Origin of the sequence: Mycolicibacterium vaccae NBRC 14118 = CIP 105934 (assembly GCF_001552715.1) — a bacterium.
Classification (GTDB): Bacteria; Actinomycetota; Actinomycetes; order Mycobacteriales; family Mycobacteriaceae; genus Mycobacterium; species Mycobacterium vaccae.
On record NZ_BCRS01000009.1, the window covers coordinates 1 to 57,002 of the forward strand.

The 57,002-nt window shown below is 68.5% G+C and carries 52 protein-coding genes (1 of these 52 running past the window's edge); 23 read left to right on the forward strand and 29 right to left on the reverse strand.

What is annotated here, in order from left to right; translation table 11 throughout:
- A partial coding sequence (locus MVA01S_RS03120; RefSeq protein WP_060941540.1) for a citrate synthase 2 occupies positions 1-848 on the reverse strand: 848 nt, incomplete at its 3' end.
- A gap of 68 nt (positions 849-916) precedes the next feature.
- On the opposite strand from MVA01S_RS03120, the gene pdxH reads away from it, so the two are divergent.
- The 5 genes from pdxH (at position 917) to MVA01S_RS03145 (ending at position 5,715) form a co-directional block, all read left to right on the forward strand.
- Complete coding sequence (pdxH, locus tag MVA01S_RS03125) at positions 917-1,546, forward strand: pyridoxamine 5'-phosphate oxidase (RefSeq protein ID WP_040541126.1); 630 nt, start codon at positions 917-919, stop codon at positions 1,544-1,546.
- Positions 1,547-1,630: 84 nt separating this feature from the next.
- Positions 1,631-2,281, forward strand: a complete 651-nt coding sequence (locus MVA01S_RS03130) for a TetR family transcriptional regulator (protein ID WP_003930170.1) — start codon at positions 1,631-1,633, stop codon at positions 2,279-2,281.
- A 102-nt stretch (positions 2,282-2,383) separates the two neighbouring features.
- Positions 2,384-3,688 (forward strand): citrate synthase, encoded by a 1,305-nt coding sequence (locus tag MVA01S_RS03135; protein WP_003930171.1) that lies wholly within the window; start codon positions 2,384-2,386, stop codon positions 3,686-3,688.
- A 187-nt stretch (positions 3,689-3,875) separates the two neighbouring features.
- Positions 3,876-5,312, forward strand: a complete 1,437-nt coding sequence (locus MVA01S_RS03140; RefSeq protein ID WP_040541121.1) for an MFS transporter — start codon at positions 3,876-3,878, stop codon at positions 5,310-5,312.
- Positions 5,302-5,715 carry a MarR family winged helix-turn-helix transcriptional regulator gene (locus MVA01S_RS03145; protein ID WP_003930173.1) on the forward strand — a complete coding sequence of 138 codons (414 nt, stop codon included), beginning with the start codon at positions 5,302-5,304 and terminating at the stop codon, positions 5,713-5,715. Before MVA01S_RS03140 ends, MVA01S_RS03145 begins: the two co-directional genes overlap by 11 nt.
- Here MVA01S_RS03145 and MVA01S_RS03150 read toward each other — a convergent pair.
- From MVA01S_RS03150 to MVA01S_RS03165, 4 genes are all read right to left on the reverse strand, one after another.
- Entirely contained in the window at positions 5,712-7,265 is a 1,554-nt protein-coding gene (locus MVA01S_RS03150; RefSeq protein ID WP_003930174.1) for a phytoene desaturase family protein, read from the reverse strand. The two genes, MVA01S_RS03145 and MVA01S_RS03150, sit on opposite strands and share 4 nt — an antisense overlap.
- Before the next feature lie 12 nt (positions 7,266-7,277).
- The gene (locus MVA01S_RS03155; protein WP_003930175.1) at positions 7,278-7,526 is read right to left on the reverse strand and encodes a DUF2630 family protein; all 249 of its coding nucleotides are present in this window, start codon (positions 7,524-7,526) and stop codon (positions 7,278-7,280) included.
- A 64-nt stretch (positions 7,527-7,590) separates the two neighbouring features.
- Positions 7,591-8,883 carry an MFS transporter gene (locus MVA01S_RS03160; RefSeq protein ID WP_003930176.1) on the reverse strand — a complete coding sequence of 431 codons (1,293 nt, stop codon included), beginning with the start codon at positions 8,881-8,883 and terminating at the stop codon, positions 7,591-7,593.
- Between the two features lie 40 nt (positions 8,884-8,923).
- Entirely contained in the window at positions 8,924-10,522 is a 1,599-nt protein-coding gene (locus MVA01S_RS03165; protein WP_040541117.1) for a class I adenylate-forming enzyme family protein, read from the reverse strand.
- 248 nt (positions 10,523-10,770) lie between these two features.
- Here MVA01S_RS03165 and MVA01S_RS03170 point away from each other — a divergent pair, with 248 nt between their 5' ends.
- Positions 10,771-11,133, forward strand: a complete 363-nt coding sequence (locus MVA01S_RS03170) for an FKBP-type peptidyl-prolyl cis-trans isomerase (protein WP_003930178.1) — start codon at positions 10,771-10,773, stop codon at positions 11,131-11,133.
- A 22-nt stretch (positions 11,134-11,155) separates the two neighbouring features.
- On the opposite strand, the gene MVA01S_RS03175 is transcribed toward MVA01S_RS03170, so the two are convergent.
- Positions 11,156-12,505, reverse strand: a complete 1,350-nt coding sequence (locus MVA01S_RS03175) for a HAMP domain-containing sensor histidine kinase (protein ID WP_003930179.1) — start codon at positions 12,503-12,505, stop codon at positions 11,156-11,158.
- Positions 12,506-12,508: 3 nt separating this feature from the next.
- Positions 12,509-13,210 (reverse strand): two-component system response regulator PrrA, encoded by a 702-nt coding sequence (gene prrA / locus MVA01S_RS03180; RefSeq protein WP_040541079.1) that lies wholly within the window; start codon positions 13,208-13,210, stop codon positions 12,509-12,511.
- Positions 13,211-13,327: 117 nt separating this feature from the next.
- Between prrA and MVA01S_RS03185 the strand changes: the two genes are divergently transcribed.
- Genes MVA01S_RS03185 through MVA01S_RS03195 form a run of 3 tightly spaced genes read left to right on the forward strand, consistent with a single transcriptional unit; the run spans position 13,328 to position 19,072 of the window.
- Positions 13,328-15,301, forward strand: coding sequence for an ABC transporter ATP-binding protein (locus MVA01S_RS03185; protein WP_040541078.1), 1,974 nt, complete (start codon positions 13,328-13,330; stop codon positions 15,299-15,301).
- A complete protein-coding gene (locus tag MVA01S_RS03190) occupies positions 15,294-17,255 on the forward strand; it encodes an ABC transporter ATP-binding protein (RefSeq protein WP_003930182.1) in 1,962 nt (653 codons plus the stop codon). The genes MVA01S_RS03185 and MVA01S_RS03190 overlap by 8 nt, the downstream gene beginning before the upstream one ends.
- A complete protein-coding gene (locus MVA01S_RS03195) occupies positions 17,252-19,072 on the forward strand; it encodes an ABC transporter ATP-binding protein (protein ID WP_003930183.1) in 1,821 nt (606 codons plus the stop codon). The genes MVA01S_RS03190 and MVA01S_RS03195 overlap by 4 nt, the downstream gene beginning before the upstream one ends.
- Positions 19,073-19,177: 105 nt before the next feature.
- On the opposite strand, the gene MVA01S_RS03200 is transcribed toward MVA01S_RS03195, so the two are convergent.
- Positions 19,178-20,281, reverse strand: a complete 1,104-nt coding sequence (locus tag MVA01S_RS03200; protein ID WP_003930184.1) for an epoxide hydrolase family protein — start codon at positions 20,279-20,281, stop codon at positions 19,178-19,180.
- 32 nt (positions 20,282-20,313) lie between these two features.
- On the opposite strand from MVA01S_RS03200, the gene MVA01S_RS03205 reads away from it, so the two are divergent.
- From MVA01S_RS03205 to MVA01S_RS03220, 4 genes are all read left to right on the forward strand, one after another.
- Positions 20,314-20,760 (forward strand): hypothetical protein, encoded by a 447-nt coding sequence (locus MVA01S_RS03205; protein ID WP_003930185.1) that lies wholly within the window; start codon positions 20,314-20,316, stop codon positions 20,758-20,760.
- A 121-nt stretch (positions 20,761-20,881) separates the two neighbouring features.
- Positions 20,882-21,532, forward strand: a complete 651-nt coding sequence (locus tag MVA01S_RS03210; RefSeq protein ID WP_003930186.1) for an ATP-binding cassette domain-containing protein — start codon at positions 20,882-20,884, stop codon at positions 21,530-21,532.
- Positions 21,532-23,541, forward strand: coding sequence for a YhgE/Pip domain-containing protein (locus MVA01S_RS03215; RefSeq protein WP_003930187.1), 2,010 nt, complete (start codon positions 21,532-21,534; stop codon positions 23,539-23,541). The genes MVA01S_RS03210 and MVA01S_RS03215 overlap by 1 nt, the downstream gene beginning before the upstream one ends.
- A gap of 231 nt (positions 23,542-23,772) precedes the next feature.
- Positions 23,773-25,140 (forward strand): hypothetical protein, encoded by a 1,368-nt coding sequence (locus tag MVA01S_RS03220; RefSeq protein WP_003930188.1) that lies wholly within the window; start codon positions 23,773-23,775, stop codon positions 25,138-25,140.
- 122 nt (positions 25,141-25,262) lie between these two features.
- Here the strand turns inward: MVA01S_RS03220 and MVA01S_RS03225 are convergent, their stop codons facing one another.
- Positions 25,263-26,738, reverse strand: a complete 1,476-nt coding sequence (locus MVA01S_RS03225) for an acetyl-coenzyme A carboxylase carboxyl transferase subunits beta/alpha (RefSeq protein ID WP_003930189.1) — start codon at positions 26,736-26,738, stop codon at positions 25,263-25,265.
- Positions 26,739-26,763: 25 nt separating this feature from the next.
- Here MVA01S_RS03225 and MVA01S_RS03230 point away from each other — a divergent pair, with 25 nt between their 5' ends.
- The 6 genes from MVA01S_RS03230 to MVA01S_RS03255 are packed head-to-tail and all read left to right on the forward strand — an operon-like array spanning position 26,764 to position 33,395.
- Positions 26,764-27,498: an enoyl-CoA hydratase gene (locus tag MVA01S_RS03230; protein ID WP_003930190.1), complete on the forward strand. Its 735-nt coding sequence runs from the start codon at positions 26,764-26,766 to the stop codon at positions 27,496-27,498.
- Between the two features lie 2 nt (positions 27,499-27,500).
- The gene (locus tag MVA01S_RS03235) at positions 27,501-28,613 is read left to right on the forward strand and encodes an MBL fold metallo-hydrolase (protein WP_003930191.1); all 1,113 of its coding nucleotides are present in this window, start codon (positions 27,501-27,503) and stop codon (positions 28,611-28,613) included.
- Positions 28,614-28,640: 27 nt separating this feature from the next.
- On the forward strand, positions 28,641-30,233 hold the full coding sequence (locus MVA01S_RS03240; RefSeq protein ID WP_003930192.1) for a serine hydrolase: 1,593 nt from the start codon (positions 28,641-28,643) through the stop codon (positions 30,231-30,233).
- On the forward strand, positions 30,230-32,623 hold the full coding sequence (locus MVA01S_RS03245; protein WP_003930193.1) for an HAD-IC family P-type ATPase: 2,394 nt from the start codon (positions 30,230-30,232) through the stop codon (positions 32,621-32,623). The genes MVA01S_RS03240 and MVA01S_RS03245 overlap by 4 nt, the downstream gene beginning before the upstream one ends.
- 8 nt (positions 32,624-32,631) lie before the next feature.
- A complete protein-coding gene (locus tag MVA01S_RS03250) occupies positions 32,632-32,934 on the forward strand; it encodes an antitoxin (RefSeq protein WP_003930194.1) in 303 nt (100 codons plus the stop codon).
- Positions 32,935-32,948: 14 nt separating this feature from the next.
- Positions 32,949-33,395 (forward strand): type II toxin-antitoxin system Rv0910 family toxin, encoded by a 447-nt coding sequence (locus tag MVA01S_RS03255; protein ID WP_003930195.1) that lies wholly within the window; start codon positions 32,949-32,951, stop codon positions 33,393-33,395.
- Positions 33,396-33,401: 6 nt separating this feature from the next.
- On the opposite strand, the gene MVA01S_RS03260 is transcribed toward MVA01S_RS03255, so the two are convergent.
- The 3 genes from MVA01S_RS03260 to MVA01S_RS03270 all read right to left on the reverse strand — a co-directional run bounded on the left by MVA01S_RS03260 (position 33,402) and on the right by MVA01S_RS03270 (position 37,719).
- A complete protein-coding gene (locus MVA01S_RS03260) occupies positions 33,402-34,913 on the reverse strand; it encodes a carboxyl transferase domain-containing protein (protein WP_003930196.1) in 1,512 nt (503 codons plus the stop codon).
- On the reverse strand, positions 34,913-36,124 hold the full coding sequence (locus MVA01S_RS03265) for a CaiB/BaiF CoA transferase family protein (RefSeq protein ID WP_003930197.1): 1,212 nt from the start codon (positions 36,122-36,124) through the stop codon (positions 34,913-34,915). The genes MVA01S_RS03260 and MVA01S_RS03265 overlap by 1 nt, the downstream gene beginning before the upstream one ends.
- A gap of 197 nt (positions 36,125-36,321) precedes the next feature.
- The gene (locus MVA01S_RS03270; protein WP_003930198.1) at positions 36,322-37,719 is read right to left on the reverse strand and encodes an SLC13 family permease; all 1,398 of its coding nucleotides are present in this window, start codon (positions 37,717-37,719) and stop codon (positions 36,322-36,324) included.
- A gap of 155 nt (positions 37,720-37,874) precedes the next feature.
- Between MVA01S_RS03270 and MVA01S_RS03275 the strand changes: the two genes are divergently transcribed.
- Entirely contained in the window at positions 37,875-38,570 is a 696-nt protein-coding gene (locus MVA01S_RS03275) for a FadR/GntR family transcriptional regulator (RefSeq protein WP_003930199.1), read from the forward strand.
- Here MVA01S_RS03275 and MVA01S_RS03280 read toward each other — a convergent pair.
- The 11 genes from MVA01S_RS03280 to MVA01S_RS03325 form a co-directional block, all read right to left on the reverse strand.
- Positions 38,553-39,221, reverse strand: coding sequence for an NAD(P)H-binding protein (locus MVA01S_RS03280; RefSeq protein ID WP_003930200.1), 669 nt, complete (start codon positions 39,219-39,221; stop codon positions 38,553-38,555). The genes MVA01S_RS03275 and MVA01S_RS03280 overlap by 18 nt on opposite strands.
- Positions 39,222-39,226: 5 nt before the next feature.
- Positions 39,227-39,793 (reverse strand): isomerase, encoded by a 567-nt coding sequence (locus MVA01S_RS03285; protein ID WP_040541075.1) that lies wholly within the window; start codon positions 39,791-39,793, stop codon positions 39,227-39,229.
- 97 nt (positions 39,794-39,890) lie between these two features.
- Positions 39,891-40,949, reverse strand: coding sequence for an NAD(P)H-dependent amine dehydrogenase family protein (locus MVA01S_RS03290; RefSeq protein ID WP_003930202.1), 1,059 nt, complete (start codon positions 40,947-40,949; stop codon positions 39,891-39,893).
- A 106-nt stretch (positions 40,950-41,055) separates the two neighbouring features.
- Positions 41,056-42,273 carry a cytochrome P450 gene (locus tag MVA01S_RS03295; RefSeq protein ID WP_003930203.1) on the reverse strand — a complete coding sequence of 406 codons (1,218 nt, stop codon included), beginning with the start codon at positions 42,271-42,273 and terminating at the stop codon, positions 41,056-41,058.
- Positions 42,270-42,701 (reverse strand): hypothetical protein, encoded by a 432-nt coding sequence (locus MVA01S_RS03300; RefSeq protein WP_003930204.1) that lies wholly within the window; start codon positions 42,699-42,701, stop codon positions 42,270-42,272. Before MVA01S_RS03300 ends, MVA01S_RS03295 begins: the two co-directional genes overlap by 4 nt.
- An 11-nt stretch (positions 42,702-42,712) precedes the next feature.
- Positions 42,713-43,447: a hypothetical protein gene (locus MVA01S_RS03305; RefSeq protein WP_003930205.1), complete on the reverse strand. Its 735-nt coding sequence runs from the start codon at positions 43,445-43,447 to the stop codon at positions 42,713-42,715.
- Positions 43,444-43,575: a hypothetical protein gene (locus tag MVA01S_RS31835; RefSeq protein ID WP_003930206.1), complete on the reverse strand. Its 132-nt coding sequence runs from the start codon at positions 43,573-43,575 to the stop codon at positions 43,444-43,446. The genes MVA01S_RS03305 and MVA01S_RS31835 overlap by 4 nt, the downstream gene beginning before the upstream one ends.
- 12 nt (positions 43,576-43,587) lie before the next feature.
- Positions 43,588-44,397, reverse strand: coding sequence for a CbbQ/NirQ/NorQ/GpvN family protein (locus MVA01S_RS03310; RefSeq protein WP_003930207.1), 810 nt, complete (start codon positions 44,395-44,397; stop codon positions 43,588-43,590).
- On the reverse strand, positions 44,394-45,926 hold the full coding sequence (locus MVA01S_RS03315) for a nitric oxide reductase activation protein NorD (protein ID WP_003930208.1): 1,533 nt from the start codon (positions 45,924-45,926) through the stop codon (positions 44,394-44,396). Before MVA01S_RS03315 ends, MVA01S_RS03310 begins: the two co-directional genes overlap by 4 nt.
- A gap of 158 nt (positions 45,927-46,084) precedes the next feature.
- Positions 46,085-46,687 (reverse strand): TetR/AcrR family transcriptional regulator, encoded by a 603-nt coding sequence (locus MVA01S_RS03320; RefSeq protein WP_003930210.1) that lies wholly within the window; start codon positions 46,685-46,687, stop codon positions 46,085-46,087.
- 14 nt (positions 46,688-46,701) lie between these two features.
- Complete coding sequence (locus tag MVA01S_RS03325; protein ID WP_040541073.1) at positions 46,702-47,433, reverse strand: hypothetical protein; 732 nt, start codon at positions 47,431-47,433, stop codon at positions 46,702-46,704.
- Between the two features lie 213 nt (positions 47,434-47,646).
- Between MVA01S_RS03325 and MVA01S_RS03330 the strand changes: the two genes are divergently transcribed.
- The 3 genes from MVA01S_RS03330 to MVA01S_RS03340 are packed head-to-tail and all read left to right on the forward strand — an operon-like array spanning position 47,647 to position 49,990.
- Entirely contained in the window at positions 47,647-48,435 is a 789-nt protein-coding gene (locus MVA01S_RS03330; RefSeq protein ID WP_003930212.1) for an SDR family NAD(P)-dependent oxidoreductase, read from the forward strand.
- A gap of 18 nt (positions 48,436-48,453) precedes the next feature.
- A complete protein-coding gene (locus tag MVA01S_RS03335; protein ID WP_003930213.1) occupies positions 48,454-49,527 on the forward strand; it encodes an NAD(P)H-dependent amine dehydrogenase family protein in 1,074 nt (357 codons plus the stop codon).
- Positions 49,528-49,582: 55 nt separating this feature from the next.
- The gene (locus MVA01S_RS03340; protein ID WP_003930214.1) at positions 49,583-49,990 is read left to right on the forward strand and encodes a DUF2628 domain-containing protein; all 408 of its coding nucleotides are present in this window, start codon (positions 49,583-49,585) and stop codon (positions 49,988-49,990) included.
- Positions 49,991-50,000: 10 nt separating this feature from the next.
- Here the strand turns inward: MVA01S_RS03340 and MVA01S_RS03345 are convergent, their stop codons facing one another.
- The 6 genes in view from MVA01S_RS03345 to MVA01S_RS03370 are tightly spaced (at most 9 nt apart) and all read right to left on the reverse strand, a layout consistent with a single transcriptional unit that may run on beyond the window.
- Positions 50,001-51,764, reverse strand: a complete 1,764-nt coding sequence (locus MVA01S_RS03345; protein WP_040541071.1) for a putative bifunctional diguanylate cyclase/phosphodiesterase — start codon at positions 51,762-51,764, stop codon at positions 50,001-50,003.
- A 9-nt stretch (positions 51,765-51,773) separates the two neighbouring features.
- Positions 51,774-53,303: an AMP-binding protein gene (locus MVA01S_RS03350; protein WP_003930216.1), complete on the reverse strand. Its 1,530-nt coding sequence runs from the start codon at positions 53,301-53,303 to the stop codon at positions 51,774-51,776.
- Positions 53,300-54,085 (reverse strand): SDR family NAD(P)-dependent oxidoreductase, encoded by a 786-nt coding sequence (locus MVA01S_RS03355; RefSeq protein ID WP_003930217.1) that lies wholly within the window; start codon positions 54,083-54,085, stop codon positions 53,300-53,302. Before MVA01S_RS03355 ends, MVA01S_RS03350 begins: the two co-directional genes overlap by 4 nt.
- 1 nt (position 54,086) lies before the next feature.
- The gene (locus MVA01S_RS03360; protein ID WP_003930218.1) at positions 54,087-55,601 is read right to left on the reverse strand and encodes an AMP-binding protein; all 1,515 of its coding nucleotides are present in this window, start codon (positions 55,599-55,601) and stop codon (positions 54,087-54,089) included.
- Positions 55,598-56,359 carry a GntR family transcriptional regulator gene (locus tag MVA01S_RS03365; protein WP_003930219.1) on the reverse strand — a complete coding sequence of 254 codons (762 nt, stop codon included), beginning with the start codon at positions 56,357-56,359 and terminating at the stop codon, positions 55,598-55,600. The genes MVA01S_RS03360 and MVA01S_RS03365 overlap by 4 nt, the downstream gene beginning before the upstream one ends.
- Positions 56,356-57,002, reverse strand: partial view of an SMP-30/gluconolactonase/LRE family protein gene (locus tag MVA01S_RS03370; RefSeq protein WP_003930220.1) — the 3' end only. Its footprint extends 934 nt past the window's final position; 647 of the gene's 1,581 nt are visible here — the last part of the coding sequence; its start codon lies beyond the right edge, outside the window; the stop codon is at positions 56,356-56,358. Before MVA01S_RS03370 ends, MVA01S_RS03365 begins: the two co-directional genes overlap by 4 nt.

Sequence of the window (57,002 nt, forward strand, 5' to 3'; positions counted from 1 at the left end):
TGTTCCAGCGCCGCCGCCACCTCGTAGCGCGGCGCGGCCAGCCGCTCGGCGGTGGCGCGCAGCACCCGGGCCCGCGGGTCCTCGGCCCGGTACACCCGGTGCCCGAAGCCCATCAGCTTCTCGTCGTGGTCCAGGATGCCCTTGACCACTGCGCGCGCGTCGCCGGTCCGCTCGGCCTCCTCGATCATGGGGATCACCCGCGCGGGCGCCCCGCCGTGCAGCGGGCCACTCATCGCCCCGATCGCACCCGAGAGCGCGGCGGCGACATCGGCCCCGGTCGACGCGATGACCCGGGCGGTGAACGTCGACGCATTCATCCCGTGCTCGGCGGCACTGACCCAGTACGCGTCGATCGCCTCGACGTGCCGCGGATCCGGGTCGCCCTTCCACCGCGTCATGAAACGTTCTGTGACGGTGTGGCATTCGTCCACCGCGCGCTGCGGGATGGCGGGCCGGTAGATGCCGCGCGCAGACTGGGCGACGTAGGACAGCGCCATCACCGACGCGCGGGCCAGCTGGTCGCGCGCGGTGTCGTCGTCGATGTCCAGCAGCGGTGGGTAGCCCCAGATCGGCGCGAGCATCGCCAGGCCGGCCTGCACGTCGACGCGGACGTCGCCGCTGTGGATGGGCAGCGGGAACGGTTCGGCGGGCGGCAGCCCCGAGCCGAAGCGGCCGTCGACCAGCAGCCCCCAGACGTCACCGAAGGTGACCCGCTGGGCCACCAGGTCCTCGATGTCGACGCCGCGGTAGCGCAGTGCGCCGCCGTCCTTGTCCGGTTCGGCGATCTCGGTCTCGAACGCCACCACGCCCGCCAGTCCGGGGGCGAAATCCTTCGGCACCGTGGTCATGGGCCGATTGTTGCACCCGCGTGCGGCGTAGCGTCTGGCATGTGGGCACTTCTGACTACCTGGCGCAGATGCGGGTCGAATACGGGTCGGTGGAGAAGGACGGCAGCGGGGATCTCGACGCCGACTGGCTCGACGGCGGCTGGGTGGCGCTGCTGCACCGGTGGCTGGCCGACGCCGAACAGGCCGGTGTCGCAGAGCCCAACGCGATGGTGGTCGCCACCGTCGACGCGCGGGGCCGGCCCGTCACCCGCAGCGTGCTGTGCAAGAGCGTCGAGGAGAGCGGAGTCTCGTTCTACACCAACTACGACTCGGAGAAGGGCGAGCAACTGGCCGCCGTGCCGTACGCGTCGGCCACCTTCCCGTGGTACCTGGTCGGCCGGCAGGTCCACGTCCGGGGCGCCGTCACCAAAGTCTCTGCCCAGCAGACCGCCGACTACTGGCGTAAGCGTCCGCGCGGCTCGCAGCTGGGGGCATGGGCGTCCCAGCAGAGCCGGCCCGTGGAGTCCCGCGCCGCGCTGATGCGGCAACTCGTCGAGGTGACCGAACGATTCGCCGACCTGGACGAGGTCCCGGTGCCCCCGCACTGGGGCGGCTACCTGATCGCCCCCGAGGTGGTGGAGTTCTGGCAGGGGCGGGAGAACCGGGTGCACAACAGGATCCGCGTCCGGGACGGGCGAATCGAACGTCTCCAGCCGTGACCTGGCCGAATCGGCGGTCTCGCCACTCGTCGCAACGCGCCGTTCCGCCCTGTGGGCATGCCTTACCGGGATAGCATCCGGGTCGTGGGTGATTCGTGGGGGGAACCGGCGCTCGGCTTGCGGGAACGCAAGAAGCGCCGGACCCGCGCGACACTGATCAACGCCGCGCTGGGGCTGTGCGACCGTCAGGGATTCGACCGCACCACGGTCGACCAGATCGCCGCCATCGCCGAGGTGTCCCCGAGAACGTTCAGCCGCTACTTCGCCACCAAGGACGCGATCGTGCTCGCCCTCGTCGACGAGGTGCATGCCCGCACCGCTGCCGAGTTGGCTGCCCAGCCCCGATACCTGACCCATCTGGAGGCGCTGCGGCGCGCCTATGTGGCGATGGCCGAGGCGACCAAGCGGGCCCCGGAACACGGGCTGTCGGCCGAGCGGTTGCTGCAGATCCTGCGGATCACGGGGTCCTCGCCGACGTTGCGGCAGGCCGCCGTCGAGTATCGCGCCAGCGCGGTCGACCAGGAGGTCGCGGCGCGGATGGGCACCACCGTCGACGACCGTCGGGTGAAAATACTCGCCGCGGTATGGGGCGCGTTGTTGCTGACGGCGCTGCAGGATCTGAACGTTCAGGCCGGACCAGGCGCGCTGGTCACCGTCGACGACGTCATCGCGGCGTTCCAGTCGACCTATTCGGAGTTCGTCGGGGAAATCGCTGGTCTCGGGCAGCCGGTCTGACCCTGTGACGGCCCCCCGCGGGCGTGCATCCTGGAATGGGACTACCTTCTGTAGGCAGACTCCGCGACTTGCGACCGACCCGACAGACTTGAAGGGAATCCAGTGGCCGATAACGCCGACGCCGGGCAGGAGCACGCCACCCTGGTCTACCCAGGAGGCGAGCTCGAACTCGACATCGTCAAAGCTTCCGAAGGCGCAGACGGCATTGCGCTGGGTTCGCTGCTGGCCACGACCGGCTACACGACCTATGACGGCGGCTTCGTCAACACGGCATCGACCAAGAGCGCCATCACCTACATCGACGGTGATGCCGGCATCCTGCGGTACCGCGGATACCCGATCGAGCAGCTCGCGGAGAAGTCGACGTTCATCGAGGTCAGCTACCTGCTGATTTACGGCGAACTGCCGACCGCCGAGCAGCTGGAGAAGTTCACCACGCAGATCCAGCGGCACACGTTGCTGCACGAGGACCTCAAGCGGTTCTTCGACGGCTTCCCGCGCAACGCGCACCCGATGCCGGTGCTCTCCAGCGCGGTCAACGCGCTGAGCGCCTACTACCAGGATTCGCTCGACCCGTTCGACCCGCACCAGGTCGAGCTGTCGACGATCCGGTTGCTGGCCAAGCTGCCGACGATCGCGGCGTATGCGTACAAGAAGTCCGAGGGGCAGCCGTTCCTGTACCCGGACAACTCGCTGACGCTGGTGGAGAACTTCCTGCGGATGACGTTCGGCTTCCCGGCCGAGCCCTACGAGGTCGACCCCGAGATCGTGCGGGCCCTGGACATGCTGTTCATCCTGCATGCCGATCATGAGCAGAACTGCTCGACCTCCACGGTGCGCCTGGTCGGGTCGTCGCAGGCCAACCTGTTCACGTCGATCTCCGGCGGGATCAACGCGCTGTGGGGGCCGCTGCACGGCGGCGCCAACCAGGCCGTGCTGGAGATGCTGTCGAAGATCCGCGACGGCGACGACGATGTCGCGACCTTCGTCAAGAAGGTGAAGAACCGCGAGGACAACGTCAAGCTGATGGGCTTCGGCCACCGGGTGTACAAGAACTACGACCCGCGGGCGCGCATCGTCAAGGAGCAGGCCGACAAGATCCTCGGCAAGATCGGCGTGCAGGATCCGCTGCTCGACATCGCCAAGGAGCTCGAGGAGATCGCGCTGACCGACGACTTCTTCGTCGAGCGCAAGCTCTACCCGAACGTGGACTACTACACCGGCGTGATCTATCGGGCCATGGGCTTCCCGACCCGCATGTTCACGGTGCTGTTCGCGCTCGGCCGGCTCCCCGGCTGGATCGCACACTGGCGGGAGATGCACGGCGAGCCGAACAAGATCGGCCGGCCGCGGCAGATCTACACCGGCTACACCGAGCGCGACTACAACAACATCGACGCCCGCTAACTCACCCTCACCCTCGCCTCGGCGAGCGTGCGTGTCTGCGGCCGACACGCCGCGGCCTGGGCTAACTCGGCGCACGCTCGCGGCGGCGTACGCGCACGCTCGTCAACGACGAACGTCACAGCGCCGTCACTTGCCCCGTCGACAGTTGTAGTTTCACAATCGTTGGGTGAGTACCCCGGTCGGCGCGATGACGCCCAGGCGCAAGGCCATCATCCTGGTGTCCTGCTGCCTGAGCCTGCTCATCGTGTCGATGGACGCCACCATCGTCAACGTCGCGATCCCGTCGATCCGCCAGGATCTGTCCGCGACGCCGGCGCAGATGCAGTGGGTCGTGGACATCTACACGCTGGTGCTGGCCTCGCTGCTGATGCTGGCCGGGGCGACGGGGGACAGGTTCGGTCGCCGACGCGTGTTCCAGACCGGGCTCGCCCTGTTCGCGCTCGGATCGCTGGCGTGCAGCCTGGCGCCCACCATCGACGCCCTGATCGGCGCCCGCTTCCTGCAGGGCATCGGCGGGTCGATGCTCAATCCTGTTGCGCTGTCCATCATCTCGCAGATCTTCAGCGCGCCGGTGGAGCGCGCACGGGCGCTGGGGATCTGGGGCGGTATCACCGGCATATCGATGGCTGCCGGGCCGATCGTCGGCGGCCTGCTCATCGAGACCGTCGGCTGGCGCTGGGTGTTCTGGATCAACCTGCCCATCTGCGCGGCGGCGATCCTGCTCACCGCGCTGTTCGTTCCGGAGTCGAAGTCGGCCACGATGCGCAACGTCGACCCGATCGGCCAGGCCCTGGCGATCCTGTTCCTGTTCGGCACGGTGTTCGCCCTCATCGAGGGGCCCGTGCTGGGCTGGAGCAGCCCACGCGTGATCGCGATCGCCGCCGTCGCCGCGGTCGCCCTGGTGGTGTTCCTGCGGTTCGAATCGCGCCGTCACGACCCGTTCCTGGATCTGCGGTTCTTCCGCAGCATCCCGTTCGCCGCCGCCACCGTCAACGCGGTCAGTGCCTTCGCCGCATGGGGGGCGTTCCTGTTCATGATGTCGCTGTACCTGCAGGGCGAGCGGGGGTTCTCGGCCATGCACACCGGCCTGATCTACCTGCCGATCGCACTGGGTGCGCTGCTGTTCTCGCCGTTGTCGGGCCGGCTGGTCGGCCGCTACGGGGCGCGGCCCTCGCTCGTGGTGGCGGGGGTGTTGATCACCGCGGCGGCGACGATGTTGACGTTCCTGACCGCGACGACGCCAGTGTGGTGGCTGCTGGCGATCTTCACGGTGTTCGGCATCGGCTTCTCGATGGTCAACGCGCCGATCACCAACGCGGCGGTCAGCGGGATGCCGCTCGACCGGGCCGGGGCGGCGTCGGCGGTGACGTCGACGAGCCGTCAGGTCGGGGTGAGTGTCGGTGTGGCGCTGTGTGGTTCGCTGGCCGGATCGGCGATGGCGGCCGGCGGCGCCGATTTCACCACGGCTGCCCGTCCGCTGTGGTTCGTCTGTGTCGCGCTGGGTCTGGTGATTCTGGGGGTCGGTCTGTTCGCGACGTCGCAGCGGGCGCTGCGCTCGGCGGAGCGGCTGGCGCCACTGGTGTCCGGCGCGGCGGATCCGGTGACCGGTGCCCATGTCCGGTAACCCGGCCGCAGACGACGTCTGGCGCGACCTCGCGTCGCTGGTGCTCGATCACCGCGACCGGTGGCGACGCGCGGTGGTCGAGGCGACGGGCCTGCCGTTCAGCCGGATCCGCATCCTCAAGCGGCTGAGCAGAACCCCGATGACGGTCAAGCAGCTCGCCGCCGCCGCCACGGTCGACGCGCCGGCGGCCACGGTGGCGGTCAACGATCTGGAGGAGCGTGGTCTGGTGGTGCGCCGCACCGACCCGTCGAACCGGCGCTGCAAGCTGGTGTCGCTGACCGACGCCGGCCGCGACACGGTGCGGGCGATCGACGCCGTGCACGACCCGGCGCCCGACGTCCTCGCCGCGCTGGACCCGGCCGATCTCGCGTCGCTGCGCGCGATCCTGAACAAGCTGGGCTAGTTGTTCAGCGCGGCCATCGCCGCGTTGTGTCCGCCGATCCCCGAAACGCCGCCGCCGCGGCGAGAACCCGATCCGCACAACAGTATTCGTTCGTGGGTGGTGGCAACTCCCCAACGCTGAGCCGGTGTGCGGAGTTCCTCGTCGTCCTCGGCGAACGGCCACGACAGCGCGCCGTGGAAGATGTTGCCGCGGGTCATGCCCAGGGTGTGGTCCAGGTCGGCGGTGGTCTTCGTCTCGATGCACAGCCTGCCCTCGCCGTCCTGCATCAGGACGTCCTGGATCGGCTCGGCAAGAACGGAATTCAGTGAATTCAACGCCGCGGAGGTCAGGGTGTCGCGCAGGCGCTGCGGCGGTGCCGATGCGGTCAGGTCGTGCGGGGTGTGCAGGCCGAACACCGTCAGCGTCTGGGCGCCCGCCGACCGCAGTGATTCGGACAGGATCGTCGGATCGGCCAGTGTATGGCAGTAGATCTCGCACGGCAGAGGGTCGGGCACCGAGCCGGCGGCCGCCTGCCGGTACGCGGCGTCGAGTTGCCCGTAGGTCTCGTTGATGTGGAACGTGCCGCCGAAGGCCTGTTCTGGGGTGACCTTCTGGTCCCGCAGACGCGGCAACCGGGTCAGCATCAGATTCACCTTGACCTGTGCACCGGGAGCGACCTCGGGTTCGTCCTCGCCGAGCAGGCGGGCGAGCACCGCAGGTGTGACGTTGGCCAGCACATGCCCGCCGGCGACCACATGCTCGGCGTCGCCGTGGCGGTAGCGCACCTCCCCGTCCGGGGTGATCGCGTAAACCTCTGCACCGGTGATGATCTCGGCGCCGAATCCGCTGGCGGCCGCGGCCAGTGCGCCGGACACCGCCCCCATCCCGCCGATCGGCACGTCCCAGTCTCCGGTGCCGCCCCCGAGTAGGTGGTAGAGGAAACAGCGGTTCTGCGCCAGGGACGGTTCGTCGAGTCGGGCGAACGTCCCGATCAACGCGTCGGTGGCCATCACGCCGCGGACCAGATCGTCGTGCACGGCCGAGGTGATGGCTTCGCCCACGGGGGCTTCGATCATCTGCCGCCAGCCGGTGCGCGCGTCGGCTCCGGCGGCGCCGGAAACCGCGGCGAACATTTGCGAGCGGGTGCGCAGCGGCTCGGTCAGCGTCGGCCACATCGTCGAGGTGACGGCCCGGCAGCGCCGGTAGAAATCGTCGAAGCCGGCTTCGTCGGTGGCCGCCCCGATCGCGGCGAACGTCGACTCGGGGCCGATCAGCAGGCCCGTGCCGCCGCCGTCGGACGGGTTGGGCGTGTAGGACGAGTAGCGGCGCCGGGCCAGCCGCACCCGCGCACCGAGGTCGTCGACGATGCGGCGCGGCAGCAGGCTGACCAGGTAGGAGTAGCGGGACAACCGGGCGTCCACCCCGACGAACGGGTGCTGCGACACCGCCGCCCCGCCGACATGGCCGAGACGCTCCAGGACCCGCACGCTGCGCCCGGCCTGCGCCAGGTAGGCCGCAGCGACGAGCCCATTGTGCCCGCCGCCGACGACGACGGCGTCAACGCGCGTCACGACGATGCCTCCTCAGTTGAGGTAGCCCTCGACCTCGCCTTCGGGCCGGACCTGCGCGTCCTGCGGGTCACCTCCGCTGGCGCGCAGAGCCCGGCGTTGCCGCAGCAGATCCCAGCACTGGTCGAGCTGCACCTCGATCGACTGAAGGCGCTTGTGCTCCTCGGACTCGTCGATCTCGCGGTGCTGCATCTTGTCGCGCAGGGTCTTCTCCTCGGAGATCAACTCGTTGACCCGGGCGAGGATGTCTCGGTCAGATGCCACCCCGTCAGTCTGCCCCACCCGGTCCTGTCTGCCCAGTGCTTTGACGGCTGATCGCTCTTGGGCGTCAGACATCCTCCAGTCTGATGCCCTTGGTCTCGTTCATGAAGATGCACGCCACGCCGGTGAGCGCCGACAGGACCATGATGTACACGCCGAATACCCAGCCGAGGTCCCAGCTCAGCAGCAACTGATTCAAATACGGTGCGGTACCACCGAAAACCGCGACCGAGAACGAGTAGGCGAACCCGATGGACTGCGTGCGGAGGTGGGTGGGAAAGCTCTCGGAAAGCGTCGAGGACAGGATGCATGCCGGGATCGCGACCACCAGCAGCGCCACCGTCGTCGCAACCAGCAACGTCCAGCCTTCCGAGGAGATGAGCATCGTCAACGGGATCTGCAGGACGAACATCAGGACGGCGAACGCGGCCAGCATGGGCCGGCGACCGATCGAATCGGACAGCCGGCCCAGGAACGGCAGCGACAGCAACGCGACCGCCTGCGCGATCACCAGCATCCAGTAGGCGGTGTCGGGATCCATGTCCTGCTGCGTGATCGCGTACGTCGATACGTAGGACGTCCAGGTGTAATGCGCGGCAGTGATTCCCGAGGTCATGGCGATCATCAGCAGGATGGCCCGTACCACCGTCCTGCGCGGCACCGAAGGTGGCTCAGCGGTCTGCTGGTCGGCGTCGAAGACGTCACTCTCGTCCATGCTGCGGCGTAGGTACAGCGCGACCAGCGCGAGCACGGTGCCCAGCAGGAACGGGATACGCCAACCCCATTGGCCGACAGCGGGTTCGGTGAGAGTGGTGGTGATGACCCCGCCGACGGTGTACGCCAGGATCGAACCGCCGAAAATGGCGATGAAGGCGACGCTGCCCCACATGCCGCGACGATTGGGCGGGGCGATCTCGCCCACGTAGGAGTACGCGGTCGCCGACTCGCCGCCGTGGGCGAAGCCCTGCATCATCCGTGCGAGCAACAGCAGGGCCGAGGCCCATGTGCCGATCGCCGCGTAGGTGGGCATGATGCCGATCAGCAGGCTGCCGGCGGCCATCATGAGCATGGTGGTGACGAGCACGAACTTGCGGCCGCGCTTGTCGGCTATCCGGCCGAACACGATGCCGCCCAGTGGGCGCATCAGGAAACCGACGGCGAACACCGCGAGCGTCGACAGCAGAGCTGACACCGGATTGTCCTGGCTGAACATCGCGGCGGCGATGAACGGCGCGAAGACCGCGTAAGCGCTCCACTCGTACCACTCCAGGACGTTTCCCACGGAACTGGCAACGAGGGACTTCTTGCGCGACGACATGGTCGGCGCAGCCTTTGTCTCGCCGGTGATCCTGGTGGTCATCGTGGGTCACTTTCTCGCGAGATGCAGTGGCATCGCGGGGTCATTGCCGGAGTTCGGCTCGTTTGATCTTTCCGGTCGGTGTCTTGGGGAGTTCGGCGATGACATGCACGGTGCGCGGCCGTTTGTAGGCGGCGAGCCGTTCACGGGTGAAGTCGATGAGCTCGTCTTCGGTTGCGCTCGCGCCTGGTTGCAACGCGACGTAGGCGACCACCGCCTCGCCCTGGTAGTCGTCGGGATGGCTGACAACGGCGACTTCGAACACCGCGGGATGCTCGTAGAGGGCGTCCTCGACCTCGCGCGGCCATACCTTGTAGCCGGACACGTTGATCTGGTCTTTCAGCCGATCCACGATGTACACCCAGCCCTGCTCGTCGATGAGTGCGACGTCACCGGTGCGGAGCCGGCCATCGGGCATCGTCGACATGGATGCGTCGGGGTTTCGCCAGTAGCCGGAAACAACCTGCGGCCCAGAGACTTCGAGCTCACCGGCGACCCCGGGAGGTGTCGGATTCCCAGCCGGATCGAGGGTGCGCAGGAGCACCCGGGGTAGGGCGAGCCCGACCGACAGTGACCCGCTCGTCGCGTCCACCGGAGCCTCGGCGCCCGGGGGGACGGCGATGACGCCGGCGGTCGTCTCGGTCATGCCGTAGGCGTTGTGGATGTAATGGCCGAAGCGGGCCGCGAACGCTTTGACGGTGGCCGGGGGGATGGGCGCGCCGCCGGAGTACAACGTCTTCACCGATTCGAAGTGCTCGGCGCTCGCCAACGGGAGCGCCGAGATCGCGTTGAACACCGTGATGGAGCCGATGGTGTAGGTCACCCGGTGCTCGACGAAGGCGTCGAGGGTCACTGCGGCGTCGAACCTGTTCGCGAACACCAACAGACAGTCGCGGACCAGAGCCACCGCGGCGTTGAGCATGGCACCGGTGATGTGGAACAGCGGAGCGACGGCGAACACCACGTCGCCGTCGGTGAGGCCGGCGCGATCGCCGAAATCGAGTGCCGTGGCGAGCACATTCGCATGGGAGTTCATTGCGCCCTTGGGTGGACCGGTCGTGCCCGAGGTGTAGGCGAGCAGCGCCAGATCGGCACCGGCGGGCGGGGCCGCGGCAGGCCTGCGGCCACGGTTGCGTCGGATGAGGTCCAACAGATCGTCGGCGGCCGTCGTAGGCCGCGCCGTGGACCGGACCACCCGCGGGTCGTTCCGCGACTGGAAATCGAGGCCACTGGTGCTGATCGTGAACCGGACACGGCTGCCGCGCAGGGTTTCCGTGGTGGCCGCAACGTCGTGTTCGTCGCAGACGATTCCCACCGGTTGCGCGTCGTCGACGATGGCGCGCAGTTCGCGCCCGCGGTACATCGGGTTGAGGAGCAGCGCGGCCGCACCGATCTTCCAGAGCGCCAGGAACGTGATCGCATACTGGGGGATGTTCTGCAGATAGATCCCGACGCGGTCGCCGGGGGAGACGCCCATGTCGGACAACGCGGCCGCAAGCGCGTCGGAGGCGTCGTCGACCTCGCGAGCGGTGAGGACCGTGTCGAAGTATCCGATGGCGGGATGGTCGGGGTGGCGATCCACGCGGGTGCGCCACGCATCGACGATGCTCTGGACGGGGGACGTGCCGGACGCTGAGGACATCTCCACCCCCTCGTCCACTACCGGGTCCGCCGCGCCGACATGTGCCTAGGAACCGATGTCTGCAGGAGCCGGCACCGGCGTGTCCAGGTCTTGTAGCCCCGATACGTCCGGCTTGCCGTCGCCGATGTCTTCGAATATCCCCACCATCCGCGGCGCATACCCTCAGCGCTCGCGGGTAAACGGATCGCTCGTCTGCGCGCCCGCCCGTACCGCGACCGGTCGTCACAGCCAGGCAGTACTGTGGCGTCGTGGCTTCCAAACCCGAGATCGAGTTCATTGACGGACCCCCGCCGGAGGAGCTGGTCATCACCGACCTGGTGGTGGGCGACGGCGCGGAGGCAGTCCCCGGCGGCAACGTCGAGGTGCACTACGTCGGGGTGGAGTACGACACCGGCGAGGAGTTCGACAGCTCGTGGAACCGTGGTGAGTCGATCGAGTTCCCGCTGCGCGGCCTGATCCAGGGCTGGCAGGAGGGCATCCCCGGGATGAAGGTCGGCGGTCGCCGCCAGCTCATCATCCCGCCCGCGCTGGCCTACGGTCCGGCAGGCGGTGGGCACCGGCTCTCCGGCAAGACGCTGATCTTCGTCATCGACCTGCTCAACGCCCGCTGAGACTGCCCCCGGAGGCTGCCCGCTAGCGCTGGCCGCCGGGTCCGGGCAGCCGCAGCAGCAGGCGCGCCCCGCCCAGCGGGCTGGCCGCCAACGTCGCTGTGCCGCCGTGCAAGTCGGCTTGCTGCGCGACCAGCGCCAGGCCGAGGCCCGAACCCGAGTGCGAGGCCGTCGACCCCCGGGCGAACCGGTCGAACACCACCGTGCGTTCCTCTTCGGGAACCCCGACGCCGTCGTCGTCGACCGCGATCTCCACACCTTCACGCGAGCTGACCGCCGACAACTGCACACGCGACGCGCCGCCGTGCTTGACGGCGTTGGCGATCGCGTTGTCGACGGCCAAGCGCAGCCCTGCGGGCAGCCCGACGATGATCACCGTCGGCGCGGGCACCAACGACACCTCGAGGTCGGGGTAGACGCGCATCGCGTCGTGCGCCGCCCGGTCGAGCAGTTCGGTGATGTCGACCGGCACGTGGTCGTCCTGGGTGGACAGCTCACCCTGGGCGAGACGCTCCAGCGCGCCGAGGGTGGCCTCGATCCGCGACTGCGTGCGGATGACGTCGTTGACGACCTCTTTGCGGCCCTCCTCGGAGAGGTCCAGCGTCGCCAGCACCTCGAGGTTGGTGCGCATCGCGGTCAGCGGGGTGCGCAGTTCGTGCGCCGAGACCGACGCGAAGTCACGCGCCGACGTCAGCGCGGCCTTGGTCCGCCCCTGCTCCTCCCACACCCGTTCCACCAGCCCCTTGACCGCGTCGGCGATCTCGACCGCCTCGGTGGCACCGCGGATGTCGATGTCGGGGGCCTCGTCGCCGGCGTCGATCTGGCGGGTCTGCTGGGCCAGCCGCCGGAACGGACGCACCGCGAACGCGGCCAGCAGCCACCCGCCGAACGTCGCGGCCCCGACCGCCAGCGTGCAGATGATCAGCACCCGGCGGTGCAGGTTGTTGGTGTCGGCGATCGTCGACTCATAGGTGGCGCCGACGGCCACCGACATGGGTTCGGGCGCCGACAGCTGCACCGTGCGCACCCGGTAGCGCACCCCGTCGACATATGTGTCGGCGTAGCCCGGCTCCAGTTCGGGCAACACGACGTCCGAATTGGAGGTCACCTGCCCGCCGCTGCGCATGGTGATGACCGCATCCTGGTCGTTCGGCGACTTCGGGATCTCGTCGAGCCCGCGAGGCAGGAACGGGATGGCGAAGCCGGCCGCCTCGTCGAGCCGGCGGTCCAGTCGCTCCTTGCGGTCGTTGGTGATGCCCACCCAGACGACGGTGCCGACGATCCCGACGACGATCGCGGCGGCGATGGCGGTGGCGAACGCGACCCGCGTGCGCAGTGACGGTGTGCGACGGAAGATGCGGGACAGCGCGACCATGACCTATTGCTGCCTGAGCACGAATCCCACCCCGCGCACGGTGTGCAACAGCCGCGGTGCGCCGTTGGCCTCCAACTTGCGCCGCAGGTAGCCGATGAACACGTCGACCACGTTGGTGTCGGCGGCGAAGTCGTATCCCCACACCAGCTCCAGCAGCTGCGCGCGGGACAGCACGGCGGTCTTGTGCTCGGCGAGCACGGCCAGCAGATCGAACTCGCGCTTGGTCAGGTCGACGTCCACGCCGTCGACCCGGGCACGCCGGCCCGGGATGTCGACTTCGAGCGGGCCGACCGCGATGGTCTCCGACGAGAACGTCGCCGTCGACCCGCGCCGCCGCAGCAGCGCCTTCACCCTGGCCACCAGCTCGGCCAGCACGAACGGCTTGACCAGGTAGTCGTCCGCGCCGGCTTCCAGCCCGGCGACCCGGTCGTCGACCGATGAGCGCGCCGAGAGCACACACACCGGCACGTCGTTGTCCATCGCCCGCAGCGCGGTCACCACGGACACCCCGTCCAGGACGGGCATGTTGATGTCGAGGACGATCGCGTCCGGTCGCGTCTCGGTCGCGCTGCGCAGCGCCTCGGCGCCGTCGACGGCGGTGAAGACCTCGAATCCGGACAGTCGCAGGCCGCGCTCGAGCGAGGCGAGCACGTCCGGATCGTCGTCGACCACGAGCACCCGGGGTGAGCCCACGCCACTTTCCATGGACGCAATCTTGCCCGATGAAGCGGCACCGTCGTGGGAGGTAGGCCCGCGGATCGCCGACCGGTGGTCGCGGGAAGCGATTGACCTCAATGTTTGTTCAGGTTCTACGGTGAAAACATGAGCTTGGAAACGGTCGCCCGGCAGTCGTTGTACCGGCAGACCCATGCCCGGGGCGGTGACCTGCATTCGCTGGGGGACCGCCGGTTGCTCGGCAGGATCTGGCGCTTCGCCGCCCGGCACCACCGGAGGCTGGGGGTGTTCGTCGCGGTCAGCGTGGTGGGCGCGGTGCTGACGGTGGCGACCCCGCTGTTGGCGGGACGGGTGGTGGACGAGATCACCGGCGCGGGCACCGTCGCGGTGGTGGTCGCGCTGGCTGCGGTCATCGCGGCGGTCGCGGTCGCCGAGGCGGGGGTCGCGCTGCTGACCCGGTGGCTGTCGTCGACCATCGGTGAGGGGCTGATCCTCGATCTGCGCACCGCGGTGTTCGACCACGTGCAGCGGATGCCGGTCGCGTTCTTCACGCGCACCCGCACCGGCGCGCTGGTCAGCCGGCTCGGCAACGACGTGATGGGTGCACAGCGCGCGTTCTCCGACACCCTGTCCGGCGTCGTGGCCAACCTGGTGACGTTGACGTTGACGCTGGCGGTGATGCTCAGCATCTCCTGGCAGATCACGCTGGCGGCGCTGGTGGTGTTGCCGCTGTTCCTGATCCCCGCGCGCCGCATCGGCGCCGCGATGGCGCGGCTCTCGCGCGAGGCCGCCGCCCACAACGCGACGATGAACACCCAGATGACCGAACGGTTCTCGGCGCCCGGCGCGACGCTGGTGAAGCTGTTCGGCGACAGCGCCGCGGAATCGCTCGAATTCGGTGTGCGGGCCGGTCGGGTCCGCGACATCGGGGTGCGCACCGCGATGCTGCAGTCGACGTTCATGAACTCGCTGACGTTGATGTCGGCGCTGGCTCTGGCGCTGGTCTACGGGCTCGGCGGGGCGCTCGCGCTCGGCGGGCAGCTGCAGGCGGGCCAGATCGTGTCGCTGGCGCTGCTGCTGACCCGGCTGTACGCGCCGCTGACCGCGCTGGCCAACGCCCGGGTGGAGATCGCCACGGCGCTGGTCAGCTTCGAGCGGGTTTTCGAGGTGCTCGACCTGGTTCCGCTGATTCAGGAACGTCCCGGCGCGGTCGAGGTGCCGCGGGGACCGGTCACTGTGGAATTCGACAACGCCCGGTTCTCGTATCCGGCGGCCGATCAGGTGTCGCTGGCCTCGCTGGAGGAGGTCGCCGAGCTGGACGACCGCGGCGGGCAGGAGGTGCTGCACGGCATCTCGTTCACGGCGCGGGCCGGGCAGGTGGTGGCCCTGGTCGGGTCGTCCGGGGCGGGTAAGTCCACGATCGCGTCGCTGGCGGCCCGCCTTTATGACGTCGATTCGGGGGCGATCCGGCTCAACGGCACCGACATCCGGGACGTGACGTTCGCGTCGTTGAAGCGCACCGTCGGCATGGTCACCCAGGACGGTCACCTCTTCCACGAGTCCATCCGGGCCAATCTCACCCTGGCGGTGCCGGACGCCACCGACGACGAGCTGTGGGAGGCGCTGCGGCGAGCCCGCCTCGACGACGTGGTCGCGGCGATGCCCGACGGCCTGGACACGGTGGTGGGGGAGCGCGGCTACCGGCTCTCGGGCGGGCAGCGGCAGCGGCTCACGATCGCGCGGGTGCTGCTGGCGTCCCCGCAGGTGGTGATCCTCGACGAGGCCACCGCATCGCTGGATTCGGAGTCCGAGGCCGCGGTGCAGGACGCGCTTTCCGAGGCGCTGGCCGGGCGCACGTCGATCGTGATCGCCCACCGACTGTCCACGGTGCGCGCCGCCGACGTCATCCTGGTCGTCGAGGACGGGCGCATCGTCGAGCACGGCGACCATCAGCAGCTGTTGGCGCGCGGCGGCCGGTACGCGCAGCTGTACCGCACCCAGTTCGGTGTCGCCCGCCGAACGTGCACCCCGGCAGGCCCGCACTCGAACTCCCGCTGCCGTGATGCGGGTTCGGAGGAGTTAACCACTTGCGCCCAATGGGAAGATGTCCTAAGTGGCTGACACCCGGGACTCCCTGTATGCGCCGCCCGCGATCGCGCCCCCACCCGAACGGGTGAGACCAAGCTCGGATCTGTGGCGGATGCTGCCGTACCTGCTGCCCTACCGCGGTCGCTGGATCGCGATGATCGTCATCGCACTGGCCAGCCTGGCGGCCACGATCTCCATCCCGCTGATGACCAAGGCCGTGATCGACGGTCCGGTGCGCCACCAGGACCAGCAGGGCCTGTGGGTGGTCGGCGCCGCGGCGGTCGGCGTCGGCATCACCGAAGCGGTGCTGTGGTTCATCCGCCGCTGGCTGGTCGCGCGCGCCACGATGGGCGTCGAGGCCGACATCCGCAAACAGCTCTACGCGCGGCTGCAGATCCTGCCGATGTCCTTCCACGGCCGGTGGCAGTCCGGTCAGCTGCTGTCGCGAATCATGAACGACCTGAGCACGATTCGCCGATTCTCGTCGTTCGGCCTGATCTTCCTGATGCTGAACGTCCTGCAGATCACCATCGTGACGGCGATCCTGCTGGTGATGTACTGGCCCCTCGGCGTGATCGTCCTGGTGTCGATCGTGCCGATCACGTTGACCGTGCTGCACTTTCAGCAGGAGTACACCCGGCTGTCCCGGCTCGCGCAGGATCAGGCCGGCCACGTCGCCACCCACGTCGAGGAGGCCGCGCTGGGCCTTCGCGTGGTCAAGTCGTTCGGCCGCGAGGACTACATCTACCAGCGGTTCGACGAGCAGCTCACCGACCTCTACGACACCCAGGTCCGCCGGGTATCGGTGTCGGCGAAATTCTGGACGCTGCTGGAGATCATCCCCAACCTGACCCTGATCGTGGTGCTCGGCTTCGGCGCCTACGCGGCCGGGCACGGGTACGTGACGATGGGCACCCTGGTCGCGTTCATCACGATGATGCTGTCGCTGGTGTGGCCGATCGCGTCGCTGGGTTTCCTGCTGTCGATGACCCAGGAGTCGTTCACCGCGGCCAACCGCATCGCCGAGATCTTCGACGCACCATTGGAGATCACCGACGGGCCGCGTACCCAGGCCCCGCAGAGCGGCCGGCTGGAACTCGTCGACGTGGGCTTCCGGTTCCCGGACTCGGACGAAAGTACGCCGTCCGGCGAGCCGGACACATGGGTCCTGCGGCACGTGAACCTGACCGTCGAACCGGGGGAGACGGTGGCGCTCGTCGGTGCCACCGGGTCGGGCAAGTCGGTGCTGGCCGGGCTGCTGTCGCGGCTCTACGACGTCACCGAAGGGCAGATCCGCATCGACGGGCACGACATCCGGGAGCTGTCGCTGGACGCGCTGCGCCGCACGGTGGCCACCGCATTCGAGGACCCAACACTGTTCTCGATGTCGGTCGCCGAGAATCTGACGCTGGGCCGTTCCGGAGACGATGCGGCCACCGACGCCGAGGTGCGCCGCGCCGTCGAGGTCGCTGCCGCGCAGTTCGTCTACGACCTTCCCTTCGGTCTGGACACCCGCATCGGCGAGCAGGGCATGAGCCTGTCCGGCGGTCAGCGCCAACGCCTTTCGCTGGCCCGCGCGATCCTGGCCGCACCCCGCATCCTGGTGCTCGACGACACGCTGTCCGCGCTCGACGTGCACACCGAGGCGATCGTCGAGGAGGCGTTGCGCCGGGTGCTGCACGAGGTGACCGGCATCGTGGTGGCGCACCGCGCCTCCACGGTGCTTCTCGCCGATCGGGTGGCGCTGCTGCAGGACGGCACCATCACCCATACCGGCACCCACGCCGAACTGCTTGCCCGGGTGCCCGCGTACCGCTACCTGCTGGCCGCCGACGACGAGCTCGACGACGGCAGCGAACGCGAATGCGCCTGGGAAGACGACTATTCGCGCGACGAGCAGACGATCGGACAGGAAGAGCGCGCCCGACTCGACCACGACGAGGAACTCGGCCGCCTCGACCAGGAGATCCTGGGGAGGCGCGGGTGAGCTCCGGAACCGACTGGCGCGGAAAATTCGACGACCACCAGGATCTGCCGATCGACGAGACGGTGCCGCGACAGCGCGAGGCGCGGTCGCTGCTGTACTCGCTGCTGCGCCCCTACCGCTGGGTGGTCGCCGCGCTGGCGGTCGTCGTCGTCGTGGAAAACACCGCTCGCCTTTCGGTTCCGCTGCTGGTGCAGAAGGGCATCGACGACGGGATCCCGCCGCTGCTCGACGGCGGACCCGCCACCACGCTGCTGACCATCGTCGCGGCACTGTGCGTGGTGGTGGCGGTGCAGGCCACCAGCCGGATGTACTTCCTGCGCCGGTCCGGACGGATAGGCCAGAAGGTGCTGCTGGAACTGCGCCGCCGCGTCTTCCGCCAGTTCGCCCGGCTCGACATCGCCTTCCACGACCGCTACACCTCGGGCCGGGTGGTGAGCCGGTCCACCAACGACGTCGAGGCCATCCAGGACATGCTGGAGACCGGGTTCGACAGCCTCATCACCGCGGTGCTCACCATGTTCGGCACTGCGGTGCTGCTGGTGGTGCTCGACGTCAAGCTCGGTCTGATGTGCCTGGCCGCGTTCCCGATCCTGGTGCTGTTGGTGTGGTGGTTCCAGCGGGAGTCGTCCAAGACCTACCGTGAGGTCCGCGAGGTCTCGGCGCTGGTGATCGTGCAGTTCGTCGAGACGATGACGGGCATCAAGGCGGTGCAGGCCTACCGGCGCGAGCCGCGGAACCAGCAGATCTTCGAGGACATCGCCGACCGCTACCGCGAGATCAACGAGAAGACGTTCAAGCTGCTGGCCGTGTTCATGCCGGCGGTCAAGCTGGTCGGCAACCTGACCACCGGCGTGGTGTTGATCTACGGCGGCTACCGCGTGCTGCACGGCGAGATGACCATCGGCACGCTCGCGGCGTTCCTGCTGTACCTGCGGATGTTCTTCGAGCCGATGCAGGAGATCTCGCAGTTCTTCAACACCTTCCAGTCGGCGGCGTCGGCTCTGGAGAAGCTCGCCGGGGTGCTGGCCGAGAAACCGGCCATCAGCGACCCTGCCCACCCGGTCGAACTCGGGACGGTCCGCGGCGAGATCGCCCTGCGCGACGTGAAGTTCGAGTACGTGCCGGGCCGGCCGGTGCTTCCCGGGCTCGATCTGGTGATCCCGCCGGGGCAGACCGTCGCGCTGGTCGGCACCACGGGTGCGGGCAAGACCACCATCGCCAAACTGATCACCCGGTTCTACGATCCGGTGTCCGGAACGGTCTCGCTGGACGGGGTGGACCTGCGTGACGTGACACAAACCGAGTTGCGGCGCAACGTCGTGATGGTGACGCAGGAGAACTTCATGTTCGGCGGCACCATCGCCGACAACATCCGGTTCGGCAGACCCGACGCCACCGACGACGAGGTGCGGGATGCGGCCCGCGCGGTGGGCGCGCACACCTTCATCGAGGCGCTGCCCGACGGATACGACACCGACGTCGCCAAACGCGGCGGCCGGTTGTCGGCCGGGCAGCGTCAGCTGGTCGCGTTCGCGCGGGCGTTCCTGGCCGACCCCGCGGTGCTGATCCTCGACGAGGCGACGTCGTCGCTGGACATCCCGAGTGAACGAATGGTGCAGCGGGCGCTGGAAACCGTGCTCGCCGACCGGACCGCGGTGGTGATCGCGCACCGGCTCTCGACCGTGCAGATCGCCGACCGGGTGCTGGTACTGGAGCACGGCCGCATCGTCGAGGATGGCGCGCCCGAGGAACTCACCGCCCGCGGCGACGGGCACTATGCGGCGTTGCACCGCTCCTGGGTGCAGTCGCTGGCGTAGCGGCACCGCCCCCCGGCACCTCCCCGCCGAGCACCTCCCCGCCGAAACCGCATTCCATGCGCGGAATTCCGCGTGGCGGCCTACTGGAATGCAATCTCGGCGGGGTCAGCGGAAGTCGGTGAAGAACGCGGCGACGTCGTCGACGAACAGCGCGGGCTGCTCGAACGCCGCGAAGTGGCCGCCGCGCGGCATCTCGGTCCATCGGGTGATGTTGTAGTTGGGCTCGCACCAGTGCCGCGGTGACCGCAGGATCTCCTTCGGGAACGCCGCGACCCCGGTCGGCAGCGTGACCGCGCCGCCGCCCGCGAAGCTGCCGAAGCTCTCCCAGTAGAGCCGGGCCGAGGAGGCCCCGGTGCCGGTGGCCCAGTACATCATCACGTTGTCGAGCAGCTCGTCTCTGGTGAGCACGTTCTCGGGATGGCCGTCGCAGTCCATCCACGACCAGAACTTCTCGACGATCCACGCCAGCTGTCCCACCGGGGAGTCGACCAGGCCGTAACCCAGCGTCTGCGGCCGCGTCGACTGTTGTTTGGAGTAGCCGGAATCCCACCGCTGGTAATAGCCGAGCCGCTCCAGCGCGGCCTGCTCGTCGGCCGTGGGCTCGCCGAGGTTCTTCGGACGCCGTCCGATCGGCATGTTGGTGTGGATCGCCACGCAGTGCGCGGCGTTGCGGCCGATCTGGGTGGTGACCGCCGCGCCCCAGTCCCCGCCCTGCGCGCCGTAGCGCCGGTAGCCGAGCCGCACCATCAGTTCGTCCCATGCCGCGGCGATGCGCTCCACACCCCAGCCCGTGGCAGCCGGTTTGCCGGAGAAGCCGTAACCGGGTAGCGACGGGCACACCACGTGGAAGCCGGCGTCGACGAGCGGCCCGATCACCTTGTGGAACTCGACGACCGAGCCGGGCCACCCGTGGGTGATGAGCAACGGGAAGGCGTCCTCGCGCGGGGACCGCTGGTGGATGAAGTGGATGTTCAACCCGTCGATCTCGGAGGTGAACTGATCGAACCTGTTCAGCGCGCTTTCCCTTGCCCGCCAATCGTATTCGTCCGCCCAGTACGCGGCGAGCTCTTGGGTGTAGGACAGCGGCATGCCCTGGCTCCAGTCGTCGACGCACTCGGCGTCCGGCCACCTGGTGCGGTGCAGTCGATCCTTGAGGTCTGCGAGGTCGCGGTCGGAGATCGAGATCCGGAACGGCGAGATGTCGGCCATGATCCATCCTGACACTTGCATAATCACAGGTTGTGGGGACCCCGACGCTCATCCTGATCGCCACGACGGCCTTGGCCGCGTGCGTCTGCCTCGGTGCCGCCGTCTACGAGGCGCTCGTCGTCGACCCGTACTGGCCCAGGCGGCCCGGCATCATCCAGTCGCACAACGGCGGCATCTCACGGGTCCGCTTCTGGCTGCCCGCGCCGCTGGTCTTCGAGGTGCTGCTGGTCATCACCCTGGTCATGACGTGGGGTGACGCCGACGTCGGCGTCGCGTTGCTGGTCGCGCTGGCCAGCCAGGCGGCGATGCGGTTGTGGACGCTGTTCGACCTGATCCCGCAGGCGGCGCAGTTCGAGCGGACAGACCCCGCCGACGTCGACGAGGCCGCCGCGGTCCGGTGGACCAGGAAGAATCTGCTGCGACTTCCGTTGCTGATGATCACCTCCGGCGCCATGCTGACCGCGCTGGCCCTCGCGTGATCGGGTCCTCACCCGACGAACACAATGTCTAGGAGCGCTGCGCTGCCTGCCGGTGTGGTGGGATTGGCGGGTGTCAGACGGTTCGACGCCCGATGTGGCGGTAACAGCGCGGGCGATCACGATGCGCGGGCCGTGGGGGCCGGTCTACGGTCCGCTCGACCTCGATATCACCGCCGGCGGGGTCACGGTGCTGCTGTGCCCGCCCGGTTCGGGACGCACCGCGCTGCTGATGACGCTCGCGGGCCGGATGCGTCCGGTGTCGGGATCGCTGTCGGTGTTCGGGCGCACCAGGGTGCGGGACATCTTCGCCAACGCCGCACTGGCCGGTATCGACGAACTCGACACCGTTGCCGAGTCGGTGACGGTGCGTGACCTGATCACCGAGCAACTGCGCTGGGATGCCAAGTGGTACAAGATGATCGGGCGTGCCGGCGAGGACGATCTGGAGCGGGTGTGCCGTCCGGTGTTCGGTGAGCTTCCGTTGCCTCCGTTGTCCGAGTTCGTCGAAGAGCTCACCGAACTCGACGGGCTGCTGCTGCGCGTCGCGCTGGCCAACACCGGTCGGCCGCCGTTGCTGGTGGTCGGAAACCTGGAACAGGTCACCAGTGACCGCAGCCGGGATCTGCTGGTGGCCAGACTGGTCGAGCTCGGTCGCGACCAGACGGTCGTCACCGCCGGTGTCAACGATGTGCGGGGCCATCCAGTCGTCCAGATCGAGGTCGAGAACGCCACCCGCGCCGAGCTTGCGGAACCGCAGAAAGGTGGTGCCTGATGGCGCTTGCCGGAATGTCATTGGGCACCGACCTCAAGCGCTATTCCCGAGGGCTCATGCCGCGGATCGCGCTGATCACCATCATTCTGATGCCGTTGCTGTACGGCGCGATGTATCTGTGGGCGTTCTGGAATCCGTTCGCCGAGGTGAACAAGGTGCCGGTCGCTCTGGTCAACGAGGACCGCGGAGCGTCGGTCCAAGGGCAGCCGCTGCGCGCCGGGGACGAGATCGCGGCCGCGCTGATGCAGTCGGGGCAACTCGACCTGACCGAGATGTCAGGGGAGCAGGCCGCCGAGGGGGTGGCCAGTGGCGACTACTACTTCTCGATCACACTGCCACCGGATTTCAGCGAGCGTGTCGCGTCGCCCGAGGGCGATGACCCCCAGCAGGCCCAGATCCGGTTCACCTTCAACGACGCCAACAACTACCTGGCGACCATCATCGGACAGAACGCTTCCCGGGATGTGCTCAACGAGGTCAACGCGAAGATCGGTGAGAGCACGGTCGGAAATGTGTTGAGCGGGCTCAGCGACGCGGGCCGTGGGCTCGAACAGGCCGCCGACGGCGCGCAGCAGTTGGCCGGCGGATTGGATGCCGCCGACGACGGTGCCCGGCGCCTGGCCACCGGTGCGGGCGCTCTGTCGTCGGGTCTGGCCACCGCCCGGGCAGGGTCAGCCGAACTCTCCTCGGGCACAAAGCAATTGATGGGCGCCGTGGACACCGCGACGGGCCCGTTGTTGGAGGTCCTCGATCGCGTCGGCAGCCTGCAGCTGAACCCCGATGACGTGGCGTTCGCTGCCCAGCATCTGTCCGGCGCGGTCCGTTCGACGACCGAACGCATCGCCGCGCTGAACATCAACAGTGCGCAGGCGGCGGCCATCGTCGATCAAGCCGTCGGGTTCCTGCAGGCCAACCCGGATCCGACGGTGCGCGACGCGGGCCAGGCACTTGTCGGGGCGCAGCGGCTGCTGCGCTCTCAGGGCATCGACCCGACCACCGACGAGGGCCTGCTTCGGCTGCGCGACAGCGCAGCCCGGCTGGAGAGCGAGTTCGGAGACCCGGGTAGCAGGCTGCGTGTCTTCCTCACCAGAGCGCTCAACGGCGGTCTGCGGTCCGATGTCGTCACGCTGCGAGACGGGGTTCAGCGGTTGAACGCCGGCGCCCGACAGCTCGACTCGGGGCTGGTGCAGTTGGCCGCCGGTGGGCATGAACTCTCCTCAGGGGCAAGTCAACTCGCGGACGGGACCGGGAAGTTGCGTGACGGTGGCCACGAACTGGCCACCAAACTGCAGGAGGGCACCAGGCAGGTGCCGTCGTGGACTCCGCAGCAACGGGCCGACGTGGCGCAGACTCTGGCGGCGCCGGTGGGGCTGGACGTGGTCAACACCAACCCGGCGGCCACGTTCGGCACCGGCTTTGCGCCGTTCTTCATGCCGCTGGCGCTGTTCATCGGTGCGCTGATCATCTGGATGCTGTTGACCCCGTTGCAATCCCGTCCCGTGGTCAACGGGCTGGGGGTATTGCGCGTGGTGCTGGCCTCCTATTGGCCCGCGCTGTTGGTCGCGGTCTGCCAGGTGGTCGTGATGTACGCGGTCGTGCACTTCGGAGTGGGTCTGAACGCCAAGTACCCGTGGGCCACGCTGGCCTTCCTGGGGTTGATCGCCGGCACGTTCCTGGCGCTGATCCAGGCGTTCAACGCGCTCTTCGGGGTGGCCGTGGGTCGCGTCGTGACCCTCGCGTTCCTGATGCTGCAGCTGGTCTCGGCAGGAGGCATCTATCCGGTGGAGACCACTGCCAAACCGTTCCAGATCATCCATCCGTTCGACCCGATGACCTATGCGGTCAACGGTCTGCGGCAGCTGACCGTCGGTGGGATCGACTCGCGGCTGTGGATCGCGATCGTGGTGCTCTCCGGTCTGTTGGTCATCTCGTTGGCGGCCAGCGCATGGTCGGCGCACCGTAACCGGCAGTACACGATGGATCGACTGCACCCTCCGATAGAGGTATGACGCTCCACCCGCCGTAGCGAACCCCCTGGGTGCCTGTAGCTGGGGACGTGCGTGCGTGCTATAGCCGTCGGCCACGCATTTGCGCAGTTGAGGACACTGCACTGCGTTGCCGAGGGCGGTTCTGACGTTGACGAAAAAACTTCCAGCAACATCTGTGAAAACACAACAACTTGAACTTACTTAGCAGTAATATCGCGGCTTGCTGGATCCAACTCGACAAACAGGAGCTGTATGTACACCACCCTTCGTCCGTATGCGACCGCCGGTGTCGCGATGCTCGGCGCGAGTGCCATCGCCATCGCCCCCGTGGTGGTGGCCCCGGCGATGCCCGACCTCAGGGTGGCAGACCCGGCGGTGGCGCTCAGTGCGGCGATCGACCCGCTGACCCCGCTGCTCGACCTGTTCAACAAGTCCGAGGTCAACTTCGCGAACCTCGCCGGCGCCTGGCTGGAAGCCCCGGCGCCGATCCTGCAGCAGATCATCGCCAACCAGATCGGCTACCTCGGCGAGCTGCCCGACATCGGCGCGATTCTGAGGCAGATGGGAACCAACGTCGGCGCCGCGCTGGGTGCGCCGTTCGCCGAGGACATGAGCACGCTCGCGCCGTTGCACGCGTCCATCTACGACCTCATCCTCGACGGAGTACCCGGGGCGATCGAGCCCGCGCCGCCGCAGCTGGTGCCGCTGTTGAAGTTCACCACCACCTACCTCAGCGGTGCGCTGGTCGGACTGGCCGGCCTCGTGATGAACCCGGTGCTGGCCTTGGGCGGGAGTATCCACTCGGTCTTCCAGAGCCTCGGCGGGGAGAACGCGGACTTCGCAGCTGCTCTGAACACGTTGATCAACATCCCCACCACGATGGTCGACGCGTTCCTCAACGGCGGTCAGACGATGATGGTCACCCCGTTGCTCACCGCCCTCGGCCTGAATCTCCCGATCCCCGGCATGGAGGTCGAGTTGGTTTTCGGCGGGCTGCTCAGCGGGGGCGGTTCGATGTTCAACAGCCTCAACATCATCTTCGATCCGAACAACCCCGCCGAGGTGCTTCCCGGGCAGGGTGCTGGGTTCATCGGATCTCTGATCGGCCTGACCAAGGCCATCGCGAAGGCCATCGGCTGGGACGGGCAGGGCAATCCGCTGGCCCCGCCACTGACCACCCCCGCGCCGTCGCTGCGGGATGCCGCTGACACGTCGATCCTTGCCGGCCAAACGATCACGTTGGACACCAATGACCAGGTGGTCGCCGATGACGCGGTGACGGCCGACCCGGCCGTTACCACCGGTGGTGACCCCGAGTTCGTCACGGTGCCAGTGGTTTCCGAGTCCGCCGAGGATGAGACGGTCGAGGAGGAAGCCGTCGGGGACGAGCCCGTGGAGGCCGCCGAGCCCGAGCTTGAGGCAGGCGCCGACGAGGAGACCGTGCCCGGCGAAGAAGCCGACGAGGAGGCCGGTGACGACGCCGACGACGCAGCCGACGACGCAGCCGACGAGAAGGCCGACGAGAAGGCCGACGCAGGCAGCGACGACGCAGGCAGCGACTCCGATGGCGACTCGGACAGCGGCTCGGGCTCGACCGGCGGCTCCGACGCCGGCGAGTAGCCGCACCCCCTGACCGCACCTACCCGGTCAAGCGCCGAAATTGCATTCCGTGCGCCGATTTAACGAAATCGCCCGCGTGGAATGCAATTTCGGCGCGCTGTGCGCGGCGCGCTCGGCGCTCGTCAGGTGGGTAGGCCGATACGGCGGTAGCGCTCCAGCCGGGCGGTCAGGCGCTGGTCCTCGGGGATCGTGCGAACCCGGTGCAGTTCGGTCGCGATCGTCGCCGACAGCCGCCGGGTGAACGCCTTCGGCTCGTCGGCGGCATCGGGGTGCTCGGGCACGATGGCATCGACGATGCCGTTGCGCAGCAGGTCCACCGACCGAATACCCTGTGTGGCAGCAAGTTCCGGGGCATGGTCGACGTCGCGGAAGACGATTGCGCTGGCCCCTTCCGGCGGCAGCGGAGCCAGCCACCCGTGCAGCGCGGCCAGCACCCGGTCGGCGGGCACCATCGCCAGCGCCGGACCGCCGCTGCCCTGCCCGAGTAGCACCGAGATCGTCGGGGTGTCGAGGGTGACCAGCTCGGCCAGGCAACGTGCGATCTCGCCGGCCAGTCCGCCCTCCTCCGCCTCGGCCGACAACGCCGGACCCGCGGTGTCGACGACGAGCACGAGCGGCAGCTTCAGACCCGCCGCCAACGCCATGCCCCGGCGCGCCTCCCGCAGCGCCGCCGGGCCTACCAGACCGCCGACCACCCGCTGCTGCCCGAGCACCACCGCCGGTTGACCGCCGAACCGGGCCAGCGCGAGCAGCATGGCCGCCGCTTCTCCCTGGCCCGTCCCCGACAGCAGCACCCGTTCGGTGGCGCCGTACCGCAGCAGCGCGCTGACGCCGGGCCGGTCGGGACGACGGGAGATCTCGACCGACTCCCAGGCAGGGATGTCCGGCACCGGCTCGGGCGTCGGGGCGCCCGGTGGTTCGCCGGGGGCGTCGGAGACGACCTTCAGCGCGCGGTCGAGCGTGGCGCGCAGTGCGTCGAGCGGGATGACGGCGTCGACGACGCCGTGGCGTTGCAGGTTCTCGGCGGTCTGGATGCCCGGCGGGAACGGCTCGCCGTAGAGCTGCTCGTACACCCGCGGGCCCAGGAATCCGATCAGCGCGCCGGGTTCAGCGGCGGTGACGTGCCCGAGTGAACCCCAGGATGCGAACACCCCGCCGGTGGTCGGATGCCGCAGGTACACCAGATAGGGCAGGTGGGCCTTCTTGTGCAGCTCGACGGCGGCGGCGATCTTGACCATCTGCAGGAACGCGACCGTGCCCTCCTGCATGCGGGTGCCGCCCGAGCTCGGTGACGCGAGCAGCGGCAGTCGCTCGGCGGTGGCGCGCTGCACCGCGGCGGTGATGCGTTCGGCCGCGGCCACCCCGATGGAGCCGGCCAGGAAGTCGAACTCGCAGGCCACCAGAGCCACCCGCCGGCCGAAGACCCGGCCCTCGCCGGTCAGCACCGATTCGTCGAGGCCTGTCGCGGCTGTGGCCTCGTCGAGTTCTTCGCGGTAGGCCGCCGAGACCGGCACCGCCGGCGGGGGTCCGTCCCAGCTGACGAAGGACCCGTCGTCCAGCAGGGCGTCACGCAGCGCCAGGGCGCGGATCCGGCTCACAGGAAAAGGCTAATAGTCTGTGCTCATGATCGGAGTCACCCGCGACGGCAATGTGATGACGCTGGAACTGCAACGACCGGAGAGGCGCAACGCCCTCAACGCCGAACTGGTCGACGGCCTGCGTGAGGCGATCGAGAAGGCAGCCGCCGAGGAGGTCCGCGCGGTCGTGCTCACCGGGGCGGGCCACGTGTTCAGTTCGGGTGCGGACCTGTCCGGCGGCCAGGGCGTCGCCGACGAGCTGCCCGACAAGGCCAAGGAGCTCAACCTCGCGATCGACCGGGCGCCGCTGCCTGTCATCGGCGCGATCAACGGACCTGCGATCGGCGCGGGCGTCATCCTGTCGATGATCTGTGACCTGCGGGTGGTGGCGCCCGAAGCCTACTTCCAGTTCCCGGTAGCGAAATACGGCATCGCGCTGGACAACTGGACCATCCGCCGGTTGACGTCCCTGGTCGGGGCGGGCCGGGCCCGCGGGATGCTGCTGGCCGCCGAACGGCTCACCGCCGACGTCGCGTTGCAGACCGGCATGGCGAACCGGATCGGCACGCTGGCCGACGCGCAGGCGTGGGCGCAGGAGATCGCCGGCTTCGCGCCGCTGGCCCTGCAGCACGCCAAGCGGGTGCTTAACGACGACGGCGCCTACGAAGAACCGTGGCCGGCGCACCAGGAACTCTTCGACCGGGCGTGGGCCAGCCAGGACATCATCGAGGCGCAGGTGGCGCGCATCGAGAAGCGCCCGCCCCGGTTCACGGGCGCCTGATCATGGTGCGGGCGGCGCTGCGCTACGGCTTCGGGACGGCCTCACTGCTGGCCGGCGGGTTCGTGCTGCGCGCCCTGCAGGGCACGCCTGCCGCCCTCGGCGCGACTCCGGGCGAGGTCGCGCCGGTGGCGCGCCGCTCGCCGAACTACCGCGACGGCAAGTTCGTCAACCTGGAGCCCCCGTCGGGCATCACGATGGATCGCGACCTGCAGCGGATGCTGTTGCGCGATCTGGCCAACGCCGCATCCCAGGGCAAGCCGCCCGGACCGATCCCGCTGGCCGAGCCGCCGAAGGGGGATCCCACTCCCGCGCCGGCGGCGGCCAGCTGGTACGGCCATTCCAGCGTGCTGATCGAGGTCGACGGCTACCGCGTGCTGGCCGACCCGGTGTGGAGCAACAGATGTTCGCCCTCACGGGCGGTCGGACCGCAGCGCATGCACGACGTCCCGGTGCCGCTGGAGGCGCTTCCCGCCGTGGACGCGGTGGTGATCAGCCACGACCACTACGACCACCTCGACATCGACACCATCGTCGCGTTGGCGCACACCCAGCGGGCCCCGTTCGTGGTGCCGTTGGGCATCGGCGCACACCTGCGCAAGTGGGGCGTCCCCGAGGCGCGGATCGTCGAGTTGGACTGGCACGAAGCCCACCGCATCGACGACCTGACGCTGGTCTGCACCCCCGCCCGGCACTTCTCCGGCCGGTTGTTCTCCCGCGACTCGACGCTGTGGGCGTCGTGGGTGGTCACCGGCTCGTCGCACAAGGCGTTCTTCGGTGGCGACACCGGATACACGAAGAGCTTCGCCGAGATCGGCGACGAGTACGGTCCGTTCGATCTGACCCTGCTGCCGATCGGGGCCTACCATCCCGCGTTCGCCGACATCCACATGAACCCCGAGGAGGCGGTGCGCGCCCATCTGGACCTGACCGAGGTGGACAACAGCCTGATGGTGCCCATCCACTGGGCGACATTCCGCCTCGCCCCGCATCCGTGGTCCGAGCCCGCCGAACGCCTGCTGACCGCTGCCGACGCCGAGCGGGTACGCCTGACCGTGCCGATTCCCGGTCAGCGGGTGGACCCGGAGTCGACGTTCGACCCGTGGTGGCGGTTCTGAACCGCGGCGACACGCTACGGTGCTGGGATGAATTCACCGGTCAGGTTCGGCGCGCTCGTCCTGGCAGTCGCGCTACTGGGAGGGTGCGGCGGTAAGGACGCCGAGACGCCTGCCGCGGGTCCGTCGGCGAGTCCGGTTTCCGACGTGCCGCCGCCCCTGGTCCCGGCGATGCCGCTACCGGAGAACGCCGTCGCCGACGCCGTCACCCGACTCGACGGCATCGCCGAGGACCTGATGTCCAGATCCGGGATCCCCGGGATGGCCGTGGCAGTGGTGCACGGCGGAAAGACCGTGTACGCGAAGGGTTTCGGGGTGAAGAACCTGGAGCGCCCGGACGGCCCGGACAACCGGGTCGACGCCGACACCGTGTTCCAGCTGGCCTCGCTGTCCAAGCCGCTGAGCGCGACGGTCGTGGCAGGGCTGGTCGGGCAGGGCCAGGTCGGCTGGGACACCCCGGTCGTGTCGCGGCTGCCGTGGTTCGCGCTGTCGGATCCCGCCGTCACCCGGATGGTCACCGTGGGCGACATGTTCTCGCACCGCTCCGGCCTGCCCGATCACGCCGGTGACCGCCTCGAAGATCTCGGCTACGACCGGCGGCAGATCCTCGAGCGGCTGCGCGGCCTGCCACTGGATCCGTTCCGGGTCTCCTATGCCTATACCAACTTCGGCCTGACCGCGGGCGCCGAGGCGGTGGCGGCCGGTGCCGGGAAGAGCTGGGAGGACCTGGCGCGGGAATCGATGCTGAACCCATTGGGCATGGGCGCCACCAGCTATCAGTTCAGCGACTACGAGGCCAGGCCGGACCGCGCAGTGGGCCACATCCATCTCGACGGCCGGTATGTGCCGCGCTATGTCCGCGACGCGCAGGCGCAGTCGCCCGCGGGCGGTGCGAGCTCGTCGGTCAACGACATGACCCGGTGGATGGCGATGGTGCTGGCCGACGGCCAGCACGAGGGCAAGGCGTTGGTCGACGCAGAGGCGCTGCTGCCCGCGCTCACCCCGCAGGCGGTGTCCGCGCGCGGCACGGAGCCGGCGATGCGGTCGGGCTCCTACGGCTACGGGTTCAACGTGAACACCACCTCCAGTGCGCGCACCCAGCTCAGCCATTCCGGTGGGTTCGAACTCGGGGCGGCCAGCAACGTGCTCTTCCTCCCCGCGGCCGACGTCGCGATCATCGCGCTCACCAACGCGACCCCGGCGGGCATCCCGGAGACGCTGACCGCGCAGTTCGCCGACCTGGTGCAGTTCGGGGAGGTCCGCGAGGACTGGTATGCGTTGTACGGCAAGGCCTTCGAGGAAATGGACGAGCCGCTGGGGAGTCTCGTCGGTCGCGAGCGGCCCGCGGCTGCGAAGCCGTCCGGCCCGCTCCCGTCCTACGCCGGGGTGTACCGCAACGACTACTGGGGGCCCGCGACGGTCGCCGAACGTGACGGACGGCTGGAGCTCACGCTGGGCCCGCGGGGGGTCTTCGAGCTGACGCCCTGGGACGGTGACGTGTTCACGTTCCCGGTCTCCTCCGAGAACGCCCCGCCCGGAACGGTTTCCATGGCGACCTTTGCCGGGTCGGCGCTCACGCTGGAGTACTTCGACGACGAGGGCACGGGGGTCTTCACCCGATGACGACTTCGGTGGTCACCGGCCTGTCCGACGCCGAGGTCGCCCAGCGCGTCGCCGAGGGCAAGACCAACGACGTCCCCACCAGGGCGGCGCGCAGCGTCTCGGACATCGTCCGCGGCAACGTGTTCACCCGCATCAACGCCATCCTCGGTGTGCTGCTGATCATCGTGCTCTCCACCGGCTCGGTGATCAACGGCGCGTTCGGGCTGCTGATCATCGCCAACAGCGCGATCGGCATCATCCAGGAACTGCGCGCCAAACGGACCTTGGACCAGCTCGCCATCGTGGGACAGGCGAAACCGTTGGTGCGCAGGCAGTCCGGGACCGTTCCGTTGGCCCCCAGCGAGGTGGTGCTCGACGACGTCATCGAACTGGGTCCCGGCGACCAGATCGTCGTTGACGGGGTGATCCTGGAGGACGCCAACCTCGAGGTCGACGAGTCGTTGCTGACCGGGGAGGCCGACCCGATCGCCAAGGTCGCCGGCGACCACGTGATGTCGGGCAGCTTCGTGGTGGCAGGCAGCGGCGCCTACCGTGCCACCAAGGTCGGCCGGGAGGCCTACGCTGCGAAACTGGCCGAGGAGGCCAGCAAGTTCACGCTGGTGAAATCCGAACTGCGCAGCGGGATCAACAAGATCCTGCAGTTCATCACCTACCTGTTGCTGCCCGCAGGCGCGTTGATCATCTACACCCAGCTGTTCACGACCGACGCCGGTTGGCGCGAGTCGGTGCTGCGCATGGTGGGGGCGCTGGTGCCGATGGTGCCCGAGGGTCTGGTGCTGATGACCTCGATCGCGTTCGCGGTCGGCGTGATCCGGTTGGGGCGCAGACAGTGCCTGGTCAACGAGCTGCCCGCGATCGAGGGCCTGGCCCGCGTCGACGTGGTCTGCGCGGACAAGACCGGCACGCTGACCGAGAACGGCATGCGGGTCAGCGACTGCCGGCAAGTGGGCCCCGACGAGTCGGAGGTGCGCGCCGTGTTGGCGCAGCTGGCCGCCGACGACGCCCGGCCCAACGCGAGCATGGCCGCGATCGCCGAGGCCTACCCGAGCCCACCCGGCTGGACCGCGACCGCCGCCGCGCCGTTCAAGTCGGCGACCAAGTGGAGCGGCACCACGTACCGGGACCACGGCAACTGGGTGATCGGGGCACCCGACGTGCTGCTGGACCCGGCTTCGCCGGTCGCCGAAGAGGCGGAGCGCATCGGTGCGCAGGGGTTGCGCGTGTTGCTCCTCGCGTCCAGCGACCGGCCGGTGGACGCGCCCGACGCCCCGGGCACGGTGACCCCGGCCGCGCTCGTGGTGCTGGAGCAGCGCGTCCGACCCGACGCCCGGGAGACCCTCGACTACTTCGCCTCTCAGCGGGTGGTGATCAAGGTCATCTCGGGTGACAACGCGGTGTCGGTGGGGGCGGTGGCGGGCTCGCTCGGGCTGGCGGGCGAGACGATGGATGCCCGCCGGCTGCCCGAGAAGCCCGACGCGCTCGCCGAGACGCTGGAGGAGTACACGACGTTCGGCCGGGTGCGCCCCGACCAGAAACGCGCGATGGTGCATGCGCTGCAGTCCCGCGGACACACCGTGGCGATGACCGGGGACGGCGTCAACGACGTGCTCGCGCTCAAGGACGCCGACATCGGCGTCGCGATGGGCTCGGGAAGCTCGGCCTCGCGGGCGGTGGCGCAGATCGTGCTGCTGGACAACAAGTTCGCCACGCTGCCCTATGTCGTGGGTGAGGGCCGGCGGGTGATCGGCAACATCGAACGGGTCTCGAACCTGTTTCTCACCAAGACCGTGTACTCGGTGTTGCTGGCGGTGCTCGTCGGCCTGGCCGGGTTGTCGGCGAAGCTGTTCGGCTCCGATCCGCTGCTCTTCCCGTTCCAGCCCATCCACGTCACGATCGCGGCGTGGTTCACCATCGGCATCCCGGCGTTCATCCTGTCGCTGGCCCCGAACAACGAGCGCGCGCAGCCGGGTTTCGTGCGCCGGGTGATGACCGCGGCGCTGCCGTCCGGCATCGTCGTCGGTGCGGCGACGTTCACGTCGTACCTGCTGGCCTACCAGGGGCGCGCGGCCACCGAGATCGAGCAGACGCAGGCCTCCACGGCGGCGTTGATCACCCTGCTGGTGTCCGCGGTGTGGGTGCTCTCGGTGGTGGCACGCCCCTACGAATGGTGGCGGGTGTTGCTGGTGTCGGTCTCGGCCCTGGCCTATGTGGTGATCTTCAGCATCCCGTTCGCGCGCGAGCTGTTCATCCTCGATCCGTCGAACGTGGCGATCACGTCGATGGCCTTGGGTATCGGGTTCGCCGGCGCAGTCCTCATCGAGGTGTTGTGGTGGGTGGAGGGCCGGATGTTGGGTGAACGTCGCAGGTTATGGCGGCCGCGCGAGAGCTAGAGTTGGGTATGGGACTTCTGGACAAGGTCAAGGCTCTGCTCTCCAGTAATGCCGACAAGGTCGACACCGCGATCGACAAGGCGGGTGACCTGGTCGACAAGAAGACGCAGGGCAAGTACGCGTCGCACGTGGACAAGGTGCAGGAAGCGGCCAAGAAGGCCGTGGCGGACAGCGCCGGGACGACGCCGCCAGGGCAGCAGTCCGGCCAGGTGCCGCCTGCGAGCAGCCCGCCGACTCAGAGCACCCCGCCGCCTCAGCAGCCGCCGAGCGCGCCGCCGCAGCAGCCGCCGACGGCCCCGCCGACCTCGTAGGCGGATATCGAGGTATGGCCAAACTCTCGGTCTCCGTCGACGTTCCGCTGCCGCCCGAGAAGGCTTGGGAGAGCGCGTCGGATCTGTCCCGCTACAAGGAGTGGCTGTCCATCCACCGGGTGTGGCGGTCCAAGCTGCCCGACGTCATCGAGAAGGGCACCAAGCTCGACTCGATCGTCGAGGTCAAAGGCATGCCCAACCGGGTCAGCTGGACGGTGGTGCACTACCGCCCGCCGGAGGCGATGACGCTCAACGGTGACGGCAAGGGTGGAGTCAAGGTCAAGCTGATCGGCAAGATCAAGCCCAGCCCGCAAGATCCGGCGGCGTCGACCGTGACGTTCGACGTGCACCTCGGTGGGCCCGCGCTGTTCGGTCCGATCGGGATGGTGGTCGCCGGTGCGCTCAAGGGCGACATCCAGGAGTCGCTGAACCGTTTCAAGGCCGTCTTCGCGGCGTCCTGAGTCCGGCTAGCTGACCCGGGCCAGCACCGGCCCGGCCTGGCCGATCCGCTCGAAGCGCCGGACCCGCTCGCTGCGCCGTCGCGTGTCGTCGGCGGCGCTGAGCGTCGCCAGTTCGTGGCGCACGGCCGCGCCGACCCGCAGACAGAAATTTTCGGGTTCTGCTGCAGCGTCCGGGAATTCGGGGATGACGTGGTCGACGACCCCGGCGCCGAACAGGTCGGACGAGCGGATTCCCTGCTGCGCCGCCATCTCGGGGGCCTTGCCGACGTCGTGGTGCAGGATGGCGGCGGCTCCCTCGGGCGGCAGGGGCGAGAGCCATCCGTGTTGCGCGGCGAGCACCCGGTCGGCGGGCACGAGGGCCAGTGCGGCGCCCCCGGTGCCCTGACCGAGGAGGATCGAGACGGTCGGGACCGGCAGCGCGACCATGTCTGCGATGCAGCGGGCGATCTCTCCCGCGAGCCCTCCTTCCTCGGCCTGCCGTGACAGCGCGGCACCGGCGGTGTCGATGACGCTCACCAGTGGGAGGTTCAGTTCGGCCGCCAACCGCATGCCGCGGCGTGCCTGGCGCAGCGCCCCGGGCCCGAGCGGCCGCTCGACTGTCTGCCCGGCACGGTCCTGGCCGAGCAGCACACACGGCCGGCCGCCGAATCTGGTGAGGGCCAGCAGCAGAGCGGGATCGTTCTCGCCCTCGCCGGTTCCGTTGAGCGCCAGCACTTCTGCGTCCGAATAGCGCAGCAGATCGCGGACACCGGGACGGTCGGCGCGGCGGGTGGCGGTCACCGAGTGCCATGCGGGCACGTCGACCGGGCATGCGCTCGCCGGTGCCGGTGACCGATCGGGCGCTTCGGCTGCGGCGATGATGCCCAGCGTGCGATCGACCATGCCGGCAAGATCGCCGGGTGCCACGATGGCGTCGACGAGGCCGCAGGCCAGCAGGTTCTCCGAGGTCTGGACCCCGTCGGGGAAGCGGTCGCCGTGCAGCGCCTGGTAGACGCGCGGTCCCAGGAACCCCACCAGCGCACCGGGTTCGGCGAAGGTGACGTGGCCCAGCGAGCCCCACGAGGCGAACACTCCGCCCGTGGTGGGGTCGCGAAGATAGACCAGATAGGGCAGGTGTGCCGCCTTGTGGTCCACGACGGCGGCGGTGATCCTCACCATCTGCAGAAACGCCGTAGCGCCCTCCTGCATGCGGGTGCCGCCGGATGTCGGCAGCGCCAGGATGGGCAGATCGTCGCCGGTGGCCCGCCGGATCGCGGCGGCCAACCGGTCGGCGGCGGCGACGCCGATCGAACCGCCCAGAAAACCGAAGTCGCACAGCAGCATTGCGATACGACGTCCCCGGACGGTGGCCTCGCCGGTCAGCACGGCCTCGTCCAGCCCGGTTTTGGATCTGACCCGGGCCAGCTCCGCTGCGTAACCGGGATTCAGTGGCGGGTCCTCCACCGCGGAATCCCAGGACAGCCAGGAGCCCGCGTCGATGACGGTGTCGATCAGCCGCCGGGCGCTGGTCCGCGGCATCACGACCTCACCCGCAGCGCGTCGATGAGGTGGTTGTCGGCGCCGAGAACAGGCGGCGCAGTGTGGCTGCGGCGGGTGCGTTCGGCGCCGTCCGGGTCGAAGAACCGTAACGGCGGGCCCGGGAGTTCGATGCTGCCGAGCGTGTCGTGCTCGACGCCGATCACCAGCCCCTGCGAACGGGTCTGCTCCCATTCGTAGACCTCGCGGATCGAGCGGATCCGCCCGGCGGGCACCCCGATGCGGTCCAGCATCTCCAGCAGTTCGTCGGTGGTCCGGAGCGTGAACACACTCTGGACGAGTTCGTTGACGCGCTTCTGGTTTGCGACGCGCTCCGGATTGGACTCCATGCCGGGGGTGGCGGCGTCGAGAGCGAAGCCTGTGCAGAACCGCTGCCACAGGCCTTCGCTGCCCACCGCGATCTGCACGGCGCCGTCGGCGGTGTCGAACAAGCCGTAGGGGCAGATGGACGGGTGGTGGTTCCCGGTCGCCTCGCCGGTCTGGCCGGCCACCGTCCACTTCGTGCCCTGGAACGCGTGCACGCCCACCACCGCCGCCAGCAGGGACGATCGCACCACCTGCCCGCGGCCGGTGCGCTCGCGCTCCTGGAGCGCGGCGAGGACGCCGAACGCGCCGTACATGCCGGCCAGCAGGTCGGCGATCGGCACTCCCACGCGCTGAAGGTCATCGGGCCCGCTTCCGGTCACCGACATCAGGCCCGCCTCGCCCTGGGCGATCTGGTCGTATCCGGCGCGACCGGCCTCGGGGCCGTCATGGCCGAACCCGCTGATCGACAGCACGACCAGCCGTGGGTTGAGTTCGTCGAGCCGTTGGTGGGAGAAGCCGAGCCGATCGAGTACGCCGGGGCGGAAGTTCTCCATCAGCACGTCGGCGCGGGCCAGCAGTGCGGACAGCGCACCCTTGTCGTCGTCGTCCTTGAGGTCGAGGGTGACGGAACGCTTGTTGCGGTTCGCGCACAGGAAGTACGTGGATTCCCTTGGTGCACTGTTGGTCTGGACGAACGGCGGGCCCCAGCCCCGGGTGTCGTCGCCGCCGTGCGGATGCTCGACCTTGATGACGTCGGCGCCGAGGTCGCCGAGCATCATCGCCGCGTGCGGGCCGGCGAGGGCACGGGTCAGGTCGACCACCACCAGGCCGTCCAGTGGGCCGGCGGGTGCCGGTGAAGGGGATGTCGGGTGCGGGTGTTCGGTCATCGGGAAGTCCTCCGGTCGGGCTGACCTAATGGATTAGTGTCCTAGTGGACTGACCAATTCAGCACAACAGCTCTGACCAGCCGTGTCAACGGGAATCGGGAGTTCTCCCGATGTGACCTACGGCACAGGGTGGGCGATTGGAGACGCGAACGGGCGCCTGCGGCCGCCGGGGCCGCAGGCGCTGTTCGCCGCTGCGTTCAGAGCCAGCCGGGTACCACGAGTACGGCCCACGCGATGAGGGGTCCGATGGCGACCACGATCGCGCTGTACTTGAGGATCTGCCGGTAGAACACGTCGCGGTCCACACCCTGGGCGTTGGCGAGCACCAGGGCGCCGTTGGTCGAGAACGGGCTGACGTCGACGATGGTGGACGCGATGGCCAGCGCGACGATGACGCCCACGGGGCCGATCTCGCCGGCCAGCAGCAGCGGCACCGCGAGCGGGATTGTCGCACCGAGAATCGCGACCGACGAGGCGAAGGCGGACACGATCGCACCCAGGTAGCACAGCAGTAGTGCGACCAGCAGTGGCATGCCGATGCTGGCGACGCCGTTGCCGACCCATTCGACGCTGCCGGCCTCCTGTAGCACGCCGACGAAGGTGAGCACGCCGCCGATGAGCAGCACGGTGGACCAGCTGATCTGTGCGACAGCGCCTTTCTGCGCCTGCGGGGAGGCGAGTGCGAGCACCGCGGCCACCGTCATCGACACGAAGCCGATGTCGAGGTCGAGAATCAGGGAGAACAGGGCCAGGGCGCCGAGTCCGACCAGCGTGAGCACCTGATTGAACGAAACCGGCTGGCGGGGAAGGGGACTGGTCGGTGAGTTCGGCGGCGCGACCAATGTGGCGGCCGATGCGTTGGTGCCGTGACCTGAGAAAACCGGCGTGCCCGAGGGGGATCGCGGTGCGCTCGGCGCGGGACCGCCGGTGCCGTCTGGGGTCGTCGGCGCGTCGTCGTGGGTGTCGTCGTGGGTGTCGTGGATGTTGCGCCCGATGAGCCGCCGGCCCCCGAGGAACACGAAGAGCAGGATGCCGATCCCGGCGTTGAAGAACAGGCTGCCGAGGAAGAGGGTCAGGGGGCTGTTGACGAGCCCTGCCTTTGCGGCGATGTTGTTGACGGTGACCCCGTAGATGCTGATCGGGGAGAATCCGCCGGCTTGCGCGCCGTGGATGACCATCATGCCCATCAGCAGCGCGTTGATCCGGTACTGCCGGGCGAAGGTCAGCGCGATCGGGGCGATGATCGCGACGGCCGCGGGGCCGAGGGCGCCGAGAGCGGTCAGCACCGCGGTGATGCCGAACATCACCCACGGGATGAATGCCACGCGCCCCCGGACGAAGTGGAGTGCGCCGCGGACCATGAGGTCGACGGTTCCGTTGTTCTGGGCGATGGCGAACAGGTACGTCACGCCCACCAGGGTCAGAAACAGATCGCTCGGGAATCCGGCGATGATGTCGTCGGTGTTCATTCCAACGGCGAGGGTGCCGACGAGGAACGCGGCGACGAAGCCCAGCGTCCCCATGTTGATCGGTAACAGCGTCGCGGCCACGAACATCGCCACCAGGGCGAGGATCGGGATCAGCTCAAGGGGCATAGCGGTCTCCGGGCGGGGTACGGGTATGAGCGGTGGCTCACTGGCCTAGCCAGTACACCAGTGGGGTGGATCACTGTCAAGGGTGAGGTGTGATCTGGTCAACGCCGAGGTGCGTGGCCTCGGGGTAGGGTGTGGCCCAGAGAGTAGGTGAGTCAGTGGTAGAGCAACTGAGGCCTGTCACCCGGCCACGGCTGTACGAGGTCATCGTCGAGCAGCTGTGCGTCTACATCGCCGACAACGAGATGGAGCCCGGCGATCGCCTGCCGGCCGAGCGGGAACTGGCCGCCAAGCTCGGTGTCAGTCGCGCCTCCCTCAGCCAGGCACTGGTGGCGCTGGAGGTGCAGGGCGTGGTGTCGGTCCGGCACGGTGACGGGGCCATCCTCATCCGCCGGCCCACCGAGGAACGTGCGATCAAGGCACTGCGCGAGCACGCCGATCGGATCCCGGACATCATCGAGGCGCGGGAGGCGCTGGAGGTCAAGCTGGCCGGCCTGGCCGCGCTGCGGCGGAGCGAGCCCGAAATGGCGGCCATCGACGCGGCGATCGCGAAGATGGAGCAGGAGATCGCCGCGGGTGAACGCGGTGTGGTCGGCGACGAGATGTTCCACGAGGCGATCACCACTGCGGCGCACTCGTCGCTGCTCGCCAAGCTGATGCACGAGATCTCCGGGCTCGTCCGTGAGACGCGGATCGAATCGCTGTCCCAGCAGGACCGCCCCCGTGCGTCGTTGGAGGGGCACCGGCGCATCGCCGAGGCAGTACGCCGTCAGGACGCGGACGAGGCCGCCCGCGCCATGGCCGACCACATCATGATGGTCTCCGACGTGGCGCTGCTACGCGTCGCCGACTGACTCGGCCAACGCCACCGGGATCTCGGTGTCACCCGAGATCACCTCGAACGTGCGGCCCGCCGTGGCCGGCGCATCCAGCACTCCGACGAGCACGGCGGCGACGTCGGCGCGCGGCACGCTACCGCGGCCGGTGTGCTCGGCGATGGTGACCCGACCGGTCGGCTCGTCGTCGGTGAGCAGTCCGGGTCGGACAATCGTGCTGAGAAGCCCTGTGCGTGCCCGGATCACGTCATCGGCGGAGCCCTTGGCGCGCAGGTAGGCGACGAACACCTCGTCGCCCGCGTCGTCGGGTGCTTCGGCGTCGGCGCCCATCGACGAGACCATCACGTAGCGCTGCACACCGGCGGCTTCGGCCGCGTCGGCGAGCAGGATCGCGGCGTCGCGGTCGACGGTCTCCTTGCGGGCAGCCCCGCTGCCCGGGCCGGCGCCGGCGGCGAAGACGACCGCGTCGGCACCGCGCAGATGGGTGGACACCACGCCGTTGGTCGTGTTCTCCAGGTCGAGCAGGACCGGCTCGGCGCCGGCGACACGAAGGTCGTCGGCGTGGTCGGGATTGCGGATGAGGCCCACCACCGAATCGCCGCGTGCCGACAGCAGTCGCGAGGTGATCAGAGCGATCTTGCCGTGCCCTCCGGCGATGACGACCCGCATGCGGCCTACCTCCTCCGGCGCCGCACCAGTTTCGCGAACTCCACTGTCGAACGGCGCACCGATTCGAACTCGAGCGACACCAACAATGTATCCACCATCGCGAACGGAAGTGTGGTGGCGACGGCGCCGCGGCCGTATTCGAGGTGCCAGGACCCGGGATGAATGGTCAGGCCGCGGGCGTGCCCGCGCTCCAGGCAGGTGTGCCCGCCGGGCAGCAACGGCGGCAGTCCGATGGTGTCGTCGGATTCGAGATCGTAGGAGTCGATCCGGCCCGCCAACAGGAATTTGTGGATGTCGACATGCTTGTAGCGTCCGGAAAAGCCCTGCGTACCAGTGGGGGATCCGAAGATCACCAGGTATTCGCGAGGGCTGAAGTGCAGGAAGCGGACCTTGCCGAGGACACCGCCGGCCTTGCTGCCCACCCAGCGCCCGGGTCGGTCGTCAATCAGGTCGGGATATGCGTCGGCCAGCAGTTCCACGGTGCGGGAGATGAGCGCGCCGTCATCGAGCGGCAGACCGACGACCTGCTCGGCCACTGAGTGCAGCACGCTCGGATCAACCCTGAATTTCACGCGCCGAGCACCAACGGCAGGCTGGTCGGACCGCTGGTGTCCTGCCGGCGCTGCGGGTGGACGGCGAACACGACGTGGTGTGGGTCCGGTTCGGCGGTCATGTGCGGACCAGCCCGCGCGGCCGGATCAGGCCGAGGTCGAGGTGGTTGCGCCAGCCGGGTGGGCCGTCACACACGTCGGGGATCGCGTTGATGGCGCCCATCGCGGTCCAGTCGTATCCGGGATGGCTCATGGTGCCGTCGGGTTGCCGGACTCCTTTGAGGGTCAGCTCGGTCGGTGGGTCGCCGTCGATGACGATCTCGTAGCGCGTCTCGCCCCAGTCCCAGGCCGGATCGAGTAGCTCGGGGCCGGCGGTCACATAGATGGCGTGGAAGACGATGAGCGGCTTGCCGTCCACCCAGGCGGTCCACTCGTGGCGCTGCGCGGCCACGGTACCTTTCGGGATCGCCCCGTCGGAGTGCGGGATGTCGGCAGCCGCGGTGGCGACGTCGATGGCGGCGGCGGTCACCTCGTCGATGGTCACCCCGAGGCCGTCGGCGATCATGTACATCGACTGGGCGAAGAACGGCAACCCGAGACCCAGAATGGTTGGCGCACTGAGGAATGTGTCCTTGTCATTACCGAAGCCCATCCAGTCGATGTGGTCTGTCGGCGCGTCTTTGAGCACGTCGACGACCTCGTAGACGTGGATGGTGTCGACCCGGCTCATCACGCGGGCCAGGGTGAGTGGCAGGAGGTCCCCGGCGTAACCGGGGTGGATGCCGCCGGCGTGGAATGACGTCCCCCCGGCACTGCAGGCGGCGCGGATCTGCTCGGCGGCGTCACGGAAATGCGCGCTGGGGTGGAAGAATCCCGTGGTCGTCACGACGTTCTTGCCGGAGCGCAGCAGCCGGCACACGGTGTCGACGTCCATGATGACCGGGGTGTAGAAGACGCAGTCGGCGTCCAGTGCCATCATCGCGTCGACGTCGTCGGAGGCCGTGACACCGATCGGCGCGATGCCGGCGATCTCGCCGGCGTCCTTGCCTACTTTGTCCTTGCTGTGCACCAGCACACCGGCGAGGTCGAAGACGGGGCAGGAGGCGAAGTGCCGGATGCCGACCTGCCCGACGTCACCGGTCATCCACTGGATCACCCGATAGGTCTTGTCTGACATAGGCGTTTCTCCTAGCGCGAGCCGGTGTGCAGGACACCGCGGGGCAACAGCAGGGGTAGGTCGGTGGAGGTGGCGATGCCCGTGGGCGCGGTGACCATGCGGTAGGTCATCGTGATCGGTCCGCCGGAGTGAAAACCACTGGTACCGAGCGGAAACCGCGGGTCACCGAATTGCCGTGGAACTTCGCCTCCTGTCCGGGGGCGAGGGTGACGTCGGGCATCCGGGTGAGCACCCGTTCCAGGCCCACCTGAAATTCCAGGCGAGCGAGGTTGGAACCCAGACACCTGTGTACGCCCGCGCCGAACCCGAGATGCCTGTTCTCGCGACGGTCGAGCACGCAGCGGTCCGCGTCGGGGAACATGTGTTCGTCGCGGTTGGCGGCGGCGTAGTTGACGATGACCGATTCTCCGGGGCGGAACGTGCAGCCGCTGACCTCGACTTCCTTGGCGACGGTACGGGGAATGCCGTGAATGGATCCGGCGAACCGGATGAACTCCTCCACCGCGCGGGGCAGGAGTTCGGGGTCGTTGATCAGCCGGTCCCGCTCGGCGGGGTGGGTGGCCAGGTAGTGGTAGGCGAACGACATTGCGCTGGCGGTGGTTTCGAGCCCGGCCTGCACCAGCAGCATCGCGTTGGAGACGACATCGGCGAACGCCAGTTTCACCCCGTCGATCTCGGCGGAGAGCAGCACGTCGATCATGTCATCGCGGGGCGGCTCCGTCATGCGCGCTGTCACGGCTTCGTGCAGATGCTGGTAGAGACTGCCCCAAGCTCCCATCCGCGCCTCCTCGGTGGCGCCGTTGAGGGCGGTGTCGGTCAGTTCCACACACAGCGGGACGTCATCGACGGGCATGCCGAGCAGGTACTTGAAGAACACGACGCCCGGCTGACGCCACGCCACCTCGGCCAGGTCACCGGACCCACTCTCGATGAATCCGTCGATGAGCGAGTCCGTTTCGGCGCCGATCTCGGCGCGCAGCGCCTTCATCCGTGCCGGCGAGAAGTACGGGTTGAGGACCTTGCGGAACTTCTGTTGTCGCGGTGGGTCGAGGGTGATGACGAGATCCCCGGCGAGCTGCTCGGCACCTTCGGGCGTCGGATTGCTGGAGAAGTGCTCCCAGTCCTGCAGGATCTGAACGCATTCCGCGTAGCGCACCGCGACCCAGGCACCTGAGGGGGTCGCGCTCAGGAACGGTCTGTCGGTGCGGGCGAACGGCGAGTTCTGCCGCATCACCGCGTACACGTCGTACAGGAAGTCGTTATCGTTGAAATCGGCGTGCCGCAGATCCCAGTTCTCGGCATGCCCCTCGGGTGCCTGGGTCACGGAGACTCCTGCTGCCCAGCTGCTTCGCGCGCCTGACGTGCCTCGCGTTCCTCGTGCCGGCGGACCAGCTCGCGCCAGCCGATCCGGTCGTACTTCGGCACGGGCTGGATGCCCCACTCGTCGCGGGCGGTGTCCTTGCCTTCGGCGCCCTCGGGCGGGCCGAACGCCGGGTAGGGCACCTGGCATTCCAGTTCGTCGTCGGAGTAACGCACTTTCAGCAGCTCGCTGCAGATCTCGGTGAGGCTCAGTGTGGGGTAGCCGTAGTACACCGCCATGAACGGCAGCGTGAATGCGCCTTCGATGACGAGCGCGACCAGGCAGACCAGCACGGCGCGCTTGATCCATTTGTGCATTCGCGCGTAGTACGGCGTGGTGCCCGGGGGCAGATCTTCGGTCTTCTCTTCGGAGTTTCCGACGGAGGTGGTCACAGTTGAACTCCTTAGTCCGAGAAGATTTCGCGGTTGACCGTGTGCAGATACGGAATCGCGAGGAATGGCGTGATGTAGAAGATGTCGTAGAGCCACCAGCCGATGACCGGGAACACGACCCCTGCGTAACGCACGTCGGCGTACATCGTCATGTTGAACACGTACAGGCACCAGATGAGCACACCCATCCAGCAGGTGATGATCATCCACTGATGACCCCACCGCTTCATCTGTAGGAAGCCGATCGCCGCGGCGCACCGCATCGCGAAGACGGTGAGGATCATGCCGAAGACCATCGACTTCTCACCCGGCGCGGCGGCGCCGCCGATCCACGCCTCGTTGTAGTGCCAGAAGTAGCCCGCGTCGAACATCGCGCCCCAGCCGACCATCAGCACCCGGTTGATCAGGGTGTGGTTGGCGACCAGGTCGAGTGCCCAGCCGAGGCTGTTGAGCATGCCGTCGATCAGCACCAGATAGCCGATCAGCGTGACGATCATCGGCCGGACGGACAGGCCTGCCTGCAGTGCCTGGCGCTGCAGCCACACGCCGCGCATGAAGATGGGGAGCCCGATCAGGCCCGGTGCCCACATCCCCATCAGTGCGGCGCCGGCGATCATCCATTTGTCGGCGCGGCGCTGCGCCAGCCGGGATTCGTCGTGGTGTTCCTCCAGGTTCACCGACCCGGTGACCGGCACGGTGGCGGTGACCTTCGGTCCCGACTTCCGCTTGAGCAGAGGGAGGTTCACAGCTCCCACCACCCCCGGGTGAACGACATGTAGAGCTGGATTCCGAACATCGCCAACAGGTATCCGTAGACCACGACCTGCAGGATGATCAGTGCCTTCTTGCGGTTCTTTTCCTTCTGGTCGACCATGTCGTTTCCTTCCTAGCGGTTCGGGCTCGGGCTGTCGGCGTCGGCAAGGCTGGCCGCGGCCACCTCGCGCAAGCCTTCGGAGATGGCGCCGTCACTGGACAGAGGTGCGAGCACGCACGCCTCAGCCGCCTCCAGTTCTGTTGCGCCGGCGGCGATCAGCTGTGCCGCGGTGACCAGCACGCGGGTCGAGGGCGGTTCGAAGTGGAACGCTTCGTCGGCGGTGCGGATCGCGGTGGCGCACCGCACCAGCCGCTCGGCGGTGGGCAGCCCGACGCCGGTTTCTGCGACGATGACCGCAGCCTCCCGCTCCGGCTCCAGGTACTGCATCGGCAGGGTCACGAACCGTTGTCGGAACGACGGTTTGAGCTCTTTGAGCGAGCTGCGGTAGGCCGGGTTGTACGAACAGACCAGCATGAACGTTTCCGGTGCGTGCACCACTTCGCCTGCGCGGTCGAGATAGAGGGTGCGCCGGTGATCGGTCAGCGAATGCAGTACGGCAAGCGAGTCGTGCCGCGCCTCGACCACCTCGTCGAGGTAGCAGATGGCACCGGTCTTGACCGCACGGGTCAGCGGGCCGTCGGTCCAGGTGACGTCACCACCGGTGACCATGAACCGCCCGACGAGATCCGAACTCGTCAGGTCGTCGTGGCAGCTGATGGTGACCACGGGGCGACGCAGCAGCAGACCCATGTGCTCGACGAGGCGGGTCTTCCCGCATCCGGTCGGGCCGGTCAGCATCACCGGCAGCCGTTGCTGATAGGCCTGTTCGAACAGCTGGACCTCGGTGCCGTTCGCGAGATAGGTGTCGTTGCTCGGGGTCATGCGGCTACCAGCTCTCGGTGGACGTGGGCGAGGACGCGGGGGAGGTCTTCGACGCGACGGATCCGTTGGGATCGGCGCGGCCCGAACACCTCGGGGAGAGGGTCCACGCGAGTGGGTCCGATGCCGACGTAGTACACGGAGACACCGGCATCGTTGGCCTCTTCGACGGCGTGGGCGGCGTCTGCCCACGCGTAGTGGCCTTCGTAGCCTTCGTCGGAGATCAGGCCGTCACCGAGCACGATGAGTAGTCGCCGCTCTGCAGGCTGGTCGAGCAGGCGGCTCGTCAGGTGGCGTAGCGGGGCGCCGAGTCGGGTGTAGCCCCCGGTGGACAGGCCGAGGCTGCCCGGAGGTACGAACCGGCGATCGGTGAAATCCTTGAGGCAGGTCACCTCGACCCGGTGGCGCGTGTTTCCGGTGAACGTGAAGATTCCGTGTCGCTCCCGGGCACTCGTCATCGCGCGGGACAGCGCGTCGGCGCACGTCAATTCCAGCTTGAACACCGTGCCGCCGTGGACACCGAGTGACGAGCTGCCGTCGAGGAGCAGCGCAGTGGTGACGTCGCGGGCCGTCGGCAGCAGCTCGCGAAAGATGCGGGGCTCGACGGCTTCACCGGTGGACACGTCGATGTAGTGGCCGACGTACTGGTCGACGTCGATGTCCGACCCGTCTTCGAGGCGGTTCACCATCGACCGGTGGGTGTTCTTCTCGAACCACTGCCGGACGTCGACGGCGATCGGTCCCGGCTCCACGGTGCTGCCCGGGTGCGCCTGTTCGAGGACGGCGACGTGGTCGCGCATGAAGCTTCTGGTCCACATGTTCCACTCCGGGTACGGGATGCCCGGGCGGTGGTCGGGGGTGATGTCGAGGTCGTTCTCGTGGGGTCGGCTCGGTGGGGGCAGGTTCGGGTTCCGAACGCCTCCGTCACCGCCGGCGGGTACGGAATGCGGTTGGGGTGACCGCTTCTCGTTCATCGTCCACGGCAACCGCCCGAAAGTCCGTCGGAGCTTGTCCGACATGCTCTGCGGCGCGGTGTACGCCCGGGGCAGTGCGCCCAGCAGCGGATCGACGACGAGTTGCCCGCGGGTGCGGGCCAACGCTATCGCCAGGTTGATCATCTCCTTGGCGTCCATGTCGGCGGGAGCGGGTTCGAGTGTGGGCAGAAGTCGTTGCATCTCGGTGAGCAGACCGGGCCACCTCTCGGCGACCCAGCCCAGGGCGACACCCGCCTCGACGAGCGCCAACGCACTGAGCTCGCGGCCGGCGAGCTCGTTGAGCCGGTAGTCGGTGACACGTTCCTTGGACGGCGAACACTGAAGGGCCACACCGCAGGTCAAGGTCCGGCGGGTCCATTCCCGGCTGGTGACGGGATGCGGGACGTGCACGATGTCGAGCATCGGACTGAGCCCGAAGCCGCGGTGCTGTCCGCTGACCAGATGGACACCTGTGCGCCGCCGGTCGCTGAGCGCGACCGCGGTCAGGGCGCAACTGCGTTCTATCGCCAGAGCGTGTGCTGCGGAGATTTCTGACATCGTCGGCGGCGACCTCAGAACGTTCCGAGGTTGGAGAACATCCAGTACCAGAACCAGATGATCAGCCCGGTGCCGCCCCACGCTCCGACGTAGCGCAATATTTCCCAGATCCATCCGGCCATGTCAGTTCTCCTCGCAGAAGGGGTTTTTCGGGGTGGTCACCGGGCCTCCAGGCCTCGTCGGGCAGTGACGATCAGGTTGGCCAGCATCGCGTCGCGGGTCTCGCTGTTCGAAACGGTGGTTAGCACGCCGTAGACGCCGAGCAGGAAGAACGCGGCGCTGAAGAACGCGTCCACTTCGGGATGGACCTCACCGTCACCGCGGGCCCGCTCGATCTCACGGACCAGCGACACGATGACCGGGTGTTCCGACCATTCGTCGTTGTCCGGCCGGGTCGGTGAGAAGTGCAGCGCCAGGAGTTCTCGAAACAGCAGCGGGCCGAGGCGTTCCTCCAAGCCGGCGATCAGTGCGACCACCTTGGCCAGAGCTCCCGCGAGGTCGTGCGCGCGCCCCAGGTATCGCGCGAATTCCGCTGCCATGCGCGACTCTTCGCGTCTCTCCAGTTCCAGTAGGACATGCTCCTTGCTGGGGAAGTGGAAGAAGAAGGTGCCGTGCGCGACGCCGGCAGCCGACACGATCGCGCCCACGTCAGCGCCCGCCATACCTGAGGCCTGGAACTCGGCGATGGCCGCGCCGAGTATCCGCTCGCGGGTCTGCAAGCGGCGAAACTCCCGCGCGGACTGCTTGATCTGAGGTGTCATGGTGGCCACCGCACTCAGTCCACGAAGATCTCGCGGTTGACCGAATGCAGGTACGGGATCGCCAAAAACGGTGTGATGTAGAAGATGTCGTAGAGCCACCAGCCGACCACGGGCAGCACCACCCCGGCGTACCGGACGTCGGCGTACATGGTCATGTTGAACACGTACAGGCACCAGATCACAATGCCCATCCAGCAGGTGATGATCATCCACTGATGTCCCCAGCGCTTCATCTGCAGGAATCCGATGCCCGCAGCGATCCGCATGGTGAAGACGGTCAGGATCATGCCGACTTCCATGGCTTTCTCGCCCGGGCCCGCCGCACCGCCGAGCCAGAGTTCGTTGTAGTGCCAGAAGTATCCGGCGTCGAACATCGCGCCCCAGCCGTTCAACAGGATCCGGGCCAGGATGGTGTGGCTGGCGACCAGGTCGAGGGCCCAGCCGACGGTGTTGATCGCGGCGTCGATGATGACGAGGTAGCCGATCAGCGTGACGAGCATGGGGCGTACGGACAGCCCGTCGCGCTGCGCCTTGCGGAGCAGCCACACGCCGCGCAGGAACAGCGGCAGCCCGAAGATGCCCAGCGCCGCGGTGCCGATCAGAAGGCTTCCGGAGATGAGCCACTTGTCGGCCTGGCGCTGTGCGAGGCGGGACGCCTCCATGTGCTCGTCGAGTCCGCTCGCCGGCGGCCGCGGGGTGAGGTCGCTGCTGCGATCTCGCCCCCGTCCCAGCGTCGGCAGATTCATATTTGCTGACTATAGTCAGCGGCAAGCGGTAGTCAACTACCGATTCCCGGCCGCCCTTAAACTGCCGAGGAGGCGCCAAATCGCCTTATGGGCGCCGAAACTGTGCGATCGAGTGCCTTGTGGTCTACGCACGGACTCACCGGAAACGCTGAAACCGTTGACCTGGGTCAGGGGATGTCGTTAGATGGGCTCACCTCAACGAGGAGGAATCACATGGCGCTCGAACAGTTCAATCTGGAGGGACAAGTCGCTATCGTGACCGGCGCGGGCAAGGGCGTCGGCCAGGGGATAGCGCGGGTGCTCGCCGAGTCCGGAGCTGTCGTGATCGGCACCGCGAGAACGGAATCCGACATCGCCGGCACCATCGCGGATATCGAGGAATCCGGTGGTAAGGGCTTGGCGCTGGTCGCCGACGCGATGAGCAGACCGGACGGCGAACGGGTGGTCAGCACCACTGTCGAGCAGTTCGGGAAAGTTGACATCCTGATCAACAACGTCGGAGGTTCCACCTACGCGCGGTTCCTCGACATCACCGACGACGACTTCCGGCATACCTTCGACTGGTGCGTCACCTCGGCGTTCATCATGAGCCAGCTGGTGGCACCGCACATGATCGACGCGGGGCGCGGCTCCATCGTCAACATCTCGTCCGGCTCGGCCAGGTTCGGCATCCGCGCTCTGACCGCCTACTGCGTGGCCAAGGGCGGTCTGGAGGCGCTGACCCGGGCGATGGCCCAGGAGCTGGCCCCGAAGATCCGGGTGAATGCGATCGCGTTGGGCTCGTTCGCCACGGACGGGTTGCAGTCGAGCCTCGACATGCTGCCCGGGTCATTGGAGAAGATGAAGGAAGCGACGCCCCTGCATCGCCTCGGCAACGTGGAAGACCTCGGGAGGTTGTGCGTCTACCTGTCCACGCGCGACTGCTATGCCACCAACGCGACCTTCCATGTGGACGGCGGTATCGATTCGAACAACTCGCCGTTGCCGATCCCCGACTACTGATCGAGAACGGAATCTGTGATGCGTCGAGTAGTGCAGTTCTCCACGGGAAATGTCGGCAGGCACTCGCTGCGGGCGATCATCGGTCGGCCGGATCTGGAGTTGGTCGGGGTTCATGCCGCCGGTGCGGACAAGATCGGCCGCGATGCCGCCGAACTGTGCGGGTCGTCCGAGCCGACGGGGATCCTTGCGACGGACGACCTCGACGCGTTGATCGCGCTGAAGCCGGACTGCGTCGTCTACACGGCGCTGGGCGAGACGCGCCCGATGGAGGCGATCGGGCAGATGTCCCGGTTCCTCGCCGCGGGGATCAACGTCGTCGGCACGTCGATGGTGTGGCTGGTGACGCCGCATCAGACCGACGGGTGGCTGCGGGAGCCGCTGGAGCAGGCGTGTGCCGCCGGCGGCGCGTCGCTGTATGTCAACGGGATCGACCCCGGCTACTCGGGTGACACCGCCGTGCATGCCGCGCTGAGTCTGGTCACCCGCGCGGAGTCGGTCACGGTGCGGGAGATCTTCGACTACGGCAACTACGACGACTACGAGTACACCGGCACCGCAATGGGTTTCGGCACGGCCCCCGACGACGATCTGCCGATGGCGTTCCAGCCCGGCGTCATCACGTCGATGTTCGGTGGGCTGATCCGTAATCTCGCCCACCACCTCGGCGTGCCCCTGGACGACGTACGGCAGCGCTTCGAGCCGTGGTACACCCCGGAGCGCATCGAATGCACGATGATGACCGTCGAGCCGGGCCGGCTGGCGGGCGTGCGGTTCGCCGCGCAGGGGATGCGGGGCGATGTCCCGGTGATCACCGTGGAGCACACCACCCGGCTGACGCCTGCGGCCGCACCGGAGTGGGAGTACCCGCCCGAGGGCCACTCCGGAGTGCACAAGGTCATCGTCGAAGGCGAGCCGCGCATCGAGGTGAGCACCCACCTGTCCCACCCCGTGCTCGACGTGACCGACGCCGGCTGCCTGTCCACGGCGGCCAGGGTGGTCAACGCGATCGACTGGGTCTGCGGCGCGCCGGCGGGCCTGGTCGCCGTGGACGACATACCGCCGACGGCGATGATCCGCGGCCTGATGTGGTGACCGGACGACGAAATTCCTGTCATGGGCAGCTCCGGCCGGACTTTAGGCTGGCTGCATGGGGGAATCCTACGACGTCTGGCAGCTCTCGGAGTCGTGGCGTATCCGCTTCGCGTACTTCCAGACCTACGGTCCCGTGCGGTCCAATCGGGAAGGCAGGCAGGCCTATTGCGCGCTGAGTCTGTGGGACAGGCAGCGCATCTCGTGGAATGTGTTCGCATTGCTGTTCGGGCCGGCCTACTTCGTGGCCAAAGGCATGTGGCGCAAGGGCGTCACGTTCCTGCTGCTGGCGTGTGTGCTGTCGGTGGCCGTGGTCGCCGTCGACCCCGGGGCCACCCCGGTGCGGGCCGTGGTTCTGGTCGTGCCGGTGCTGTCGATGGCCACCGCGAACTATGCCTACTACCTGCACGTGGTCGAGGACAGCCGGTCGTGGAACCCGTGGGAAGGCCGATTCGGCCGCCGGTGATCCGCGGTGGTCAGCGGGTGGCACGCGCGATCGCGGCCACCACGTCCTCCCTGGTCTGGGGCCGCCCGAAGTAGTAGCCCTGCGCCAGGTCGCAGCCCATCGTCCGCAGCACGTCGGCCTGGTGCTCGGACTCCACACCCTCGGCCACGACGGGCAGTCCGAGCGCGTCGGCAAGGCCCGCGACCGCTTGCAGCAGCGGCGGTGGCGACGACGCCGGGGTGATCGAGGCGATGAAGAACGCGTCGAGCTTCAACAGGTCGGTGGGCAGATTCTGCAGCCTGCTCAACGACGAGTAGCCGGTGCCGAAATCGTCGATGGCGATCCGGATTCCGTGCCGCCGAAGCTGTAGCAGCGCGTCGATCGACGCGGGTCTGTCGACGTCGAGCACGCTCTCGGTGACCTCGAGGACCAGTTGGCCGGCCGGCCAGCCCGTCGAGGCCAGTGTCTGGACCACCCGGCCGACATAGCCCGGTTCGACCAGCTCCAGCCCGGAGACGTTCACGCTCACGGACAGCTCCAGCTCCGGTGACTGCTGTTGCATCCACGTCGCGTCCAGGCACGCCCGGCGCAGCACGTACAGGTCGAGCGGGCCGATCAGGTCGTTGTCCTCGGCGACCCGGACCACCTCGGCGGCATTGAGTTCGGGTCCCAGCGCCGGCGACCACCGCAACAACGCTTCGACACCCACCACGGCGTCGTCGACCAGGCGGACGACGGGCTGGTACCGGACGTTGATCGTCTCGGTAACCAGCGCGTCATGCAGTTGCAGCGCCAGCGGCGGCAGCCGCGGGGATTCGACCATGGTGCGGTCGCGGCCGATCGAGCGGGACCGCCGCAGGGCGAGTTCGGCGCGTTCGACGACCGGCGAGGCCGACTCTCCGTGATCCCACGCGCTGACCCCGGCGGAGAACTCCCGCGCGCTGTCCGCGCGGAGCATCTCGGTCAACGCGAACGCGGCCTGCTCGGTCGTACCGGGCAGCAGCAGCGCGAACTCGTTCTCGCCGCGCCGGGCCAGGACCTGATCCGGGGCCAGCCTGCTCTGCCATGTCGCGGTGAGTTGACGCATCAGCGCATCGCAGGCCCGCTCGCCGAATCCGTCGTGGATCGCGGTGTAACCGTCGACCGCGATCAGGACGACCGCTGGTCCGTGCCCTGCGGCCGGGGCCCGGAGAATCTCGGCATTGAGCGCCCGGTCGAACCCCCGGCGGTTGGGCACCCCGGTCACCTCGTCGAGCTCGGCCTTGGACACGATCCGGCCGAGGATGGCGATGACCGTCCCGATCGCCGCCGTGACGGCGGACGTGGTGACACCGGTCCAGCCGGGCACTCCCGGCGTGAGGGTCAGCACCGTCAGGCAGCATGTGATCGCGAGCCCGACGTACACCACCGCGGTGGGCCACGTGACGAAGAACGCCGCGCACGCCACGAACACGTACAGCGTCGCAAACGACACCGCTGCCGGCCCGATGGACCCGTCGACGGTCACGGTGATCAGCGCGATCGCCGACAGCACGAGCAGATGGAAATGCCACCACCTCAGCCGCGCTCCGATCAGCAGCACGCAGACCCCGATGAACGCGGCGACGGCGGCGTTGCGGTACTGCACCCCGGCACTGTGGAAATGCGCCGGGGCCACCGTGGTCACGAGTGCGACCAGGACGCCGCCGACAAGGAAGCAGGCACCGGCGGTGCGGGCCATGAGTGCCGGCGTTGCGATGCCCGGCCACATCTGCGCGCGTTTCACCGCGGCCCGGCCAGCCCGCACCCACCCCACGCCGCCATGTTAGCTGGGGCGGCCACCCGTCTCGGTAGGCTTCGGCCGCGCGGCGGGGCCGCGGAGGCGATCGCGCAGCTCGCGCTTGAGCACCTTGCCGTAACTGTTCTTGGGCAACTCGTCGAGGAACTCGTAGCGTTTGGGGCGCTTGAATCGCGCGATACGCTCCAGCAGATGAGCGTCCAGGTCGACGGCAGAGACCTCGCCGACGACGAACGCCACCACCACCTCACCCCATTCGTCGTCGGGCGCTCCGACCACCCCGGCCTCGAAGACGCCGGGATGCTCCAGAAGCACCTCCTCGACCTCGCGCGGATAGATGTTGCTGCCGCCGCTGATCACCACGTCCTTGGACCGGTCCCGCAGGGTCAGGAACCCGCCCGCGTCGAACGACCCCATGTCTCCGGTCCGCAACCAGCCGTCGCACAACGTCGCCTCGGTCGCGCTCGGGTTGTTCCAGTAACCGGACATCACGACGTCCCCGCGGCAGACGATCTCACCGATCTCGTCGATCCCCGCAGGCGTGCCGTCGGCACCCCATACGGCGACCTCGACGCCCGAACGCGCGTAGCCGACCGAACCGAGCACCTCGTCGGGGGCCCAACCTTCCCCGGCCAGGTGATCGGCCCGCCGCAACCCGGTGATCGTCATCGGCGCCTCGCCCTGCCCGTACAGCTGCACGAAGACCGGCCCGAACGCCGCCATCGCCTTCTTCAGGCTGTCGACGTACATCGGTCCGCCGCCGTAGACGATCGTGTTCAGATTCGCCGGGCACGCACGTCCGGTCTGGACCAGCCGTGCCACCATCGTCGGCGCCAGGAATGCGCTGCAGCCGGGATGCCGATCGCACAGGTCCAGGAACTCGTCGGGATCGAACGTCCCGGAAGCGGGCACCACCTGGCGTGCACCGCGCGAAACATAGGGCGGCACATAAAGACCTGAGCCGTGTGACATCGGGGCGCCGTGGACCAGGCTGCAGTTCTGGTCGGGGGAGTCGAAGTCGGCCAGATGCGAGACCGTCATCGCCATCAGGTTGCGATGGGACAGCATCGCGCCCTTGGACCGGCCGGTGGTGCCGCTGGTGTAGAACAGCCAGGCCAGTGACGCGGGGTCGGTGCGCCGCGGCGGGGCGAGCGGCGTCGCCGCGCAGCGGCTCTGGTACTCCTCGGCGCCGATCACCTCGATCGGGACCGCGGTGACGGGCCGTAGCTGCGCGCCGATCGTCGGCGATGCGAACACCCGGGCCGCACCGGAGTCGTCGAGGATCTGCTCCATCTCCCGTGGATGCAGCTTGTAGTTCACCGGGACGAACACGCACTCGGCCGCCCAGATCGCGAACATCAGCTCGATGATCTCCGGAGTGTTCTGGCTGGCCACCGCGATCCGCGCACCCGGCCCGAACTCGCCGAACGAGCCGGCAAGCCGTAACACCCGCTCGCGCAGCGACACCCACGAATGGACCTGGTCTTCACCGTGATACACCGCGCCGCGGTCGCCGTGCCGCGCCGCGGCCTGGTCGAGCAGGGCGAACAGGTTCACGACGGCGACCCGTCCGGAACCCAGGTGGAGGTGAGGGCGAAGTCGGACAGGTACTTGGTCGAGCTCCAGCCGCCGTCGACGACGATCGTCTGCCCGTTGATGAAACTGCCGCCCTCCGAACACAGGAACGCCACCGTCGACGCGATGTCCTCGACGCGGCCGAGCCGCTGGTGGGGGGTCATCTCGATGTTGATCTTGCGGAAGCGCTCGTCCTCCAGTCGGGAGGCCACCATCGGGGTCAGGGTGACGCCGGGCGCCACGGCGTTGCACCGGATGCCCTGCGCACCGTACTGGCACGCAATGTGGTTCGTCAGCGCGGTCAGGCCGCCCTTGGCCGCCGAGTAGGCCCCGCCGCGCAGCCCGCCCACGACGGCGAACGTCGACGTCACGTTGATGATCGCCGAGCCGGGCTGCATGTGCGCGAGCACGTCGCGCGCCAACCGGAACGGGGCCCGCAGCATGATGCCCAGGAAGCGGTCCAGGGTTTCGTCGTCGGTTTCGTGCAACGGCTTGGGGCTGCCGATTCCGGCGTTGTTGACCAGGAAATCGATGCGGCCCCAACGCTCCAACGCCGCGGCGACGATACGCTGCGGAGCGTCGTCGTCGGTCAGGTCGACTGCCAGCGTGGCGATCCGGCCCGGCTCCGGCGCGGCCTTCTCCAGCTCGGCGAGCCGGCCGGGATCGCGGCCCGTGCCCAGCACCGCCATGCCTTGGGCGGCCAGTGTCGTCGCGCAGCCGAATCCGATGCCGCTGCTGGCGCCGGTGACGATCGCTACCTGCATGTCACGTTTCTCCTTCACGCGGGTTTCCGACGAGCACCGCTCTGAGCGCGTGCTTGAGGACCTTGCCCGCATCGTTTCTGGGCAGGGTGTCGACGAGCAGCACCTGCTCGGGGGCTTTGAACTTCGCGACGCCGTGCGCCACCAGGAAATCCCGGAGTTCGGCGACTCCGGGCGACTGCGGGCCGGCGGACACGATCGCCGCGCACGCCCGCTCCCCGGTGCGCGGGTCGGGAACGCCGACGACCGCGATCTCGGCGATCTGCGGATGCGTGACGAGAATGTCCTCGACCTCTTTGGGGGAGATGTTCTCGCCGTTGCGGATGATCAGGTCCTTGGCCCGGCCGGTCACCACGAGATGGCCGTCTTCGGTGAGCCGGCCGAGATCGCCGGTGCGGAAATAGCCTGCGTCGTCGAATGATTCGGCACCGTCCTGCGGGTGCAGGTATCCGGTGAACATCTGCGGGCCGCGGGTCCGGATCTCGCCGTCGACCAGTCTGACGTCGGCGATGCCCGGCCGGCCGTCGGTGTCGGCGGCACGGTCGACGTCGTCGAGTGATCCGACCGTGGTCACCGGCACCTCGGTCGAGCCGTAGACCCGGCTCACCGCGGCCTTGTCGAAATAGTCGGTGGCGCTGCGGATCAGCGCAGGCGGCACCGACGCGCCGCCGCAGATGAACACCTTCAGGTCAGGGAGCCTGGTGTCGGCCCGGCGCGCGGCGGCCAGCAGACCGTTCAGGAACGGGGTGGCCCCGGCCATGTGGGTGCACCGGTGCTCACGCATCAACGCCACCGCCGCGTCAGGATCCCACCGGTCCATCAGGACGGCCTGTGTGCCGAGCAGCAGCGGGCATTCGAACGCGTAGATGGACCCGCCGATGTGTGCGATCGGGGAGGGGACCAGGAAGGTGTCGCCCGGGTCGATGCGCCAGTGCGTGCCGAGCTGACCGATCAGTGCGCCCAGCGACTCATGGCTGTGCAGCACACCTTTCGGACGTCCCGTGGTGCCGGAGGTGTACATGATCATCCGGGTGGCGGCCGGGTCCGGCGCGGGCAGTGGCCGGTCGCGCTCCTCGGCACACAGACCGCCCAGCGACAGGCGCCCCGGCTCACCCCGGACGACGACGACCTCCGGCGGGGACGGCAGGGCGGCGACCACCCGGTCCAGCATCGCGGCGTAGTCGTGACCGCCGAAAGTGTGCGGGATGAAGACGGCGCGGCTACCTGCGTCGGCGAGGATGAACGACAGCTCGCGGTCGCGCAGCGACGGCAGGATCGGGTTGACCACCATGCCGGCCAGCGTCGCGCCGAGGTAGACGACTGCGGCCTCGTGCCAGTTCGGCATCATGAACGACACCACGCTGCCCGCCGGCATCCGGTGCAGCAGCACCTGCGCCAGACCCGTCGCCGAAGAGAGCAGCTCCGCGCAGCTCAGCGCTACTGCGCCGTCCCGCAGCAGCACCCGGTCCGGGGTGTCACGGGCGGCGTCCCGCAGCGCGTCGGCCAGGAGGACACTCATGACGCGTCCCGGCTCAAGCCCGACGGGTTCACCCGACGCATGGTCATCGCGTGCCGGAACCTCGACGACGGGTGGGTGTTCACCGTCACCTGGGCGATCTCCCCGTCGGAGGTGGTGTAGCTGCGCTGCATCTGCAGTGCCGCGGTGCCCGCCGCGATCTGCAGCCGGGCGGCCAGGCCGGTGTCGAGTACCACCGCCGAGATCTCCTGGTGGACCTCGACGATGCTGACGCCGAACAGATCCTCGATCAACGGGAAGATCGGGCCGCTGTGACGTTGCAGCAGCCGGCCCACCGCGGCGAAACTGCGGTTGATGAAGTACTCGGTGCGACAGATCGGCGCGGTGGCGTCGTCGGCGCGCCGGTATCCGGTCACCGCGAGCCATTCCGACCCCGAGGTCAGCCCGGTGCGCGCGGCCAGGGCGTCGTCAACGGTCACCATCGAGTTGGTCTCGATGGCGAACCTCGCGCCCTGGGCGAACGCGAGCAGGTCGTCGATCGACACGACGTCCTGGGCATAGGAGTTCGTGCTGGGCCGGGGGACCACCAGAGTTCCTGCGCGGGGCCGGGATTCGACCAGGTTGTCCTCCCGCAGCCGGCGCAGTGCCTCGCGGATCGTGTACCGGCTGACCGCGAAGCGTTCGCACAGTTCGTGCTCGGTGGGCAGGTGTGAACCCACCGGGTAGACCCCGTCGACGATCTCCTTACGCAGTGTGCGCGCCACCTGCAGGTAGCGGTGATCACCGGCGGTGGCGGTCATATCCGGGCGACCGCCAGCACGCTGCCGTCGCCGTCAGCCGAGACGTAAAGGGTGCCGTCGGGCCCGGAGGTGATCCCGGCGAACGGTCCCTGCGGGCCGGAGAACGGCGGCATGCCCTTGAGAGGTTTGGGCTCGACCCCCGGTGGCGCGCCCACCGCGAGCCCGGACGCGATCGTGGTGCGCGCCTTGGTGTCCAGGTCGAACTCGACAAGCTCCTTGGCGCCGGCGTCCACGATGTAGAGCCGGCCGTCGCGCACGTGCAGGCCCTGCGGCCGCTGCAACCCGTCGACGACGGTGTCCACCCCGTCGGGGCCGACGCGCACCACCCGGCCTGCCCCCGACTCGGCCACCATCGGCGCGCCCCGCGGATCGACCGCCACACCGACGGGCTCGCGCAGTCCCGAGGCCAGTGTGTCGGTGACACCGTTGCGCAGTGCGAGCACGCGGCCGGTCCCGAGCTCGGCGAACACGATCGTGCCGTCGGTGTCGACGTCGACACCGTAGAGCTGGTCGAAATCGGTGGCCAGGAAATCGGTTTCACCGTCGTCGGGCCGGTAGCGGGCCACCTGACCGCCCGAGGTGGTGACGACGAACACGCCGCCGCCCACCGCCGACACCCCGCGCAGGAACCCGGGATAGCCGG

What these genes read in the sequence shown, in the direction of transcription:
- MVA01S_RS03340 (WP_003930214.1), top strand. Translation starts at nt 49,583, where the DNA reads ATGGGGGAATCCTACGACGTCTGGCAGCTCTCGGAGTCGTGGCGTATC.
- MVA01S_RS03325 (WP_040541073.1), bottom strand. Translation starts at nt 47,433, where the DNA reads ATGAATCTGCCGACGCTGGGACGGGGGCGAGATCGCAGCAGCGACCTC.
- MVA01S_RS03310 (WP_003930207.1), bottom strand. Translation starts at nt 44,397, where the DNA reads ATGACCCCGAGCAACGACACCTATCTCGCGAACGGCACCGAGGTCCAG.
- MVA01S_RS03365 (WP_003930219.1), bottom strand. Translation starts at nt 56,359, where the DNA reads ATGACCGCCACCGCCGGTGATCACCGCTACCTGCAGGTGGCGCGCACA.
- prrA (WP_040541079.1), bottom strand. Translation starts at nt 13,210, where the DNA reads ATGGAAAGTGGCGTGGGCTCACCCCGGGTGCTCGTGGTCGACGACGAT.
- MVA01S_RS03230 (WP_003930190.1), top strand. Translation starts at nt 26,764, where the DNA reads ATGATCGGAGTCACCCGCGACGGCAATGTGATGACGCTGGAACTGCAA.
- MVA01S_RS31835 (WP_003930206.1), bottom strand. Translation starts at nt 43,575, where the DNA reads ATGGTCGACCAGAAGGAAAAGAACCGCAAGAAGGCACTGATCATCCTG.
- MVA01S_RS03210 (WP_003930186.1), top strand. Translation starts at nt 20,882, where the DNA reads ATGCGCGGGCCGTGGGGGCCGGTCTACGGTCCGCTCGACCTCGATATC.
- MVA01S_RS03315 (WP_003930208.1), bottom strand. Translation starts at nt 45,926, where the DNA reads ATGTCAGAAATCTCCGCAGCACACGCTCTGGCGATAGAACGCAGTTGC.
- MVA01S_RS03240 (WP_003930192.1), top strand. Translation starts at nt 28,641, where the DNA reads ATGAATTCACCGGTCAGGTTCGGCGCGCTCGTCCTGGCAGTCGCGCTA.
- MVA01S_RS03270 (WP_003930198.1), bottom strand. Translation starts at nt 37,719, where the DNA reads ATGCCCCTTGAGCTGATCCCGATCCTCGCCCTGGTGGCGATGTTCGTG.
- MVA01S_RS03335 (WP_003930213.1), top strand. Translation starts at nt 48,454, where the DNA reads ATGCGTCGAGTAGTGCAGTTCTCCACGGGAAATGTCGGCAGGCACTCG.
- MVA01S_RS03250 (WP_003930194.1), top strand. Translation starts at nt 32,632, where the DNA reads ATGGGACTTCTGGACAAGGTCAAGGCTCTGCTCTCCAGTAATGCCGAC.
- MVA01S_RS03220 (WP_003930188.1), top strand. Translation starts at nt 23,773, where the DNA reads ATGTACACCACCCTTCGTCCGTATGCGACCGCCGGTGTCGCGATGCTC.
- MVA01S_RS03140 (WP_040541121.1), top strand. Translation starts at nt 3,876, where the DNA reads ATGACGCCCAGGCGCAAGGCCATCATCCTGGTGTCCTGCTGCCTGAGC.
- MVA01S_RS03145 (WP_003930173.1), top strand. Translation starts at nt 5,302, where the DNA reads ATGTCCGGTAACCCGGCCGCAGACGACGTCTGGCGCGACCTCGCGTCG.
- MVA01S_RS03255 (WP_003930195.1), top strand. Translation starts at nt 32,949, where the DNA reads ATGGCCAAACTCTCGGTCTCCGTCGACGTTCCGCTGCCGCCCGAGAAG.
- MVA01S_RS03360 (WP_003930218.1), bottom strand. Translation starts at nt 55,601, where the DNA reads ATGAGTGTCCTCCTGGCCGACGCGCTGCGGGACGCCGCCCGTGACACC.
- MVA01S_RS03235 (WP_003930191.1), top strand. Translation starts at nt 27,501, where the DNA reads ATGGTGCGGGCGGCGCTGCGCTACGGCTTCGGGACGGCCTCACTGCTG.
- MVA01S_RS03330 (WP_003930212.1), top strand. Translation starts at nt 47,647, where the DNA reads ATGGCGCTCGAACAGTTCAATCTGGAGGGACAAGTCGCTATCGTGACC.
- pdxH (WP_040541126.1), top strand. Translation starts at nt 917, where the DNA reads ATGCGGGTCGAATACGGGTCGGTGGAGAAGGACGGCAGCGGGGATCTC.
- MVA01S_RS03215 (WP_003930187.1), top strand. Translation starts at nt 21,532, where the DNA reads ATGGCGCTTGCCGGAATGTCATTGGGCACCGACCTCAAGCGCTATTCC.
- MVA01S_RS03355 (WP_003930217.1), bottom strand. Translation starts at nt 54,085, where the DNA reads ATGCAGGTAGCGATCGTCACCGGCGCCAGCAGCGGCATCGGATTCGGC.
- MVA01S_RS03160 (WP_003930176.1), bottom strand. Translation starts at nt 8,883, where the DNA reads ATGACCACCAGGATCACCGGCGAGACAAAGGCTGCGCCGACCATGTCG.
- MVA01S_RS03265 (WP_003930197.1), bottom strand. Translation starts at nt 36,124, where the DNA reads ATGACCGAACACCCGCACCCGACATCCCCTTCACCGGCACCCGCCGGC.
- MVA01S_RS03280 (WP_003930200.1), bottom strand. Translation starts at nt 39,221, where the DNA reads ATGCGGGTCGTCATCGCCGGAGGGCACGGCAAGATCGCTCTGATCACC.
- MVA01S_RS03165 (WP_040541117.1), bottom strand. Translation starts at nt 10,522, where the DNA reads ATGTCCTCAGCGTCCGGCACGTCCCCCGTCCAGAGCATCGTCGATGCG.
- MVA01S_RS03200 (WP_003930184.1), bottom strand. Translation starts at nt 20,281, where the DNA reads ATGGCCGACATCTCGCCGTTCCGGATCTCGATCTCCGACCGCGACCTC.
- MVA01S_RS03320 (WP_003930210.1), bottom strand. Translation starts at nt 46,687, where the DNA reads ATGACACCTCAGATCAAGCAGTCCGCGCGGGAGTTTCGCCGCTTGCAG.
- MVA01S_RS03245 (WP_003930193.1), top strand. Translation starts at nt 30,230, where the DNA reads ATGACGACTTCGGTGGTCACCGGCCTGTCCGACGCCGAGGTCGCCCAG.
- MVA01S_RS03185 (WP_040541078.1), top strand. Translation starts at nt 13,328, where the DNA reads ATGAGCTTGGAAACGGTCGCCCGGCAGTCGTTGTACCGGCAGACCCAT.
- MVA01S_RS03175 (WP_003930179.1), bottom strand. Translation starts at nt 12,505, where the DNA reads ATGGTCGCGCTGTCCCGCATCTTCCGTCGCACACCGTCACTGCGCACG.
- MVA01S_RS03290 (WP_003930202.1), bottom strand. Translation starts at nt 40,949, where the DNA reads ATGTCAGACAAGACCTATCGGGTGATCCAGTGGATGACCGGTGACGTC.
- MVA01S_RS03260 (WP_003930196.1), bottom strand. Translation starts at nt 34,913, where the DNA reads ATGCCGCGGACCAGCGCCCGGCGGCTGATCGACACCGTCATCGACGCG.